The sequence below is a fragment of the Streptomyces sp. NPDC091649 genome, assembly GCF_044756785.1.
In the GTDB taxonomy this organism is placed as follows: Bacteria; Actinomycetota; Actinomycetes; order Streptomycetales; family Streptomycetaceae; genus Streptomyces.
Genome location: NZ_JBIVTR010000009.1, coordinates 57,672 through 115,342, shown reverse-complemented (window position 1 = coordinate 115,342; position 57,671 = coordinate 57,672). Strand labels below are relative to the sequence as shown.

The window sequence follows — 57,671 nt, the reverse complement described above, 5'->3', positions numbered from 1 at the left end:
GGGCAGTGGCACCGCGCCCAACGGATACCCGTACTGCGCCGGCGGAAGTTCGTCCGACCCCGACGGTGACGGCTGGGGCTGGGAGAACAGCCGGTCCTGCGTCGTGGCCGGCAGCAGCGCGGACAGCTGACAGCAGCCGCGCGTGCGTGGGGGCTCGAACCGCCGTCGGCTGGTCAGCAGACTGGTAAACGGCCTCCTCGCGCACGCATCCGGCCGTCGACCGTCGACCGTCGGCCCGGCGGACTCGACCCGCGTGAGGGGCTCTGCGAGCAGGGCGCAGTGGCAGCCCGTTCTCAGGGACCGGGGCTGCCACTCTCTCCACGAACAGCCGACTGATCCCGACCGGTGTGGCCCGCCACGGATATCCGCACTGAACGACGAGGTCCCGGCGGCGGCCGTTGAGCCGCCGCCGGGACCTCTTGCCGTGTTGTAGCCCCGTCCCCTGGCCGCTGCACGGACCGGGTCGAAGCGTCTCCGCTACGGAATGCTCTCCCGAAGATATGGGTCAGGCGATGATCACGTCGCTGCTGGCTTCGATGGTCTGTCCCGTCAACGGCTCCGGTGGGCACTCACCTTCGATATCGACGTTGGAGAGAGTCCGGGCCGACCGGTTCATCACGGGCACCAAGATCAGCCAGCTCCTCTATCCCCATGAAACTGCACGGGTGCGCACCGAAAGCTGGTCCAAGGGCCTGATGGGCCGGGCCGGAAACGCCGCGCACCGCTCTCATGTAGCGGCATGGGATAGCCCAGTCCTTCAGGGACGGATCAGTGCCGCGCCGGGTGCTGGAGCCCGGTACACGGCAGCGCCGCGTGGCGATTCTGGCGGCGCGTTCCTATGTCGCTTACATGTCCGGTCGCGGAAGGGGGCGGGCTCTCCTCGCCGGGCACCGGGGCGCGGAAGCCGGTCGACCTGGATCTCCGGCTGCCCTGCCGGATGGCGAGGCGTAGCCCACTTCAACCACCCCAGCGCTGTTGCCTGCGACGAGCATGCCGACGTCCTCGGCTCGGCTTCAACGGTTCCCTGATCTCGTCGCGGCGCCAAGGACGCGACGGCACGGATGCCGTTGCTGCACCAGCCCCGCGCAGCCATGACTGCCGCCGGCGGCGTCGCGGACGTCTCACCGGCCGCCTACACCCGGCCCGGCGACAGCGTGGTTTCCGCCGCCGTGCCCAGCAACGGCCGAGTTCCTGCGGGGGCGGCGATGAACATGGGCATCTCGACGGACGATCCTGCAAGCCCGTGACGCTCATTTGACGCTCTCGGCGCACCCGCGCTGCGCGGCGAATCGAAAAAGCCGTTCTGACCTGGCCTTTTCCGTGGCCCGCTCAGGCCGACATCTTTCCGATGACGCACCACGTGGAGTGCGTCGCCATTCTTGAGCCTGTTGCGAAGGGCGTCTGACCTGCGGCTTTATGTATCAGGTTCGTTTTTCGACCCGTTTCCCCCTGTGTGACAGATCGATCGGTCTGAGGTGCTGTGACCTGCGCTTTGGAGCGAGGGCAGTATCAAAGGCTGTCGCGGGGATTGCCTTGCGCACGTTCTTGACGCTCAACTGACGCCCGCTTCGATGACCCGTTGAGCCTATGAGCGCACCGAAAGTGCAGTCGCCCAGGCCCGTCCGGAGCGCTCCTGGACGGCCTCTGTCGGTCCTGCCGTGCTGCGTGCACACCCCAAGCAGCAGTTACGTGGTCTCCGGGAAAACGCGCGTGCCACTCCCCGTGCGTCTGTGGGGACGATGACTCCGGGACGTCGCCCCGGTTTCGGGTTCCGTGACGGTGCCGGACAGGTGCGGCAGGTCGCCGAGCTGCTCCTGGTCGACGAGCTTCTCGGTGGCCTGGGGGAGGTGGTGGTGCAGGTGACGAGCTGCGCGCATGCCTCGGGGCCGGTGGTGTCCGGGCGGTCGAGCATGCGGATGAGGTCGATGTGGAGCGGTCTCGAGGTAGCCGTCGAGCGTGATGGTGTTCATCGGGCGCTCTCCGTGGGGCTGTTGCGGGTGTAGTGGGGGCGGGGTGTGCTGGCTTCTCGATCTGTTGGCTCGCGTGCAAGAAAGGGCATCCATCCGCGCTTACCTGGAGGTGCGGCGGACAGGTCAAGATCCCAGCCCGGTACACGTGAACCTGCCCAGCCGCTGTGGCGAGTCACCGGCGGATGGCGGTCGCAAGTCCTGGTTCGAAGGTCGCCCTGGAGGTAGGCCGATCGGCCGAGGCTCACCTCATCCAGCAGGGTGATCATGGAAGCCGTTCGATCGAGTTGAGGAGAGACGATGCGGGTGGAGCAGGTGGACTGGGTCGAGATTCCGGCCGGGTGGCTGCGTCGGGGTACGCCGATTGATGAAGTTGCAGAGGTGGCGTTGCGCTATGCCGATACCGGCGTGCCGGTGGAGTGGTACACAAAAGAGGCCCCGCGGGCGGAGATCCGCGTTCCGGCGTTTCGGATCGCCCGCACCCAGGTCACGGTCGGCCAGTGGACGCTCTTCGCGGCGGCCACCGACAGACCGATTCCGCAGGCGCCGGCGGACCACCCGGTCGTCGGGGTCACCTGGGACGCGGCGACGGCTTACTGCAGGTGGCTCGGGGAACAGCTCGACGGCCAAGAAGTGAGGTTGCCCACGGAGGGCGAGTGGGAGCGCGCCGCTCGTGGTGATGACGACCGAGAGTTCCCCTGGGGTGCCCAGTACCGCACCGGCCTGGCCAATCTGGTGGACCTCGGTATCGGCACCACGATGCCGGTCGGCTCATTCCCCGAGGGCGCCAGCCCTTTCGGTGTGCTGGACATGGCGGGCAACGCCGACGAGTGGACCTCCACCCTCTACGCCCCGTACCCGGGCGCTCCCACCGAGGTTCCGAGCGTCGAAGACTGGGCGTTCGATCCGCACGTCACCCGAGGCGGCGCGTTCGCCACGACCGAGACCTGGCCCGGTGCGCCCGTCGACACGGTGCCTATGAGCGGGACTTGGCGGCGATCGGCGTGGGGCTTCGGCTGGCAGCACCGGCGGAGTAGAGACGGGATGCCGACATGAGGTCTCGCTCGTAAGCCAAGCCGTGTATCGGTGCTTTTCCGAGCCCTCAGCCTGAACCGGCGACCAGTGCCTCGCCGAGCGGGGTACGCCGGTAGAGCACCGACCTTCCGGACCGGGCGCGGACAAGCAGCCCCGCGCCGCGCAGGATGGCGAGATGGTCCCCCTAGCGCGCCGGGTGCCATAGCGAGGCTTCGGGCGAGGTGGCTGGTACTGGCCGGGGCGTCCAGCGCCAACGGCAGCCGGGCCCGGGCCCGGCCGACCAGGACGGTCAGCGCGTCCGGTTGCGGGACGGCCTCCTGCTCGCCCCACAGGGCGGCGGTGCCGCGGGCGCGATAGATCCAGGTCCGGGGCCAGGGGGCTTCCGTGTGGGCGGCGATATTCCTGACGAAGACCGAAGGGATCAGCAGGAGCCCGTCGCCGGCGAGCCGGACTGTTCCCACTCGGGGGAAGTGGCCGATCTCGATGCCGCCGGCTTGCCAGGTGATGCTCGGATGCAGGCTCTCGATGGTCGTGGCCCACCCGTGTTCGCCGATCACCCCCACCCGGTGCACGACGTCGCGCTCACAGATCGCGCGCAGTTGCGGCCAGTCCGGGGCGAGCAGCTCGTGCCACGCCCGGTCCATCGCCTCGGCGATCCTGGAGACGGCGTCCGTCGGGTCCAGCACTGCGCGTACGCGGCAATCACGCGCGGGGGCGGGGCGACGAAGTTCGGCCCGCCTTGCGGGGTGTGCAGGGCGACGACGGCGTTCACTTCGCTCTCGCGGCGAAGCCGTCCAAAAGCCGGCCCCAGACGCCATCTCTTGACCAGATCAGGAACCTGCGGTGGGCCGTCGACGTGGATATCCCGAAGCGCGGCGGCAATGCCCACCAGGCACATCCACTGACCAGGACGTAGATGATCGCCGCGAACAGCGTCTTATCAAGCGTGTCCTGCGTCCCGCCGCCCGGCGGCCGCACCTTCGACGGCGGGATCAGCGGCTCCGCGATCTCCCACAGCCCGTCCGGAACAATCGAACTCCACGCACCCCGCCCCACGATCAGACCAACGACCGACTCACCACATAGGACACGGCCTTAACCCGGCGCCGACACGCCCTGCGTAATCCTGAACCGATCACGCCACAATCAAGCCGGTGGATCCGCGTTGAACTGAGAAGCCGTATCTCAACTGAACGTGGTTTTTTGATTTCTGCTGTTCAGGCATGATTTCGCTCAGGTTGAGGGAGGCATGCGGCGTCTTGTGTCCGCTTCATGGTCGAGGGGTACGTGGTGGCGTCGGTTCTGGGAATGCTGGAGGAGCGGGAGGCGGCTGCCCGCGTGCGGGTGGAGGGCTTGCGGGAGGAAAGCTTGAGTTGGACCGTCGGGTGATCGCGCGGGAGGAACTGACCGAGGCCCTGACAGTCTCTGCGGCGGAGTCCACTGCCATGACGACGACCGAGGCGGAGGAGGTGGCGGCGCTATCGTTCGCGCCGGTGCCGGGCTCGACGGTGCCGCCCTGGCGGGAAGGGCTGCCGGTGACGGTTCTGGCGCCGGACTATCAACGGACTCCGGGCGTGCTGGAACAGCAGCGATCCACGGGTCACGGGCCGCTTCGGGCCAAGGAAATCCGCGGTGGAGCTTGGCCTTGGAGCGACGCCGGCGAAGGTCGAGGGGTTGCGGTCGAAGGCCCGGCGCCTGGCGGAGCGTGGGTGGCTCCTCCTGGAGGCGCCGGGGGCATTCCGTGCCGGCCGGCGGTCCGTGGCCGTGAGTGCAAGGACTGCCCAGGGGTCAGGTGCGAGCACACGGGGCCTCAGGGAATCACGGGGCTGAAGGCGGCGACTACGCCCACTGCCACCAGGCTCAAGGCGACAGCCAGCTTCAGGACCGTTACTGGCACTGCCAGCAGTAGCGAAATGCTCGCAGCCATCCGCTTCGAGTTCCTGGGGTCGTAGGTCACCTCGAGCCTTCCCGTGTTGAGCGCACTCTTGAAGATGCGTTTGTTGCCCTCTCCGTCGATGAATCGGTACTCCGATCTCCCATGCAGATTATGCGTGGAGAGCGCCTCGACCGTCACGCCTCTCCGTCGCAGCACGATCTTGTCGCACAGGTGCTTTACTGACATGAAAGTGCCTACCGAGCCCAGAGTGAGGGGGAAGAGGCCGAAGACCGCACCGATGATGAGCACGGATGAATGCGCGACGCCGAGATATATCAGATATCCGCAGTACGCGACTGCGCCACAGAGGACCACAGATGGTATGCGCCAGCCGGTGAACAGTGGCGGCGCTTCGGGCGCGCGCAACCTCTTGGTTCGGACAAGTCCGCTTCCGCGCGGATCGCGTTCCACTGGAAGGCCGGCGTTGACGGCAGTCGCGAACGCTGTTGCGGAGGTGGCGTTGTTCGCCCGGAGTTCGTGAGTCATGCCGTCGGTGAGGACGATCTCGACCGTACGCGCGCGACGTCCGCCTACTCGTGTCTCCTGAATGACATCAAACGGAATGGTGGTGCGCACCTGGTCGCGGTCGACGATGACGGCTGACTTCTGCAGGATGGCGGTGACCCCGCGGCCGCGGACGATCTGGGAGGAGGACATGACTGAGACGACTCCCGGCGCAAGCCCAAGGTTGCATGTAAGGGGCCATGAGATGTGCTCGCCCACCTGGCGTGCGCGGCTCGGACCCGACCGCGACGCGACCTCGTCGAACCGATCCGCCGCTGGCAACCGGCATGAACGGCGCCCTCACTCGTCCAGGGACTCGGTGCGGTAATGGAGAGGCCGGTCCCGAACTTTTGCCCAGCAGTCCGTTCGAGCGTGCATTTTTCCTATCTCGGGTGTTTTGGGCATCATGTAATTCTTCGTATGCTTCTGTTGCCCCCAGAGAATCTGACTGACTGGTCCAGGAAGCGTCGGGGATGTTCAGCGTCGGCCGTGGGCCCGTGGCCGGGCCAGGCGGCGGCTCATGCGCGTGATCATCGACCACTGGATCAGTGCCTCGCTGGTGGCGGTCAGGGTTGCGTCATCGCGGGCCAGGCGGCGCGCATGCGTCAGCCGTGAGAACGTGCGCTCCACCACCCACCTGCGGGGCAGCACTACGAAGCCTTCCATGATGTCTGTGCGCTTGACGACCTCCAGGGTGAGGCCGAGTTTTGACGGCACCAATGGACAAGGGCGCCGGTGTAACCGCCGTCAGCCCGGGCCAGAGTGATTTCGCGATGCAGCGTGCGCAGCCGTCTCAGCAGGGGCACGGCCGCGTCCCGGTCGCCCGCGTTCGCGGCCGTCACCGCGACGGCCAGCAGCAGGCCGAGTGTGTCGGTCGCGATGTGCCGTTTGCGGCCCGGTACCTTCTTCCCGCCGTCGTACCCGCTCGAGGATGCTGCCACCGAGGCGGACGCCCCCCACCGACTGCGCGTCGATGATCCCGGCCGAAGGCTCCGCATGCCGGCCCTCGCGCTCACGGACCCGTCCACGCAGCCGGTCGTGGAACTCCGCGACCAGCCCGTGCTCCCGCCACCGGCGGAAGAAGGCATAGAACCTGGCCCAGGCAGGGAAGTCCGCGGGCGTCGCACGCCAGGAATTCCCGTTCGCGACCAGGTAGCGGATCGCATCGAGCATCGAGCGGTGGCAGTAGCCCTCGGGTTGCCCGCCCCTGCCTTCCAGCCAGGCCGGCACCGGCATCAGCGGTCGCACAGCCGCCCATTCCGGGTCCGTCATATCCGACGGGTACCGGCGCACCCGATCAGGATGATCAGCCGCGTTCCCGTACACCTGCGCGAGACAATCACACGATCGGGCAGCCGAGTTGAACGATGCGGGCGTGAGCGCGTAGAGCTGCGACAACAGCGCCTCCTGGAACTGCTCGGTTCGGTTCGCACCTCCGAGCTACCAAGGGGCCCTGCCTTCATGCGCCTACCGCCGGAAGAGCACCCCGGCGGGAAACCCGTTCGACTCGCACGTTCCATGACCGGTTGAGATACGGCTTCTGAGCCAGAACAAGGAGAGGACTCCGGGGCCGATCGGCCCCGGAGGCTCTGTTGTGTCAACGGCCTTGACTCTGGCGGCATACGTCGACCTGCTGCCGGGGATCGGAACCCCGCATTTGTCCTTACAGGGCGAAAGGGGTATAGGACAAGGCGGTGTCCACAACCTCTTCGGCCGTCAAGTCATCCGTAAAACCTTCCATGTCGGGATGGTAGATGAGGTCGAGTACACGAGGATGAGGAACGCTCGCTTCGAGAATCTCCACGAGCCCATCGACTTCCTCCTCCGTCCCGTGTTCCGCCATGATTTTGCGAACGAGCTCGACGAGCTGATCGCGGGAAAGGTCATGCGCGCCCATCACACCTCACTGATGATAGTTGGGGTCCAGTACCTCGGCATGATACCGAGGTGTCACAACCACCAGGTTGTCCAGATCGTAGACGCCGCCGCCATGTTGAATCGGTTTTACGTGGTGGAGGACGTACTTGTTATTCCTTCCCACGGCTTGCTGGTTCGCCACAAACGGCGCCCTGCCGGCAGCCATACGTGTCCTGTTTGATTTACTGAAACCTGCGACCAAACCCGAGTCACTGGCAACAGCCTTCCAGAAAGCCTCGCGAAAATCCCCGAAGGTCTTGAAGGATTTCCCCTGCAGCTGTCGGCCGATCTGTCCCGGTATTTTCCCCGTACTGCCATGGGTTCCCTTCAGCCACCCACCGGATACATCGGAGAGACGTCCACCACCTGTTACAGCGCCTGGAGAGTTCCTTAGCTCTGTGGCCGTCCTGGCTCCCGTAATGGCGGGTCGACTACTCAGCCCTTCGGCGCCCAGGGCCGACGTCTCGGGCTCGACCGCTTGTCGCCTCCAGCCGGTGAGGCCGCCGACCCCGACGAGGGCCACTTGCTGGGTGAGTTCCTCTGCGGCTTCGGCGTACAGGTCGGCGAGTGCGTCGCAGCCTTGTTGGCGGAGCATGTACTCGGCGCGGTAGAGGCGGTAGGCGGGGCGGACGGGGAGGTACTTGTCGAGGAAGGCTCCGGCACCGCCGTTCTCGCCGGTGAAGGCGTCCTGCGCGTCACCGAGGAACACGAACGGTGACTTGACGACATCGACGAAGGCGTCACCGAAGATGCCCAGCACGTCGCCGATGCCGTCGACGCTGTCGTTCGGGTCTTCGGGGGTACGGCCGCTCGGGTCGGTCAGGAGGGTGGGTACGTTGTCGGCGTATGCGTACGGGGACACATGGGGGGTCGAGGTGCTGCGGGTCACCGGGTCGGTGCTGTTGAAGCGGCCGGTGGCGGGGTTGTACTGGCGGGCGTGGAGGTCGATGTTTCCGGTGGTGGTTTCGTAGCGGGCGCCGGTGTAGGTGGGGGTGCTTGAGGGCGCGCCGGTGGTGACGGTGCCCAGGACGCGGGTGCCGTAGGGGCCGTAGGCCCAGCGCTGGTGGAGGACGCCGGTGCTGCTGGTGACGTCGAGCGGGGAGCCCTGGGTGTCGTGGTGGTAGTAGAAGACCGCGCCCGTGCCGGTTCTGGTGGCGGCGGGCTGGCCGAGGGGGTCGTAGCGGTAGGACTGTTTGACGGTCCAGGCGCTGTCGTACTCGGTGGCGAGGATCGGCAGGGGCGCGTTGGGGTCCCACTGGGTGCGGTTGATGACCGCGCCGTCCTTGAGCGTGGCGACCTGGTTGCCGCCGGCGTCGTGGTCGTATCGGTAGGTGGCACCTGCCACGGTGGCGGTGGAGATCTGACCGGCCAGGTCGTAGCTGAAGGTGTTGGCGCCGGCCTTCGTCTGGTTGCCTTCCGCGTCGTATGCGTAGGCAGTGGTGGCGGCCCCGGCGGTGGTGGAGGTGAGCTGGTCGGCGTCGTCGTAGGAGTAGCTGGTGGACGTGGTGCCGAGGGTGGAGGTCAGGCGGTTGCCGACCTTGTCGTAGGTGTAGGACGTGGTGCGGGTGGCGGGGCAGCCGGTGACCCAGGGCTGGGGGTAGCAGCCGGAGGTGAGGCGGCCTGCGGTGTCGTAGGTCTGGTCGTAGCCGCCGGTGCCGACTCCGGCCCGGGTGACGTCGACACGGGTGGGCAGACCGGCCGCTGACAGGGTCAGGGCGGTCCTCGTGACCGTCGTGCCCGCCTTGGAGGAGGTGACGGCGGTGACGCGGCCCGCCCGGTCGTAGGTGCGTTCCTCGGTCTCCGTGTTGGGCAGTGCCGTCCTGGTGAGGTTGCCCGCCGGGTCCGAGGTGTAGGTGGTGGTGGCGCCGTCGGCCGTCATCGTGGCGGTGCGGCCGTCGTTGTCGTAGGTGTAGCCGATGGTGTTGCCGTCGGAGTACTTGCGGGTGAGCATCTGCCCGGCGGCGTCGTAGGTGTAGGCGAAGCCGCGGGTCTTGGTGAGGTCACCGACCGCGTTGTACACGAAGTCCTCGGAGATCTTCGCGTTGGCACGAGCGGTCATCTGGCCGGCGTCGTCGTAGCCGAGGGTGACGTCCGGCGTGGCATCCGAGTAGTCGATCTCGGTGACCAGGCCGCGGACGTCGTACGTCCGGGTGGTGGAACCGCGAGGCGTCGTCACGTTGACCGGATTGCTGTCCGCGTCGTACGTGTACGTCGTCACCCGGTCCAGTGGGTCGGTGACCGAAGTCAGGCGGTGCGCCGCGTCGTAACCGTAGGTGGTGACGTGGTTGTTGGCGTCGGTCCGGCCGGTGACATTGCCGACTGAGTCGTAGCCGTAGGTGGTGGCCGCGCCACCAGGGGCTGTGACGGTGGTCAGTTGGTCGAGTTTGTTGTAGCGGTAGGTGGTAGCGCGCTGGTCGGCGTCCGTTCTCCGGGTGACTTTTCCGACGGCGTCGTACTCGGTTCTTGTCACGTTGCCGAGTGGGTCGGTGACGGCGGTCGGATTGCCCGACGGGTCGTAGTGGTAGGTGGTGGTGTACTGGGCGGGGGAGGCGCCGGTGACGTTGCCCCGCGGGTCGACGGCCGTGGCCCGGCGGCCGTCGTCGTCGTAGGTCCAGCTCTCCTTGTTGCCCAAAGGCGAGGTGCTGCTGAGCAGGTTCCCGTCGTCGTCGTAGGCGTAGGTGCTGGTCCTGCCCAGCTGGTTGGTGCTGCTGGTCAGCCGATTGTTCTTGTCGTAGACCGAAAGGGTCGTCTTGCCCGCGGCGTCGGTGACCTTGGTGACGTTGTCATTGGCGTCGTACGTGTAGCCGGTGGTGTGTCCGAGCTGGTCGGTGTTCACCAGCGGCCGGTTGATCGCGTCGTAGGCCGTGGTGGTGAACGCGCCGGTGGGACCGGTGACCTTGGTGTTGTTCCCGGCGGCGTCGTAGGCATAGCTCGTGGTGTGGGCGGCCGGGTCGGCGCCGGTGACGTTGCCGCGCGGGGAGACGCTGGTGAGCAGACGACCGACCTTGTCGTAGGTGTAGGTGGTCTTGTTACCGGCGGCGTCCGTCTCGGAGGCGAGGTGTCCGGTGGCGCTGTAGGTGCGGCTGACGAACTTGCCCGCCGCGTCGGTCGTCCTGGTCAGGTGCCCGGCATCGTCGTAGGCGAATGCCGTGGTGTCCCCCTCGGGGTTCTTCGCGGTGAGGAGTTGTTCCGCGCCGTTGTAGGTGTAGGTCGTGGTGCGGCCCAGTGGGTCGGTGGCCGAGCTGAGCAGTCCGCGCCCGTCGTAGGCGTACGTCGTCGTGTAGGCGGCGGGGTCGGCGCCGGTGGCGTTGCCGCGCGGGTCCGTCTTGGTCAGGATCCGCCCGGCCGCGTCGTAGGTGAGCGTCGCCTTCTCACCCAGGGGTGTGGTCACCGACGTTCGGTTGCCGGCCGTGTCGTAGCCGTAGGTGGTGACCTTGCCCCGTGGAGTCTTCACCGTCCGGATGGCGCCGAGCGTCGTGTACGTGTAGGCGGTGGTGCCGCCGAGCGGGTCGGTGGTCGTCGTCAGCTGGTTGGACGCGTTGTACGTGTGGGAGGTCTTGTTGCCGCGGCCGTCGGTGTGGCTGGTGATGTTGCCCGACGTGTCGTAGGTCCAGATCTCCTTGTAGCCGAGGCTCGCGGGCGAACTACGGGTGAGCATGCGGCCGGCGCTGTCGTACGTCATCGACGTGGTGTTGCCGCGCTGGTCGGTGATACCCACGGGCCGCAGATAGCGGTCGTAGTCGTAGGTGATGCTCTTGCCGTACGGATCGATGGTCGACATGAGGACGTTGCCGGAGTACACGTCCGTCCACAGGCCGCCGTCGGGCGCCGTGGTGTGCGACTCGCGGCTGCCGTCCCAGGTGAACGTGGTCGTCTTGGTGTTCTGGTCGGTCTGGGAAGTGACCCGGCCTGCGGTGTCGTAGGTGTTGCTGACCTTGCCGCCTGCGGGGTCGGTGTAGGACGACAGCCGCTTGTTCGCGTCATACGTGTAGGAAGAGGTCTTTCCGGCGGGGTCGGTCACCGAGGTCAGCAGACCACCGGTGTAGCCGTAGGACACCGACGTCGTGTCCGGCAGGGCCACCTCGGTCAGCAGCCCGTCGGCCCCGACCGTGAATGTCGTCGTGCGTCCGGCGGCGTCCTTGACGGAGGCGAGTCTGCCGGACGCGTACGTCAGGCTCAGCCCCTTCCCGGCCTTGTCCACGACGGAAACGAGCTGACCACCGCCGGTGAAGGTCCGCTTGGTGTGGTCGGGCGTGGTCAGGATGTAGTCACTGGTGCCCTTGACCAGTTTGGTCGCCGACCCGGCCGGGGCTTTGTACGTCCCGTCGCTGTTCTGCGTGAACACGAACGACGCCCCGTCGTCCGCCCGGTAGGTGACCTTTCCCGTCGCGACCGTGAGCTTCGAGTCGAACGGTGTCGCCCAGCCGCGGCCCAGCAGGCCCGCTGTGGTCGAGTCGGAACGGTACGTGCGTTCCAGGGCTAGTGACACACCTGGGCCGGCCAGGGAGGCGTCGGTGAGCTGTTCGAAGAACATGCCGGTCGCCGTGTTGACCGGGTCCGCACGGTGAGCCTGCGCGTAGCAGGTGCAGATGCCCGCCTGCGCTCCGGGGATGTCAGGCGTGTAGAAGGCTTCCACCAGGGGAGAGGTGGTTCCACCCGGACTCGAAGACCCGTCCGTGCCGGTGAGGAAGATCCAGGCGTAGTACTTCTTGCCGTCCTCGAGATGTCCCCCGAGCGTGCTGCCGCTCCACCAGAAGCACTGGTCGGCGGGGTAGCCGTTGCTCGGCCACCATCCGTAGCACCAGGCGCCGTTGTCGAGATAGCGGCCCGAAGGGTCACCGGTGGATCGCTTGATCTCCTGCTGGAGGACGAAGTTCCCGGCCTCGTCGCGGACGTAGAGCCACATCCCGGATACCGAGGAAGCCGCCGTGCCCGTTGGTAGCTGCAGTTGCCCGCCGATCGACAACTTCGCCGGGTAAGCGGTGGCGTACGCGCTGACCCACGGGGGATTCCCTGTCGCCTGTGCGCCGAACGGAGTTGCCGATCTGTTGGCGGCCGGGCCTCGGTCGGCTGGTTCGGTGGGGCGGGGGTGCGGTGTGCCGGACGGCTTCACTGCGCGCGGGTCGACGTAGTCGTGCATGGGCGACAGCTCGTCCCGGTCCCGCTTCACCTGCTGGCGTCTCTCGGCCAGCGTCATGGCCTTGGGCGGCTTCGGGAGGTCCGAAGCGGTTCTCGCCGCGGCCGTCCGTATGGCGGCCGATGGGGGTATGGAGGTCTGTTGGCCTCCGGGGGAGGCCCAGGATGGGATGACCCCTGCGACGGCCATGAGAGTCAGAGCCAGGAGTGTTGTGAGGAGTCTTCGCGCTTGTGTGCGCACAGTGCATCACCCGTGAGTAAGTCGTGAACAGAGTCGGGGTGATGCTTGATCCAAAAGTAGATCGAACTAACGCACGGCGGCGGACGGGGCTGGATCCCGATGTGTCGCACCGAACGGTGCCCGGAGTGTGCGCTGGCTGCGGGGTCAACCAGTCGTCCCCTGATGGGTGATTGGCGTGAACACGTCTTCCTGCTCTGGAGGTGGTAGTTGAACACCCGGAGAGCAGCCGGCCAAACCCGGGTTCCTGTGCGGAGACCGGCATGGTTGTGTCGACCGGCGGGGGGAAAGGTGCGCCTCGTTCTCGGACCTCGCTCGCTGTCGACGTGCGGGAGCGGAGCTTTCAGTGGCGCTGTGGCTTCGCGGACCATGATCGGCCCGGTACCGGCCACTGTCGTTGGTGACGCCCCCGACCGGGCGGTCGGCGCCTACCCCGCGGGTCGGCGCGAGGCAGTCGGGGGCGGGGGCTGACGCGCCGAGCGATCACCATCGACGACGAGGTGCTGAAGGGATCGGACCATCTGGCCGCTACCCACGGGCGCCTGCTCTCCGCGGTCACCCACCATCGTGCCGTGACTCTCGCCCAGGCGTAGGCCGGGCCGGTGATGGGGTCCCCCCCCGGTACAGCGCGAAGTCGTTGGCGTCCGTGCCCGAGGAGCTCCTCCGCATGCGTGCGGAGTGTTTTCGGCCGGCGGCATGGCCCATGATGTTGTTCGGACAGGTGGTGCGGGGCGTGACGGGTGAGCCGGCGTCCGGAGCCGGCGGTGGTGGAGCCGGTGGTGACATGGCTTTGGCAGCCTGTTCGCCGGCTGTCGGCCACGACGCTCGTTCGACGCTCCAGGCAGCCACACGCCCGTTCGCGACTCCGGGACGAAGGTGTTTCGCCTCGGCCGACCACCCCTCGGCCGGCCGGCCGAGGGCATGCTGTGGTGACGGCGGGGCGGCCTCACGAACCGCTGAGGTCGGTGAACGCCCAGTTCACGTCGTACGGGTCGAGTTGGGCGGTGATCCGGCGGCGCAGGCCGGGGTCGGCGACGGGAGGCAGGTGGACCATGGGGCGGCCGTCTGCCAGTTCGCACCGAATCTGTTCGTCGGCGACAGCGACGCCGAGGCCGGCCAGGGCCGTCGAGATCGCGCGCCGCGTGGAGTCGAGGCGCAGAGGGACCTTGGAAGGTTTGCCGACGTCGGTCACAGGCAGCGCCGGCAGAACGATGACGTCCTTGGGGGCCGCGGCCCGCTCGGGTACGTGCTGCGCGGCGAAGGCGATCAACGCGTCGGGTCCGGTGCCGGTCGTGCCGGGCCTGAGGGTGACGTAGGCGACGGGGACCTCGCCGGAGTGAGGGTCGGGGCGTCCGACGGCGCTCGCACCGGTGACGGCGGGGTGGGCGAGGAGGACGTCCTCGATGACGACGGGGTCTATGTTGTGGCCGCTGCGGATGATCAGGTCCTTCGCCCGGCCGAGCAGGTGGATGAATCCGTCGGGATCCACGCGCGCGAGGTCGCCGGTGTCGAGCCAGCCGTCGCGCACACTGCCGAGGGGGTCCAACCGCGGTCCGGTGTCGTCGTGGCCGACGACGTAGCCGGGGAAGACGGTGGGGCCGCTGATGGCGAGAATGCCGGGCTCCCCCTGCGGGAGGTCGTGCCAGGTGCCGTCGTTGTCGATCCGTACGGTCTTCACCCGCTGGTAGGGCATGCGCTGGCCCGCGGCCTCCGGGCGCCGGTGTTCGCGCAGGAAGCTCCGAGCGCTGCCGCAGGTGGCCTCGGTGAGTCCGTATCCCTGGCAGAGGGAGACGCCGGTGTGCCGCTCGAACGCCGCACGTACCGCCGGCGGCAGAGGCGACGCGCCGACGATCGCGAAGCGCAGCGAGGTGATGTCCGCGTCGAGCGGCACCTGGGCGAGGCGGGCGTAGACGGTCGGGACCGCGGACAGGGTGGCGATCCGGAAAGCCTCGACCATCTTCCAGATGACCGAGAACAGTGCCGGTTCGCGGTAGCCGAGGGGGCCGGTCCACACAGTGTGCTGACCGCGCAGCAGCGGTGCCAGCAAGGTGACGACCAGGGCGTTGACGTGGAACAGCGGCAGTCCGGCGAAGAGCACGGAATCGGAGTCGAGCGTGCTGTTGGCAGCGATCATCCACGCGTCGGTCACCTCGTTGGCGTGGGTGTGCGCGGCGAGCTTGGGGGCGCCGGTGGTGCCCCCGGTGTGGAAGTACGCGGCCAGATCGCCGGGCTGGGGAGGCACCACGCCGGGATGGAGTTCTGTCGGCTCGGCGGCGGCCGCGACGTGCAGATAGGCGACGTGGACCCCCTCGATCCGTTCCAGTTCGGGCGCGGGATCGGGTGCGCCGACGGGCCGCAGGGCGAACAGCGCCGAGCAGCGGAGCGATGCCGCCGCGGTGCGGGCCGTCTGCCATGCGTCGGTGTCGAGTTCAGGTCCGGCCGCGACCAGGACCCGTGCTCCGCCCAGCCCCAGAAGCCGTTCGGTGTGCTCGGCGGCGAGCGCTGGGTTGACCGGTGCGGCGCAGCCCGCGAGCTGGGCTGCCAGGAGGGCGGCGGGCAGCAGTCCGGCGTTGGGGGTCAGCAGGCCCACGGCGGTGGTGCGGCGGATGCCGTGCCGGTGGAAGAGGTTGGCGATGCGGTGTACTTGGTCGCGCAGTCGCCCGAAGGACACGGTCTCGCCGTGCCTCCACTGCTCCGCGCTGGGCAGCATGGTGAGAGCCGGCCGGTCGGGCCACAACGCGGCGGCGCGTGCCAGTACGTCGTACGTGGAACCGGGCAGGCCGCGGTCCTCGAGGGCGATGGACTCGATCGTCGTCAGGGCGCCCGGCTGGTCGTACACCGGCCAGAGCAGATCGGATTCGGGGGCGTTCACAGGATCTTCCTTTCGGCGGCGGGCTGGTTGGCGGGTGGGCGCCGGCCGCGTCTCTCGGCGTGGGCGGTGGCGGCGGCACTGCTCTCGGGGCTGCGGCAGGCCGTCCGCACTGCTCTCCGAACTACGGCAGGCCGTCCGCGATCTGCGCGTACGACCAGGGGGGGTCAGGGTGCGGCCCAGGATGGCGTGCTTCTCCTTGGCCGCGACCGGGATGCCCTCCAGCGGGCGGGGGGCCGGGCCGCCCCTGCCGAGGTAGCGGGCCTCGGCGTGCCGGGCCTGTTCCAGGGCCTCGTCGAAGAGCCGCTCGGTGAAGGCGTTGACGCGTGGCTCGACCTTCTCCGCACGTTCGACGACGGCCCGCATGAGTTCGACGGGCGACAGCGCACGGCGGGCGAAAAGCTGGAGGGCGTCGGTGGCGCTGAGGTGGACGAGGTCATCGCCGGCGGGAGCGCGGCTGGGCATGGGCGTGGCGTCCTTCCCGTGCGGAGGCTGAGGCCGTTCGGTAAGCCGGTCGGCCGGTAAGCCGTTGGTAGGCCGACCGGCTGTCGTCCGGCGGTGGTGTCAGCCTCAGGGGGACTGCCCCACCCGGCCTGCGGATTGCATGAATCCGCCAGGGCCGGGGGCGGTGTGCCGGAAAGCGCAGCTGCGGGCTTGGGAAGGGGGGCTCGGACGGGACCCGGAGGGAGGGCGATTCGGACGAAGGCGGTTCAGCCGATCGGGGCCCACGGGTCGACCGGGACGCAGCCGGTGCTGCGGCCGTCGTCACCGAGCAGGCGGCCCATGCGCTTGACCCAGCGCAGGTTCACGGCCCGGTTGCGTACGCGCACAGAGGCGATCCGCGCGGCGGCCTGGACCTCGTATCGACCGAGGTCGTCCAAGGCATGCAGCCACACCACGCTCAGCAGGTTCGCCTCGGCGGACACCGACGCCGCCATACGAGTGCTCCGCAGACGGCTCAAGGCGTCGCCCGCGGCCATGAGCTGAGCGGGCGGTACGGACATCCAGAGCGTCGCCGAGCTGCGCCAGCCCGCGTACAGCTGGGCGGCGTCGCAGCGCAGGACCGCTCTGCCGCCTTGGAGCAGCGAATGCAGCGACCGTCGCACCGTTGACTCCGGACGGCCCAGTTCGGCGGCGATCGAGGTGACGGAGCGGCGGCCGTCCTCGGCGAGGACGCGCAGCAGGACGCGGTCCTCGGGTGTGAGTGTGGCCGCGACGGCGGTGTGGGCGCCACCGTCCTCGGTCTCCGCCAGGTCGCGCCTCTGGTCGCGGGAGAGGGAGTCCATGCGCCACTCGCTGCCGTCCCGGTGCACGTGCTGTACCAGGTGGGTGCGCGTGGCGGTCACCACCTCGATACGGCCGAGGGCGAGTACGTACCCGCTCATCAACGACATGGTCGCCGTGGCCACCGTCAGGAGCAGGTCGCAGGATCCCGCCACCAGTTCCACGCTCATCGCCTGCGGGTGCCGGGCGAGCCGGTCGGCCAGCGCTTCCCGGGCCTGCGGCACGCACGACACCTCGATCAGGGCGAGGGCGCCGTAGGTGACCTGGGAGGGCGACGCATAGCAGGTGACCCACGCCTCACCGGAGTCCCGCAGCCGGGACCAGCGCCGGGAGAGCGTCGCCGCGTCCACGCCGAGCGGCCGGGCCAGCTGCGCCCAGGGGGCTCGGGGCGCCATCTGAAGAGCGTTGACGAGGGCGAGATCGAGTTCATCGAGTGTTCCCCGGGACGGGGTGGTGGAGGCCCTGGGGCCGGCGGGTCCTGCGAATCCATGCATGCGATCACCTTTCCGACGCGGATTCTTGCAATTGCGGGGCCGGGAGGGAAGTGGCCTGTTCTGTATGCCGCAACAGACCGCAGCACTGCCCGTGCTCCCCGATCCCGGCCCGGCCCGGCCCACGGCTCGTCCCACCGCCCGCCACGTCCCGCCCCGCACCGGTCCTCCGCCCCTCCCAGCCCAAGGCCCCCTTCTCAGCCCTCAGTCCTGGAGAGTCCTCCATGCCCCGTTCGCGGTTCCTCTCCGGCGCCATCACGGTTGCCGCCACCTCCCTCCTGGCCTCCGCCTGCACTACCGGGCCGACCGGCGGTCCGTCATCGAGCGGCGCCGAGGGCCGGGCCACGGTCAGGATCGGATTCACCTCCGACGTCACCTCGTTCGACCCGGCGAAGGGCGCGGGCTCGACGGACTACGCCCTCACGTCGTTGCTGTACCAGCCGCTGATCGGCCAGGACGACGGCGGTACGTTCGTCGCCGGTCTCGCCGACACCTGGACGTCCACGCCGACGAAGACCTCGCTGACTCTGAAGAAGGGCCTCACCTGCTCCGACGGGAAGGCGCTCACCGCCTCGCAGGTCGTCGCCTCGCTGAAGCGCTACCGGGCGAACTCGGCCGGCGCCCTGCTCACCTTCGGCGCCGCGAACACAGGGGAGAAGACCACGATCACCGGCGACGACGCGGCAGGCACCGTCACCATCACCACCGCCACCCCATGGGGCGAGGTCCTCGCCGGCCTGTCCGGCACCGCCGCCGGGATCATCTGCGAGGCCGGCCTCGACGCGGGCTCCGCCGCCCTCGCCCGGGGCGCCGTCGAGGGCGCGGCCACCGGGCCGTACGACATGGTGACGGCACGACGCGGCGCCTCGTACGAACTGCGGCTGCGCAAGGGGTTCAAGGCGTATCCGCGATTCGCCTCGACGCCCGCGGGGGAGCCGGCCGAACGCCTGCGCGTCCAGATCTCGAAGAACGAGTCGACCCTCGCCAACCAGTTGCAGACCGGCGCCCTCGACCTGGTCCCCCTCACCGGCACGGACGCCGAGCGGTTCACGGGCAACGCCGCGTTCACGGTCACATCGGCGCCGTTCATCCGCAACTACATCGCCTTCAACCAGCGCCCCGGACGCCCGGGCGCCGACCCGAAGGTCCGCAGGGCGGTCGCGCAGGCGGTCAGCGTCAAGGCGTTCAACAACGTCTTCGGCGGCACCGGACAGCCCCTCACCTCGTACGTGGACGAGAAGGCGGCGTGCGTCTCCACCGACGGCTCACTGCTGACCAGGACGGACACGGCCGCGGCGAAGCAGGCCCTGAAGGGTGTCAGCATCAAGCTGGAGGGGTCCAACGCGGTCGCCGGCGGCGCAGGCAACTCCTACGTCGCCGAGGCCCTGCGCGCCGTCGGCGCCGAGGTGAAGCTCACCAACGCCGACAACGCCGCCTGGGCCACCGACGTCACCGCCAACCAGGGTGACTGGGACGCCACCGTCTTCCCGCTGATCAGCGGCGCCCTCGCGCGCGGCGGCACCTACTTCCTGGGCCCCGGACCAGCCGAAGGCGGCCTCAACTACGGCGCGGTGAAGAACGCGGCCTACGCCGAGAACTACGTCGCCGCCACCTCCACCACGGACCGCAACGCCAAGTGCGCCGCCTGGCAGAAGGCCCAGGAGGCGCTGCTCAAGGCCAACGACGTGATCCCGCTGGCCACGGTCGACGTGCACTACGTCGCCCGCGAGGGCGTCTCCTTCGCGATGCCGGGCGGGTCCCTTTCCGTCTCCACCCTCCGGGTCACCGGCTGATGGCGGCGGCATCGCCCGTCGGGACGGCCGCGGAGGCCGGGCGCTCGGCCCGGCTCGGCCCGTGGGGCGCCTTCCTCGTCCGGCGTCTCGTCGGGCTCATCGCCGTCGCGGTCACGCTCGTCGCCGGTACGTTCCTGATGGTGCAGCTCATCCCCGGGGACCCGGCGCGCGTGGTCGCCGGCGCCGAAGCGACCCCCGCGGACGTGGAGCGGGCCCGCCACGACCTCGGCCTGGACCAGCCGCTGCTCGTACGGTTCGGCACGTACACGAGCGGTCTGCTCCGCGGCGACATGGGAACCTCCTTCCAGACGCGGGAGCCCGTGGCCGAGATCATCGGCGGCCGCCTGCCGTTCACCGCCGAGATCGCGCTGCTCTCCGTCCTCGTGGTGCTGGTGCTCGCCGTGCCGATCGGACTGACCGCCGCGGCACGCGGCAACCGCCGCACCGACGCTTCGTTCACCTTCGTGACCGGGACGGTCGGCGCCACACCCGAGTACATCATCGGCACCCTCCTCGTCCTCGGCTTCGCCATCGAGCTGGGCTGGTTCCCGGCGGCGGGCGCCGAGACCCTCGTGTCGATGGTGCTCCCCGTCGCCGCCCTGGTGCTGCCGGCCACCTGCGTCATGGCCCGCATCGTGCGCAGCGAGGCCACGCACGTCCTCGCCCAGGACTACATGCGGACCGCGCGGGGCCGCCGCCTGCCGCCCCTGCGCCTGTACGCCCGGCACGCCCTGCCCAACCTGCTGACCGCCACGCTCACCCTCGGCGGGCTGATCCTCGCCGGGCTGCTCGGCGGCACGGTCGTCGTCGAGTCCGTCTTCGCGTGGCCCGGCATCGGGCAACGCGTCGTGGAGGCGCTCCTCGTCCGCGACTATCCCGTCATCCAGGGCTGCGTCCTGATCCTGGGGCTGCTCGCCGCCCTGCTGAACCTGCTCGTCGACGTCGTCCTCGCGCTCCTCGACCCCCGCACCCTCGCTGGAAAGGGAGGCCGCTGATGCGCCGCATCCGGTGGAACGCACCCCTGGTCGTATCCCTCGCCGGCCTCGGACTGATCGTCCTCGTCGGCATCGTCGCGCCCCTCCTGCTGGAGGAGGAGGCGACCGCGCTGAGCGGTGCCGCCCGCGCGCACGCGAGCGCCGGACACTGGCTCGGCACCGACGTGCTCGGCCGCGACGTACTGGCGCGGACGCTGGTCGCCACCCGCCTCACCCTGGAGATGACCTTCGCCGCGACCGCGATCGCCGCGGTCGCTGGCATCCTGCTCGGCACCGGCGTCTGGGTGTCGGGACGGTGCGTCCGCGAGCTGGGCCTGCGCCTGATCGACGTGATGATCTCCTACCCGGCGCTCATCCTCGCGCTGGTGATCGCCACGGTCCTCGGCACCGGGCCCGTCGCCTCCGTCCTCGCGATCGGCCTGGGCGGCGCCCCCGCCTTCGCCCGCCTCACGGCGAACATGGCGGCCTCCGTGGCGCAGCGCGACTTCGTGACGCAGGCGCGCCTGATGGGCGTACCGCCGTACCGCGTGCTCGTCCGGCACCTCCTGCCGAACATCTCCGGGCCGCTGCTGGTACTGCTGTCGGTGGCCTTCGCGAACGTGCTCGTCGCCCTGTCCGGCCTCTCCTTCCTGGGGGTCGGCGTGCAGGCGCCGGATTACGACTGGGGCGCGCTGCTCAACTCCGGTCTGCAGTCCCTCTACACCAACCCCGCCGAGGCGATCGGCCCGGCCGTGGCCATCACCGTGACCGGCGTCCTCGTGGGCTTCGTCGGCGACGGCCTCGCCGCAGCGCTCGATCCCCGCGGTGGGAGGGCGAAGGCCGCAGCGGTACGTCCCACCGTCGTGGCCGCGCCCTCGCACCGGGCTCCCGCCGACGCCCTGGTGACGGTGGACGGCCTGGCCGTCGTCCTGCCCGGCGGCACCCGTCTCGTCGACGACGTCTCCTTCCACGTCATGCCCGGCGAGATCGTCGGCCTGGTGGGGGAGTCCGGCTCCGGCAAGTCGTTGACGGCGATGAGCGTGGCCCGGCTTCTGCCGGAGGGACTGTCCGCCCATGCGGCGCGACTGACCTTGGACGACCTAGACCTGGCCGCCCCCCAAGCCGACGCCGAACGTCTGGCTACGGAGATCGGCATCGTCTTCCAGGACCCGTCGTCCTCCTTCAACCCGGCGCTGCGGCTGGGCGGTCAGCTCACCGAGACGCTCCGCGTGCACCAGGGCGTGAGCGGGAAGGAGGCGCACCGGCGGGCCGTCGAGGCCCTGGAACAGGTACGGATCAAGGATCCCGCCCGGGTCATGAAGCAGTATCCGCACGAGCTGTCCGGCGGCATGCGGCAGCGCGCGATGATCGCCGCCGCGCTGCTGCCGGGCCCCCGCCTGATCGTCGCCGACGAACCGACCACCGCCCTCGACGTGACCGTCCAGGCCGAAGTCCTCGACGTCCTGAAGGACATCAACCACCGGCGTGGCACGAGTGTGCTCCTCATCTCCCACGACATCGGTGTCGTCGGCACGGTGTGCCACCGGGTCGTGGTGATGTACGCGGGACGTGTCGTCGAGGAACTGTCCGCGGCCGACCTGCGGGCCGGCCGCGCCCGGCACCCGTACACCCGGGCGCTGCTGGCCGCGAGCCCGCGACTGCGGGACACCGGCACCGGGCGACGCGCACCGCTCGCCACGATCCCGGGCCGCCCGCCGGCGCCCGCCGACCGGCCTTCGGGCTGCGGCTTCACCGACAGGTGCCCGGTGGCGCTCGACACGGTCTGCGCGACCGAACGCCCGCGTCCGATCGACGACGTGGCCTGCCATGCCGTACGACAGGAGGTACAGGCCGGATGACCTCATCCCCGCACAAGCTGGCCGTCGAGGAGCTGACCGTCGCCTTCGGCCACGGCCGACGTGCGCGAACCGTGCTGCGAGGCGTGTCCACCGGGGTCCGGGCCGGCCAGACCCTCGGCCTGGTCGGCGAGTCCGGCTCCGGGAAGTCGACCATCGCCAAGGCGGTCGTCGGCATCCACTCCGCCAGGACGGGCCGCATCCTCCTCGACGGAGAGGACCTCACCGGCCTCGGACGCAAGGAGCTCGCCGCGGCGCGCCGGCGGGTGCAGCTCGTCTCCCAGGACCCGTACGCCTCGCTCAACCCGCGCATGACGGTGGGTGAGGCCATCGCCGAAGCCGTCGACCCGCTGCGCGCCGACGCCAGGAAGCACGCGGCGACGGTCGAACGGTGGCTGGGGACCGTCGCGCTGGACGGCTCCGCGGCCGACAGGTACCCGCACGAGTTCTCCGGCGGCCAGCGCCAGCGCATCGCGGTCGCCCGCGCTCTCGCCGTGGGACCCGAAGTGCTGATCGCCGACGAGATCACCTCGGCGCTCGATGCCTCCGTACAGGCCGAGGTGCTCAACCTCCTCGAGGAACTACAGCGATCCCTGTCCCTGACGATGATCTTCATTTCCCACGATCTGGCCGTCGTCCGCCATGTCAGCGACGAGGTCGCTGTCCTGTGTCAGGGCGAACTCGTGGAGCAGGGCCCGGTGCGCGACGTCTACAACGCCCCGCAGCACCCCTATACGCGCCGTCTCCTGGCGAGCGTGCCGACATTCGAAGAGAAGGAGTAAGCGGCATGAGCGAACCGACCGCCGTCGCCCGCCTCACGCAGGAGATCACCGCCGGCTTGAAGCCCGCTGCCCTGGAGGACTTCTACCAGGATCTCCACCGCCACCCGGAGCTCGCCTTCCAGGAGCACCGCACCGCCGCGAAGCTCGCCGCGCTGCTGCGGGCGGCCGGCTACGACGTCACGGAGGGCGTCGGCCGTACCGGGGTGGTCGGTGTTCTCGCCAACGGCGACGGTCCGACCGTCTGGCTGCGCGGGGACATGGACGCACTGCCGGTCCAGGAGGCCACCGGTCTGGAGTACGCCTCCACCGTCGACGGCGTGATGCATGCCTGCGGTCATGATCTGCACGTCACCTGGCTCGCCGGAGCCGCCGGCGCGCTGGCCGCGGCCCGCGGCGCCTGGTCGGGCACGCTCGTCGTCGTCGGGCAGCCCGCCGAGGAGTCCGGCGGTGGGGCGTCGGCCATGGTCGCCGACGGGGTGCACACCCGCTTCCCCCGCCCCGACGTGGTGCTCGGCCAGCACGTCACGCCCGGTCTCGCCGGGTTCTACCCGCACACCCCGGGCCTCACGATGTCGGCCTCCGACGACCTCGACGTCGTCGTCCACGGCGTCGGCGGTCACGGCTCCCGGCCCGAGTCGACGACCGACCCGGTGGTGACGGCCGCCTACATCGTCACGCGCCTGCAGACCGTGGTGTCCCGCGAGGTCGCGGCGGCCCACTCGGTGGTGCTGACGGTGGGACAGTTCCACGCCGGTACGAAGCACAACATCATCCCCGCCGAGGCCCGGCTCTCCCTGAACCTCCGCACCCAGGACGCGACTGTGCGGGACCGCGTCCTCGGAGCCGTCCGCCGCATCGTGGAGGGCGAGTGCCGGACCGCGGGCTGCCCGAAGCCGCCGGAGGTCAGGGTCCGGCCCGGCTACCCGAACACCGTCAACGACACCGTCCTCGACGGCGAGATCGCCGCCGTGCACCGCGAGTTGTTCGGACCGCACACGGTGTTCGACTTCGGCCCCGCGATGGGCAGCGAGGACTTCTCCCTCCTCGCGCCCGAGGGCGTGCCCTACGACTTCTGGTACGTGACGTCGACGCCGCCCGCGGTGTGGGACGCGGCCCCGGGAGCGGACCTGGCCGAGAAGATCGGCAGCGTACCGGGAAACCACAGCCCCCTGTTCGCCCCCGACCTTTCGGTTCTCGCGCCCGGCGTCCGAACACTGGTGTCGGCGGCGCTGAGCCGACTGGGGTGAGCGACCCGGCCACGCCGAGACCGTCCTCGGCAGGGCCGACGAGGCGGTCCCGGCCGGCGCGTTGGCCCGGACTCGATACGCCGTGACGCTCGTGGCCTTGCCGGACGGTGAGCGTGGCCGGTACGAGAGGGCGAACGGACGGATCGCCTCCTGCACGTTGCCTGACGTGCGCCTCCCTGAGAGACGCCTGCGCCGGCAGTGCCGCCCGGGGACGTGAGTGAGGGTCACGCGGCATCCGTCCGGTCCGAGCCCTGCCGCCACCGGGCTCGGTGGAGCTCGTCGCGGAGGGCCTCGAACTCATCGGCGGTGATGGGCGCGTGTTCCGCCTCAGCGACGGTGGCATGGGGGCGGAAGCGGCGAGTGGCTTCGCACATGAGCACACACGACGCGCCTGGCCCGCGCAGGCGTTTTATGCGGGCGAGCACCGTGTCATGGCCGTCTGCCGACGCTGACGGTGGAGGCGGATTCCTGCACCCCCACCGCCTTGTCGCTGGTGCGGTTGACCGGCCGGGCGTCGCACGCCTCGGGGACCGCGAGGGCCGCCGCCACCGCGGCGGCGGCCCGGGGCCATCAACGATGTCTTCCTGGAGAGGAGGGAGAGGCCGCACCGCCGGCCCTCATGGTCACGCCCTTTCGTTGGTGGCGGGCCCCATCAGGTGAGGGCCCAGCGTTGGTTGCTGCCGTTCGAGCAGGAGTAGAGCTGGATCGGGGTTCCGTTGGCGGTGCCGTTGCCGACGGCGTCGAGGCAGAGGCCGGACTGGACTCCGACGATGGATCCGCCGGAGTCGAGGCGCCATTTCTGGTTGTCACCGCCCCAGCAGCTGTAGATCTGGACTTTGGCCCCGTTGCCGGTCCCGGCGGCGTCCAGGCACTTGTCGCCGTAGGCCCGGAGCTCGCCTCCGGCGGTGAGCTCCCACTGTTGGTTTGTGCCACTGTTGCAGTCCCACAGTTGCAGCTGCGTGCCGTCGGTGGTGCTGGCGCCCGGCACGTCCAGGCACCGGCCCGAACCGACGCCCTTGATCTCTCCGGAACCGGTCGGGGGTGTGGACGAGCCGCCGTTGAGTGCGTTGAGGACGGAGGCATAGGCGGGCTTCTTGCTGCCGTCGTCGTTGAACAGCAGCGGCGAGTGCTCCGACCGCCAGGAGTCGCTGTCGCGCACGCCCCAGACGGTGATGCCGAGGCAGCGGGGGACGGCCAGGCAGTCGTTGGTCACGGCGGCGTAGGTCGCGGCCGGAGCGCCCTGGATGTCGAGTTCGGTGATGGCCACGTCGACGCCGAGGGCGGCGAAGTTCTGAAGCGTGGTGCGGAAGTTGCTGTGGTAGGGGCTGCCGCTGTTGAAGTGCGCCTGGAAGCCGACGCAGTCGATCGGCACGCCGCGCTGCTTGAAGTCCCGGACCATGGCGTACATGGCCTGGGTCTTGGCCCAGGTCCAGTTCTCGACGTTGTAGTCGTTGTAGCAGAGCTTGGCCGCCGGGTCGGCGGCGCGCGCGGTGCGGAAGGCGACCTCGATCCAGTCGTTGCCGGAGCGCTGCAAGTTGGAGTCTCGCCGGGCTCCCGAACTGCCGTCGGCGAACGCCTCGTTCACCACGTCCCACTGGGCTATTCTGCCCTTGTAATGGGCCATCACGCCCTTGATGTGGTCATTCATCGCCTGGCGCAGTGTGCTGCCGCTGAGGCTCTCCATCCAGCCGGGCTGCTGGGAATGCCAGGCCAGGGTGTGGCCGCGCACCTGCTTGCCGTTCTGCACCGCCCAGTTGTAGACGCGATCGGCGGCGGTGAAGTCGAATCGGCCCCGCTGCGGTTCGGTGGCGTCGATCTTCATCTCGTTCTCGGCCGTCACCGAGTTGAACTCACGGCCGGCGATCGTCGTGTACGCCGGGTCGCCCAGCTTGCCCGAGGCGATGGCGGTGCCGAAGTACCGGCCGCTCTGCGCCGCCGCGACGCCGAGCGTGCTCTCGGCGGCCTGTGAGGCCGGCGGGGCCACCAGCGTGGCGGCCGCAGCGAGCACGCCGACGACCAGCGCCAACAGCAGGCTGCGGATCTTCAGGCGGATAACGGGTCTGGGAAGGTCGTACGAGCCCATGACTGTGCCTCCTAGGTAGAAATCACGGAAGGGCTGAAGCGCAGGGGTTGCGTCGTCCACGCCCGGTTGGCGGACGGACGAACTGACGGGCGGGCCGGAGCCCCGGTTGGCACGGGGGCACCGAGCACAGCCTTCTTGGGAGCGGGCACGTTTCGAGCCAGGCACGGGGATACTCCATCGCCGCTCGGGCGGGGGACCTCGGAGCGGCGTCGCGTACCTCTCCAGCTGTGTGAAGAGTCAGGATGCGCTGGTGCGAACCTCACTGGAACGAAACAGGTGGCGCAGGTGCTTCGGCGGACGGCTCTGCTGTGCGGCACGGCTTGCCCAAGGCCGGTGCGATCGGTGCATCGAACTGTGGCCGGTATCCCAGACAGGAATGATTGAGGTATTGACGATGCATCGTCAACACTCTCGGCAGAAAAGATTTCTGTTCATCCTTCGAAAGCTTTCGAACCCGTCGAGTCGAACGGCCGGCCCCAGTGCCGCCGTCGACGGATGTCGTAAGACCGAGTTCGGGGCGAGCGTGCGGATGCCCGTCGAGCGGTGGGGTCCGCCAGGTCTTCGTCGTCCGCCACGTCATGCTTTGTCGTGCGTGGTCATGCGCCGGTTAGTGGTCAGCAGACCTAGGGTCTCGGCTGTCGTAGGCGTCGTCGCAAATGTTTCGATGCAGGCAGTGATCATGCGAGAGGTGTTGACGCCGCTCGCGGCCACCTGATGAGCGACGGCGCTCGACACTTCGACCGGTGTCATACGTGAGTTGCGTCGGTTCGCTCTGTTCGCGAACCAGAACACCTCGGGGTCGCATCGCTCGGACGCAGTGCCGCGACGAGTCCGGTCACGCACGTGTCATGGTTCGGTCGAGGTGTGGCGTCGCCCGCGCACCGCCACGAGGTCGGCGCCCTCATGTGCCCGGCGCTCTCCGGAGGCCGGCTCTGCGGTCGCCACCGCGGAAACACCGCGGTGGGCCCGCCCAGTCGGAGTGGACGCGCCGCGGCAGAGGCACTGGAGCATCAGGGCGTCCCCGCCTGTCCTGGTGCCTGACGTGCGGGCGTGTCACGCGCACGGCAGAGCCGGTTCCCCCGCGATGGGGGAACCGGCGCTGCGTGCGTCGATCGGCTACGGGGTGACGCAGCCGATCGAGCCGACCGGGAAGTCGTTGCCGGTCGATGTCGCGGTGAACCCGAAGGTGACGCTGCCCTCCGGTGCGATGGTGCGGTTGTGGTCGAGGTTCCTGACGGTCAGCGTGCCGTCGGGCGCCGCGGTCAGCGCCCCGTTCCACAGGCTGTTGACCTGGGCGCCCGCGCCGGGCTTCCATTGCACGGCCCAGCCCTCACGCGCCGTCGTGCCGTGGTTCATGACCTCGACGGAGCCCTGGAAGCCGCCGTTCCAGGAGTTGGTCACGCTGTAGACGGCCATGCACCCGGTGTGGGGGTCGGTGGGTGTCGGGGTCGGGGTCGGAGTGGTGGGAGTGGGAGTGGGTGTCGGGGTCGGGGTGCCGCCCGAGCCGCGGATGCCGGTCACCTCGCCGTTGCCGCCGTCGAAGACGATGTCGGAGCAGGAGAAGAAGTTCTCCTGGCTGTCCGAGCGCACCCACTGGATGAACATGACCGCGTCACCCGAGCGGCCGGAGGGCAGGTCCAGGTCCCAGTAGTAGTGGCCCCCGTCAGTACCGGCCCCGCCCGCCTGCGGCGGGTCGGAGACGGTGTCGATGAGTTCCAGGTCGTCCCAGCCCAGCTCGGTGGTGGGCGAGTAGCCGGGCTTGGACAGGTACACCCGGAAGGAGCCCGGGTGCGCGGCCCAGTTGCTGTGCTTGACCTGGATCGTCTTCCCGGACGTCAGGTGCGTCCGGGGCCAGTCGGAGCGCGGGGCGTTGTAGCCGGTGAAGTTGTACGGTGACCGGTCACCGGCACTGCACAGCTTTCCGTCCGGGACGTATCCCTCGCCCCGTCCGCCCGCGTTGGAGTCGAGCACGGCGAACCAGTTGTACAGCGCGGTCGCGCCGCTCTCGTCGAGCGCGGCCTTGCACGCCGGGTTCGTCGGGTCCAGAGCGCCGGTGCCGGTCCGGGCGTCCAGCATGCAGAGATAGGTGCGCGATCCCGGTGTCATCGTGACGCCGTGCGCCTCCGCGTCGCCCTGGCCCATCAGGGTCAGGCCGATTCCGCCGAGCAGTGTCGCCAGCACCGCCGCCAGGGAGGTGAACAGCTTCTTGTGTGGGGCCATGAGGTCTCCTGTGCCTGTGTGGGGATGGTCTTCCGGTGGTGCTTCCTCTCCCGCGGCCGCCGTGGGGCGAGGGGTCTGGGGGCGGCGCCTGGTCCAGGGGGGCGCTGTTCCGGGCGGCGAGCGCGGCGGCGAGGCAGGGGGAACGCCGCGGCCGGTGCGCGGAACTCCCGGTGTGCGGCCGTAGCCGTCCGGTCCGTCCCGCCGGAGGCGGACCGGCCGGGCCGGATTGCGGCTGCCATGGACGGACCGGCCGCCGCACCGCAGGCGCCGACGAGGTGCGGGCCGGCGCGCGCGGAGCTGTGAGCGGTGCGGCGGACGTCACGGGGCCCGCGCCCCGTACCGGGGGAGGTGGCGGGGAGGCGGGGCCGGCTCGCACCGCCGATCAGTTCAGGCGGCCGTGCCGTTGGGGCCGAGCCCGCACGGGCGGGGTGCGACGTCGAGGGGGCTGCGTCGGGCCGGTGGCGGCAGGCGCGATGAGCAGGCTGCGCGCGGTGCTGGGGGAGTGCGGTGACGCTCGCATGCGGGGCCTCTCTGGGAGCGATGACCGGATGAGGCGATCACGGAATCGGAAGCGCCGGCCATTCGGTGCTGGGAGCGCTCCCACCCGCTGGTGCTACGGACTGTAGAGAGTTGCCGTGCCCCTGACAACCCATCGTGAGGTATATGTCGCGCGGTGCGAGGTGGGTCCGGGCTGGGGCCGAGTCGGCCGTCCCGTCCCGGCGGGGTCGCGTGGTGCTCCAGGCCCGGACGGTCATCTCCCGCGAGACCGGCGGAGCGGCGAATCCTGTCCAACCGCTTGACGGCGCCTCTCGTGACCCCGAACTTATTGGGAGCGCTCCCACTTTCGTCCGTGTTCCGCCGTACGCAAGCAGGTGCCCCAGTCACCGCATGCCTTCCCCCCTCCCGTAAGGACCTCAGTGTGCCGCGACATCAGTCACTCGTTCCCCGCCCGTCCCGTACGTTCCGCCGACGGGACCGCTCCAGACGCGTCAGCGTGTTAGCGGGCGTCGCAGCCGCCGCCGGGCTGCTGGCCGGCACCCTCGCCGCCCCCGCCGGTGCGGCCCAACCCGTCGACGAGGCATCCGAGGTCCCCGAGCTCATCGTCAACGGGGACTTCTCCGCGGGCACCGCCCCCTGGTGGTCGACGGCCAACAGCCCCGTCGCCGTCTCGGACGGACGCCTCTGTGCCGAGGTCCCCGCGGGCACGGACAACGCGTGGGACGCCATCGTCGGGCAGAACGGGCTCGCCCTCACCGCCGGCGAGGGCTACACCCTGAGCTACACGGCCACCTCCACCGTGCCGGTCACCATCCGCACCAACGTGCAGATGGCCGCCGAACCGTGGACCACGGAGCTCGCCACCGCGCAGCCGGTCGGGACGACCGCCGAACGCGTCACCGAGAGCTTCACGGCCGGAGCCGACCACGACGCGGCGCAGCTCGCCTTCCAGATCGGGGGCAGCGCCGAGGCCCTCACCTTCTGCGTCGACGACGTATCGCTGCGCGGCGGAACCGCGCCGCCGCCGTACGAACCGGACACCGGCTCCCCGGTCCGGGTCAACCAGGTCGGATACCTCACCCACGGCCCCAAGTCCGGCACCGTCGTCACCGACGGGACCGGCCCGCTGCCCTGGACACTCGACTCGGCCGCCGGCACGCGCGTGGCCGGCGGCACCACCACTCCGGCGGGCCTGGACACCGCCTCGCGGCAGACCGTCCACACCTTCGACTTCAGCGCGGTGGCGACCCCGGGGGAGGGATACACCGTCACGGTCGCGGGGGAGAGGAGCGAGCCGTTCGCCATCGGCGACGACCTCTACTCCTCGCTGCGCACTGACGCGCTCGCGTACTTCTACCACAACCGCAGCGGCATCGAGATCGACGCGGACATCGTCGGCGAACAGTACGCGCGGCCGGCCGGCCACCTCGGCGTGAGCCCCAACCAGGGCGACAACGACGTGCCCTGCCAGCCGGGCGTGTGCGACTACCGTCTCGACGCGGCGGGGGGCTGGTACGACGCCGGCGACCACGGCAAGTACGTGGTCAACGGGGGCATATCGGTCGCCCAGTTGATGTCCACGTTCGAGCGGACCCTGTACGAGGAGACCGCCGACGCCGGACCGCTCGGCGACGGCGAGCTCCGGCTGCCCGAGCACGGGAACGCCACTCCCGACATCCTCGACGAGGCGCGCTGGGAACTGGAGTTCCTCATGCGGATGCAGGTGCCCGCGGGGGAGTCGCTCGCCGGCATGGCCCACCACAAGCTGCACGACAAGGCGTGGACCGGACTGCCGCTCCGGCCGGACCGCGACCCCCAGCCCCGGGAACTGCATCCGCCGACCACCGCGGCCACCCTCAACCTGGCGGCCACCGCCGCCCAGTGCGCCCGGCTCTTCCGGGCCTACGACGCGGACTTCGCCGCGCAGTGCCTCTCGGCCGCGCGGTCCGCGTGGACCGCGGCCAAGGCCCACCCGGACGTCCTCGCCGATCCGCAGGACGCCACGGGCGGCGGCGCCTACAACGACGACGACGTGCGGGACGAGTTCTACTGGGCGGCGGCGGAACTGTTCCTCACCACCGGCGAGGACGGCTACCGCCAGGAAGTCCTCCGCTCCCCGCTGCACGGCGACACCGACGCGGTCTTCCCGCGCGGCGGCATGTCCTGGGGCTCGGTCGCCGGGCTCGGCGCCCTGAACCTCGCGAGTGTGCCGGGCGAGCTGTCCGACGATCAACTCGCCATCGTGCGCGGCATGGTGACCGAAGCCGCCGACGGATACGCGGCCGACTCGGCCGGGGCCGCGTACGGCCTCCCGTACGCCCCCGACGACGGGCACTACGTATGGGGCTCGAACAGCCAGGTCGCCAACAACATGGTCGTCCTGGGCTCCGCGCACGACCTGACCGGCAGGACCGCCTACCGTGACGCCGTACTGCGCGGACTCGACTACCTGCTGGGCCGCAACGCGCTGAACCAGTCCTACGTCACCGGGTACGGCGAGCGGGACTCGCGCAACCAGCACCACCGCTTCTGGGCCAACCAGCTCGACCCGGCCCTGCCGAACCCCGCAGCGGGCTCCCTGGCCGGCGGCCCCAACGCCTCCATCGAGGACCCGGTCGCGCAGGCCAAGCTGAAGGGCTGCGCACCGGCGATGTGCTACATCGACGACATCGAGTCCTGGGCCACGAACGAGATCACGATCAACTGGAACGCCCCGCTCGCCTGGGTCGCGTCCTACGTGGACGATCTGGGCGGCGGTGAGCCCGTGAAGGCGCGGTGCGAGGTGACCTACACCTCGCACCGCTGGAGCAACGGCTTCACCACCCAGGTCGCGCTGAAGAACACCGGCGACCGTCCCGTCCAGCCCTGGCGGCTCGACTGGACGTTCGCCGACCAGCAGCGGGTGACCGACGCCTGGGGCGCCGACATCGGGCAGGCCGGGCCCCGGGTCACCGCCGAGGCCCTGAGCTGGAACGCCACTCTCGCGCCCGGCGGCACCGTGCGGTTCGGCTTCAACGGCCGGCCCACCGGCCTCGTGCACGACCCCCGGGTCTTCAGGCTGAACGGCCATGCCTGCGGGACGACACGACGATGAGCGGGCGGCCCGTCCTGCTCCGAAAAGGGGAATCACTGTGAAACGTCTTCTGGCTCTACTGGCCGCCTGCGCCATGATCCTCGCCCCCACCGTCCTGCTCAGCCCCCCAGCGGCGGCTGCCACCGGATGCAAGGTGGACTACACGGTCACCAGCCAGTGGGAGGGGGGTTTCCAGGCCGGAGTGAAGGTCACCAACCTGGGCGAACCCATCACCGGATGGGCCCTGAAGTTCACGATGCCCGACGCGGGGCAGCGACTCGTCCAGGGCTGGAACGCCACCTGGTCGCAGTCCGGTTCCGCGGTCTCAGCGGTGGGCGTCGACTGGAACCGCACCCTGTCCACCGGTGCGCCGGCCGATCTGGGGATGGTGGGCTCCTTCACGGGCGCCAACCCGAAGCCCACGGCGTTCACACTCAACGGCGTCGCCTGTACGGGTTCCGTGGAGGAGCCCCCGCCCGTCGACCCGCCCCTCCCGGGCACCGGCACCCCCGTGGACGTCAACGGCGAGCTCCACGTCTGCGGCGTGCACCTGTGCAACCAGTACGACCGCCCCGTACAGCTGCGGGGCATGAGCACCCACGGCATCCAGTGGTTCAGCAAGTGCTACAACACCGCGTCCGTGGACGCGCTGGCGAAGGACTGGAAGTCGGACCTGCTGCGCGTGGCCATGTACGTCCAGGAGGGCGGCTACGAGACCGACCCGGCGGGCTTCACCAGCCGGGTGAACGGCCTCGTCGACATGGCCGAGGCGCGTGGCATGTACGCCATGATCGATTTCCACACCCTGACGCCGGGCGACCCGAACCACAACCTCGACCGGGCCAAGACGTTCTTCGCGTCCGTCGCGGCCCGCAACGCCGACAAGAAACACGTGATCTACGAGATCGCCAACGAGCCCAACGGAGTGAGCTGGACGGCCATCAAGAACTACGCCGAGCAGGTCATCCCGGTGATCCGGGCCGCTGATCCGGACGCCGTCATCATCGTCGGCACCCGCGGCTGGTCCTCCCTGGGCGTCTCGGACGGCTCCAACGAGAGCGAGGTCGTCGACAACCCCGTCAGGGCGGACAACATCATGTACGCCTTCCACTTCTACGCCGCGAGTCACAAGGACTCCTACCGCGCCACACTGAGCCGCGCGGCTTCCCGACTGCCGCTCTTCGTCACCGAGTTCGGCACGGTGAGCGCCACCGGCGGGGGAGCGATGGACCGGGCGAGCACGACGGCCTGGCTGGACCTGCTCGACCAGTTGAAGATCGGCTACGCGAACTGGACCTACTCCGACGCCGACGAGAGCAGCGCGGCGTTCCGGCCGGGCACCTGCAACGGCGGTGACTACAGCAGCAGCGGTGTGCTGACCGAATCGGGGGCGCTGCTCAAGAACCGCATCAGCACCCCCGACTCCTTCCCCACCGGCTGACCGACGGACCGAACGCGGGCGGGGCTCCGGACGACCGGAGCCCCGCCCGCCACCTCGGCACTCGACGACCGGGGGCGGCACCTCGGTCTCCGTACCCCCGGCTCGCGGAGACCTGGCGAGACATCACGCCGCCGGAGCCCCTTGACGCGTCCGTCGTCGAAGTGAGCGGGAGGCATGAGGGGCGCCCGGGCTGTCGCAGTCCCGCGCTCGGGCCGCGACAGTCCGGTGCTCGGGTCGCGATCCCCGGACAACGCACGCCACCGCGTCCTCGGCGCCCGACGAAATGCCGCTCAGCTCCCGGGCGGCGGCGCCGTGCTCTTGCGTACGACCAGACTCGTGGCCAGCTCCAGCCGTGTGGCCACCGGTTCCCGCGCCCGCAGTCGCATCAGCATCTGCGCGGCCTCCTCCGCCATCTGGCGCAGCGGCTGGTGGACCGTGGTCAGGGCCGGGCTGGCCCAACGGGCGACGGGCACGTCGTCGTAGCCGACCACCGAGAGGTCGTGGGGGACGCGCAGGCCCCGCACCCGGGCGGCCTCCAGCACGCCGAGTGCCTGGAGGTCGCTGCCCGCGAAGATCGCGGTGGGCCGCTGGGGGTGGGACAGCATCTCGGCGGCGCGGTCGTATCCGCCCTCCACGTGGAAGTCGCCGAACAGGATGAGGCCGGGGTCCACCTCCAGCCCTGCCATGGCCATCGCCGACCGGTAGCCGTCGAGCCGGGCGCGGGAGCAGAGCATGTCCTCGGGTCCGGTGATGACACCGATGCGCCGGTGCCCGCACTCGATGAGGTGGCGGGTGGCGGCCAGTCCGCCGTTCCAGTTGGCCGAGCCGACCGAGGGCACGTCGGGGTCGGGGTCGCCCGCCGGGTCGATGATGACGCAGGGGATCGAGCGCGCCCTGAGCTGCTGTTTCACCGCGTCGGGCAGCGTCGAGAAGACCAGGACGACGCCGAGCGGCCGACGTTGGAGCATGGCCTCCATCCAGTCGGGGCCGGGCGAGTGGCGGGTTCCGCTCTCAGTGAGGACGACCCCGGCGCCGTGGGTCTTCGCGACGTTCTCCACCCCCCGGATCAGCTCCATCGCCCAGATGCTCTCCAGCTCGTGGAACACGATCTCGATGAGCGGCGTCTCACTGGCGGACCGTGTGGTGCGCCGGTACGCATGGGTCTCCAGCAGGCGCTCGACCTTGACCCGCGTGGGGGTCGCCACGTCCTGCCGCCCGTTGAGCACTTTCGAAACTGTCGAAATGGAGACGCCGGCCTGCTCGGCCACCTGAGCCAGGGTGATGCGGCCCATTCTCTCGTCTTCGCGCATGGCCAGGAGCATAAAGCACGGGAGGGCCGACGCCCAGGCGTAACGCTTTGATAACGCCACGACCGAGGGTTGACCCCCTGGGTGAGGGGTTCTAGCGTCCCGACTCAGGAAGTTTCGGTTATCGGATCGAAAAAGTTTCGAAAGGTGTGCCGATGAAGCAACGCGCACGGTTCTCGCGGACCGTTGTCGTCGGTGGTGCCGCACTGGCCCTGGTGCTGTCCCTGTCCGGATGCGGAGGGGACTCGGACGCGGCCGGCGGCGACACCCTCCACGTCCTCGTCTACGGGGACGCGGCGAACAAGGTGGAGAAGGAGATCGTCGCCACCTTCAACAAGACGTCGAAGGTCAAGGCCGTCCTGGATACGATCCCGGGCGCCGACTACCAGGCCAAGCTCCAGACGATCATCAACAGCAAGCAGGCGCCGGACGTCTTCTTCAACTGGGGCGGCGGCAGCATCAAGCCCTTCGTCGACGCCGGCCTGCTACTGCCGCTGGATCCCTTCATAGCCGAAACCCCCGAACTCAAGGCGAAGTTCCTGCCGTCCGTGTTCAACAGCGCGGTGGTCGACGGCACGTCCTACGGGGTCCCCATGCGCGGCACCCAGCCCGTCCTGCTGTTCAGCAACGGCAAGGTCCTCAAGAAGGCGGGCGTCGAACCCCCGAAAACCTGGGACGACCTGCTGGCGGCGGTCAAGGCGCTGAAGGCCGACGGCGTCACCCCGATCGCGCTGGGCGGCGGCGACCGGTGGCCGACGCTGATGTGGTTCGAGTACCTGTACGACCGTATCGCCGGCCCGGAACTCTTCCAGAGGGCCCTCGACGGCGACCGGGACGCCTGGGCGAGCCCGGACAGCAGGAAGGCGCTGGGCAAGATCAGGGAACTGGTGGACGCCGGAGCGTTCGGCACCAACTACGACTCGGTGAAGTTCACCGACCAGGGCTCCCCCACGCTCCTGGCGACCGGCCGGGCCGGCTTCGAGCTGATGGGCTCGTGGGAGTACTCGACGCAGCAGGACGCGCACCCCGAGTTCGCGAAGAACGACCTCGGATACAGCGCCTTCCCCTCCGTCGAAGGCGGCAAGGGCGACCAGGCGAACGTCGTCGGCAACACCAACAACTTCTACTCCGTGCTGAAGAAGACGAAGCACCCGCAGGCCGCCGCCGAATTCCTGAAACTCATGTACTCGGACCAGTTCGTCAAGGCGCAGCTCGCCATCGGCAACCTGCCGACCACGACGAACACCGAAGGCTTCCTGGACACCGCCGCCAGCCCCGGGTTCGCGAAGTTCCAGTACGACATGGTCAAGGCGGCCCCGGCGTTCCAGCTCTCCTGGGACCAGGCGTACCCGCAGTCGGCGGCCACCGCGATGTACCAGTCCCTCCAGCAGTTCTTCAACGGCTCGATGGACGAGGACGCCTTCATCAAGGCCATGCAGGCACTGCCGACCTCGTGAGCCCACCCAGATCCGGACCCGGAACACACGACATGACCCGAACCGCAGCCCCTTCCCCGGACGGCGAGACGGCCAAGAAGAACGGCTCGTCCGGCATCGGAGCGGGCCGCCCGGGATTTCTCTGGGCGGTCCCCGCCGCCGTCTTCTTCGGCCTCTTCGCCCTCGTCCCGCTCATCATGGTCGCCGTACTCTCCTTCGCCAGCTGGGACGGTCTGAGCGACCCGGAATTCGCGGGCCTCGACAACTGGAGGAAGCTCCTCGACGACCCCGTCATGATCAAGAGCCTGTGGCTGAGCGTCCTGCTCACCGTGCTCGGGGTCGCCGTCCAGACACCGCTGAGCATCCTGCTCGGGGTCTGGGCGGCGGGACACCAGCGCAACCGGGCCGTTCTGTCCGCCGTCTACTTCGTCCCGATGCTGCTGTCCGTCGCGGCCGTGTCCGTGCTGTGGCGCGCCGTCCTCGACCCCAACATGGGCGTCCCCGCGCAGGCCACCTGGCTCTTCGGCGACGGCAACCTGTTCGGGAAGCAGGCCACCGCGATCGGCGTCCTGGTCTTCGTCAGCACCTGGCAGTTCACCCCCCTGCACACGCTGATCTACCAGGGCGCGGCGCGCGCGGTGCCGCAGGTCCTCTACCAGGCGGCGCAGATCGACGGCGCGGGCACGGTGCGGCAGTTCTTCCACATCACGCTGCCGCAGCTGCGCAACGCGATCATCACCTCGATGATCCTGATGGTGGTCGGCGGACTCACGACCTTCGACACCGTGCTCATCCTGACCCAGGGCGGACCGGGAAGCGACACCACCATCAGCGCGTACTACATGTACCAGAAGGCGTTCAAGAGCTTCGACTACGGAGGGGCTTCCGCCATCGCCCTCCTCCTGGTCCTCGTCTCCACGGTCATCTCGCTGATCGTGGTGCGGCTCTCGGGCTACGACAAGATGCGCAGCACCATGGAGGGACTGTGAGGAAGAGCCGTCCCAACCACTTCGCCGGTTTCGGCTCCCTGGTCTGGCTCCTCGTGGTGGGGCTGCCGCTGTACGTGATGCTCATCGCCACGTTCCAGACGCGCTCCGACTACGCGGCGAACGGCCCGCTGTCCTTTCCCGAGCACTTCACGCTCGACAACTACATCGACGACCTCAACAGCGGCTTCGCGCAGTACTTCCTCAACACCGTCATCGTCACCGTGTGCGTGGTGGGCATCGTGCTGCTCCTCGTCCCGCCGCTGGCGTACACCATCGTCAGGAGCCGGGGGCGCGCCACCACCACGGTCTTCCGGCTGTTCCTCCTGGGCCTGGCGATCCCCTCGCAGGCGGTCATCGTCCCGATGTTCTTCGTCATCAGCGAGGCCGGTCTCTACGACAACCTCATCGGCGTCATCCTGCCGACGGCGGCCTTCGCCATGCCGGTGTGCGCCCTGATCCTGACGGGGGTGATGCGGGACATCACCCCCGATCTGTACGAGGCGATGACGATGGACGGCGCCTCGCCCCGACGGGTCTTCTTCCAGCTGGTGCTGCCGTTGTCCAGGAGCGGGCTCTCGACGATCGTGGTCTTCTCCGCGCTCCAGGCGTGGAACGGCTTCCTGTTCCCCCTCGTACTGACGCAGTCGGCGGAGACCAAGGTGATCACCCTGGGGCTCTACGACTTCCAGACGGAGCACGGGGTCAACACCCCCGGCCTGCTCGCCGCGGTCGTCCTGTCCATGCTCCCCATCCTGATCGTCTATCTGTTCGCTCGCCGCGCCCTGGTACAGGGGCTGATGGGAGTAGGAGGAAAGTGACCGCCAACATCGCCAACATCGGCAACACCGGCGTGCAGACACCCGCCGAGGACACCGGCTGCCGGGCACCGGTGTCCGACGCCACGGACCACCGCACCGGGCCCTGGCGCGACCCCACCCTCACCCCCGAGGCCAGGGCCGACGCCCTGATCGCCGCCATGACCCTCCAGGAGAAGGTCTCCCAGCTCTTCGGCGTCTGGGTGGGCGCCTCCGACGAAGGCGCCGAAGTCGCGCCGTTCCAGCACGACATGGAGGAGGCCGTCGCCCTCGACGACCTTCTTCCGCACGGACTCGGCCAGCTGACCCGCCCGTTCGGAACGGCCCCCGTCGACCCTGCCGTGGGCGCCCTCTCGCTGGCGCGCACCCAGGAGCGCGTCGCCGGAGCGAACCGCTTCGGCATACCGGCGCTCGCCCACGAGGAATGCCTCGCGGGCTTCGCCGCCTGGGGCGCGACCGCCTACCCGGTGCCACTGTCCTGGGGCGCCACCTTCCACCCGGAGCTGGTCCGCGAGATGGCCGCCGCGATCGGCCGCGACCTGCGCTCCGTGGGCGTGCACCAGGGGCTCGCCCCCGTCCTCGACGTCGTACGCGACGCACGCTGGGGCCGTGTCGAGGAGACGATCGGCGAGGACCCGTACCTGGTGGGAACGGTCGCCACCGCCTATGTGCGGGGACTGGAGTCGGCCGGGATCGTCGCCACGCTCAAGCACTTCGCCGGGTACTCCGCCTCCCGGGCGGGCCGCAATCTCGCCCCCGTCGGCATGGGCACGCGGGAGCGGGCCGACATCATCCTGCCCCCGTTCGAGATGGCCGTACGCGAAAGCGGCGTACGGTCCGTCATGCACGCCTACACGGACACCGACGGAATCCCCTCCGCGGCCGACGGACCGCTGCTGACCGGCCTGCTCCGCGACACCTGGGGCTTCGAGGGGACCGTGGTCGCCGACTACTTCGGCATCGCGTTCCTGAAGACGCTGCACGGCGTGGCGGGGACCTTCGGGGAAGCGGCCGGCGCCGCACTCGGCGCGGGCGTGGACGTGGAACTCCCGACCGTCAAGACGTTCGGCGGCCCGCTGGCCGACGCGATCGCCGAGGGCCTCGTACCGGAGGCGCTGGTGGACCGTGCGGCACGCCGAGTGCTGGCCCAGAAAGCCCGGTTGGGGCTTCTGGACGCGGACTGGCGGCCGGTGCCGGCGGCGCTCACCGGAGCCGCGGGTACGGACGGCTCCGAGGGCGGGGACTCGGAGGCGCTGCGCGGGACGGTCCGTCTCGACACCGACGAGAACCGCGCGCTCGCCCGCCGCGTCGCCGAACAGGCCGTCGTCCTCCTGCGCAACGACGGCACCCTGCCCCTGGCGGCGGACACGGCCGGCGGAGCCCCCGCCCGTATCGCCCTCATCGGGCCCAACGCCGACACCCCGACGGCCGTCCTCGGCTGCTACGCCTTTCCCGTCCACGTCGGAGGCCAGTACCCCGGGACCCCGCTCGGCATCGAACTCCCCACCCTGCGCGAGGCATGTGCGGCGGAGTTCCCCGACAGCGAGATCCTCTCCGCGCGAGGTGCGGACATCGACGGCCCGGACACCGGCGGCTTCGGCGAGGCCGTCGAACTGGCCAGGAGCGCCGACCTCGTGATCGTCGCACTCGGCGACCGGGCCGGCCTCTTCGGGCGGGGGACGAGCGGGGAGGGCTGCGACGCGGAGAACCTGGCGCTCCCCGGTGTCCAGCAACAACTGCTCGACGCCCTCCTCGACGCGGGCGCCCCCGTCGTCGTCACCCTGCTCGCCGGACGCCCCTACGCCCTCGGGCGGGCGGCGGACGAGGCAGCCGCGGTCGTGCAGTCGTTCTTCCCCGGCGAGGAGGGAACGAGGGCCATCGCCTCGGTGCTCAGCGGCCGCACCGAACCGTCCGGCCGACTGCCCGTCAGCGTGCCGCGCCACCCGGGCTCCCAGCCCTCCACCTACCTGGCGGCACGGCTGGGCCACTCCAGCGACGTGTCCAGTGTCGACCCCACCCCGGCGTACGGATTCGGCCACGGTCTGACGTACACCGCCTTCGAGTGGAGCGACCTCGTCGTGGAGCAGGGGCGGGCGTCCACGGACGGGGAGTTCACGCTCTCCTGCACCGTCCGCAACACGGGTGCGCGGGAGGGGACCGAAGTGGTTCAGGTGTATCTGCACGACCCGGTCGCCTCCGTGGTCCAGCCGGTGCGGCGCCTCATCGGGTACGCACGCCTCGGCCTGGATCCCGGACGCGCGGCCAGGGTGCGGATGACGGTCCCGGCGGACCTCGCGTCCTTCACGGGACGCGACGGCCACCGGATCGTCGAGCCGGGCGATCTCGACCTGCTGCTGAGCGCGTCGAGCACCGACGTTCGCCTCACGGCGCGGGTCACGCTGACAGGGCCGGTGCGAACGGTCGACCACACCCGTCGGCTGCACATGAGCGTCGCGACGGAGAGCCTCACGGACGCGCCGTAGCCCGGCGCACCGACGGGGGAGTGCCTTCGCGGGTGGCGGGATCGCCTGCGAAGGCACTTCCCCGTACCGGGATTCCATGGCGGGACGTTCCTGTCGAGTACGGACTCGGACCGGGAAGCCGGGCCTACGACCTGTGCCGGGGATACAGCGGGAACGGCACCTCGCAGCCGATCCTTCCCCGGCGCCAGTCTGGTGACGGCAGGACAGCAGGGGGACTCGCCGCGCTCCGAGACGGTGCCGGAGAAAGTGCACGTGCCCCGTCTCCCACCGCGCCGGCCGCGCGTCCACCTTGACCGGGTGCGGGCCGGCCAGGCGTACGCCTCCCGCAAGCACCGCGCCCACCTGCGCCGCCGGGGGTCCGTCGCCGTGATCCATACACGTCGCTACAGCTCGTAGTCCCGGGCCAGCTCCTCCCAACGAATGCCGCGGAGCGCAGGGTCCGCGTTCTCGCCCGTCGGCACCTCCGGCGCCGACTGCAACCAGGCGACGACGAGGGAGGAACCATCCATGGCCGGGTCGAGGGCCGTGGACTCGAAGACACCGACGCAGGCCACGGAAGGCAGCACCTCGACGGGGCCGAAGGTGCCGACCGTCTCGTCCGGGTACTCACGCGTGGGCGGAACAAGGTGGACCGGTGTGGACGGAAACTCCCGCTCGGCCTGTCGCTGGAGCCAGCTGACCCTGCGGTCGTTGACGCGCTTGCACGGGTAGCCCTCCAGCATCCCTCCGTAGGTCGAAGACATCCGTAGCTCGGTGAGCCGGATCGAACGGCCGGACGAGAGGACTATGTGACCCAGTGACATGCCAGCACCCTATGCGCCTGGACCCCGGTGCGCGGCGCAGGGGCGCGGGGCTCGGACGCCTCGACACGGTGCGACGCGGCGGAGGACCGGAGGGCCGGGCCGACCCTGGGAGCAGTGGGACCAGGCTCGCATCCGCGCAGGAGCCTAACCTGCCTTGTATGACGACCTCGAAACTGGGCGACTACCTGCAGGGCCGGCGCGCGCGAGTGACGCCGTCCGACGTCGGTCTGCCCCAGGACGGGCGGCGGCGCGTCCCCGGTCTGCGCCGGGAGGAAGTCGCGATGCTGGCCCGCATCAGCGTCGACTACTACCTGCGACTGGAGCAGGGCCGTGAGCGGCGCCCGTCGACGCAGGTCCTGGACGCCCTGAGCGACGCACTGCTGCTGGACAACGACGGCCGGCTGCACCTGTACCGGGTCGCGGGCATGACCCCGGCCCCGCGTCAGGAGGGCGGCGCCGAGCGAGCCGACCCCCAGCTGCTGGCCCTGGCCGAACTGTGGGACCGTACGCCGGCCCTGCTCCTGGGGCGGGCTTACGACGTCCTGGCCGTGAACACGCTGGGGCGGGCCGTCTTCCCTCACCTCGAACCCGGCGCGAACCTGCTGCTCGCGATGTTCCTCGACCCGTCGGCCCGCTCCTTCCACGCGGACTGGGACAAGGCAGCGGCCAACGCGGTCGCGGGGTTCCGCTTCCTGGAGGGCGCCCGGCCGAACGACCCGAGGATCCAGGACGTACTGAGGACGGCCTCGGAGGGCAGCCGCGAGTTCGCCGACCTCTGGCACAGACGAGACGCACGGGGCAAGAGCGACGCCGCGAAGGTCCTGCTGCATCCCGACGTGGGCGAACTCACGCTGCGCATGCAGACCTTCGACGTGCGGTCGGCTCCCGGCCAGCAGCTGATCGTCTACCACGCGCAGGAGGGCACCCGGACTGCGGAAGCGCTCCGCCTGCTCGGCTCCCTGGCGGCGACCCCCCGGCCCGGACACCAGGACCACTCGCCGGGACGGGCCACCTGAGGGCCCGCTCCGCGGCGGTGGTCGGCGTCCTGCGGGCCCCCGGTCCTCGTCCCGGTGCCGGGCCCACCGCCGCACCGGACAGCGGGCGACCCGCAGTTCCGGCGAGGCCGCACAGTGCGTCGCCGGACCTCGCCCACCGCGACTCCACGGGCCCGCCCGGCAGAAGCCGCGGTCTCCGGGAGCCGGACCGAGTACGTCGATGACACCGGGGCGCGTCCGGGGCCTTCCGGATGACCTTCCGGACGTAGCCGTGGCGCCCTCCGGCCATGGCGCCGTCACACCACGGCGCCTTCCCGGTCCTCGGCGCCTCGGCCTCCCGCCGCTGCTGCCCCTCCGCGCGCCTCTTCCACAGACGCGCGGAGTGATCAGCCGGCCTGCTGCTTCCCGGTGGACTCGGGTGCTGCCTTGCCCGGGACCTGCCCGGCCTCGTCGACGATGGCGTGCTCGATCTCGGCGGTGCTGGAGAGGAGGGTCCCGGCCTTCGCGTACGGGGCGTCCTTCGTCCGGTACGCGCGGGAGCCGAGGAAGGAGTAGTCCTCCTTGTCGAAGACCCACTCGGTGCGGTTGCCGTGCTCGGTGTCCTCGCGGGCGATGCCGAGGCCCGTGCGGCCTATGGCGTCCTTGGCGTCCGGCGCCTCCTCGACGCCCGGGATGTTCGCCGCCGCCCGGTAGAGGGCCGCGGCCGTCTTCGGCGGCAGCACCCCGCCGAGCAGGACCCCGATCTGCTCGAAGACGATCTGGTCGGTTTCCCGTTCGGCGTCCTTCCGGACGTGCGTACGGAGGTAGGCGAGGAGTTCGTCCGGGTCGGTGGGCAGCGAGGCGAGCCAGTGGTAGGTGGGGCGGGACAGTCCGGCGGGGGTGCCGTTGTCGTCCCCGAGCGGGGCGTTACTGACCTCGTCCTTGCCATCGACCCGGGTCAGCCCGATCCTTTTGAGGGGGCGCGGGTCCTGCGGCGCCCAGCCCTCCTTCTCGGTCAGCGGGCTCAGTACGGCCTTGCCGCTGCCGATTTCGGCCTCCCGGACCTTGGAACGGGTGTAGAGGAACTGGTCGTCCCGTACGACGGGCGCCTCACTCGTGAGGGCGACCGTCGAGAGGCGGTGGAGAAGGCCGTCCGTGCCCCGGGTGGCCGTCGCCGTCGTCGTCCGGGCTTTGTCGTCCTTGTTGTCCGTGCCGAGGGCGAGACCGCCCGCGAGGATTCCGGCCAGTGCCATCGCCGACACGGGGACGAGAAGGGCGGGGCGCAGGAGTCGGCGGGTGGGTCGGGCGGTGGGCTGAGCCTGACTGTCACGACGGGCGTCGGCGTCGATGTGGTTCATCAAGAGTTCCTTCTGGTGACGGAATCGCTCGGGCGACAGGTCCTCGGTCACCGGAGGGGGAAGCATCCGGGCCAGGTGCCGGGCTTCGTCGTCGTCCCTGTTGTCAGGAGAGGCGGCGTCTTCGCGGTTCATGGGGTTTCCTCCCGCACGGGCTGGGCCGCGATCGCGGCTGTATTCCTTACCTCTCCGTGGACTCTCGCGGGTTCCGGGTTTCTTCGCGGACGTTGCGCACGTTCCGCGCGTTGCGTCTGCTCCGCGCGTTCCGTCTGCTCCGCGATCCGGGCGAGTCTGCTGCGAGCGCGGGAGAGGCGGGAGCGCACCGTGCCCACCGGGATGCCGAGCGCCTCGGCGGTCTGCTCGTAGTCCAGTCCGGACCACACGCACAGGGAGAGCACTTCCCTCTCCCGGCGACGCAGTTGTCCGAGGGCCGCCGAGACGGCGCGCAGACGACTCCGGTCGTCCAGCCGGGACGCTGCCTCCGCCGAGAAGTCCGCCACGGCGGCGGGCGGTGGCTGACGGGCCAGGAAGACCAACCGCCGCCGCAGCCCCCGCCGGGTGTTCTCACACTTGTGCGTGGCGATGCCGAGGAGCCAGGGCAGCGCGGAGCCCCGCCCCTCCTCCAACCGCTCTCTGCCCTGCCAGGCGGCCAGGAAGGTGTCCGCCATGACGTCCTCGGCAGTCGACCAGTCACCTGTCAGCCGCAGCGCGTGACGGTAGACGGCCTGGGCGCAGCTCTCGTACAACTCGGCGAAAGCCTCGCGGTCCCCCGCGTGCAGGCGTCGGCGCAGCTCGTTCTCCGCGGTCTCGGGGGCTTTGGCGCCCATGGAGCCGTCGGTGCCCCGGGGATTCTCCGGAGCCTTCGATTCTGGTGGTTCCCTCACACCCGTTATCTCTCCGCGGCCCTGTGCCCGTTCCTGTGACCCGCGCCACAGCCTCTTGCGGCAGTGGGCAGCGGGCAGTGTGCAGGCGGCGGGGCTGACGGTGTCGTCCGCCCGGAAGAGCGTACGGGCCGCGCGCGACGGGGCGGGGCCGGTGTCCCGGCGCCCGTGCCGCGGTGCGCTCCGGGGCGTTCCCACCCGGTAGCGACCTCCGGACGATCCGCTCACGCGGCGGGACGGTGGTCGGCGTGCAGGAACCCCGTGGACGGGGGGTGCACCGCACCCAGGACGCCCCCACCCGGGAGGACGGCGACCTGGCCGCCTCCCGCCGCAGGGGCGAGGGTGGAGCCATGACCAGCGACGACATATCTCACGGTCCACAGACGTACGTCGGGATGTGGGTGACCGCGGACGGCTTCATCCGCCAGGAACTACTGCCGAACGGCCGTTACGACGAGGCCCGGGGCAACCGTCCCCGCGCCTACACCGGTCGTTACACCGTCACCGGCAGCCACCTCGACTACGTCGACGACACGGGCTTCACCGCCACCGGCGACGTCCGTGACGGCGTTCTCTTCCACGAGCACCTCGTGCTCTACCGCGAGGACGACCCGCGCGCCGGGCGGGGAGCCCGAGCATGATCCGGGCGCGATCGCGGGTGGCCTGAGCCGTCACCGCCGGTCCGGCAGGACGCTGGGCGGGTCTCCCGCACGGGACCGCGAAGCCCCTGTCGCCCGGCACGAACTCCCGATTCCACCGCCGCTCGTGCGCCCCGCCCCGCCATGTCGGCGGCCACCACTCCGAAGGAGCTTTTCTCCATGACCACACCCACCGAACCGAAGGTCGTGCTCGTCACCGGCGCCAGCAGCGGCATCGGCGAGGCGACCGCCAGACTGCTCGCCGAACGAGGCCACCACGTCGTGCTCGGCGCCCGCCGCACCGAACGGCTCAAGGAACTCGCCGACGACATCCGGGCGTTCGGCGGCAGCGTCCAGTACCACCCGCTGGATGTGACCGACGCCGAACAGGTGCGGGCCTTCGTCGACGCCGCCCGCGGCAGGCACGGCCGCGTCGATGTCATGGTCAACAACGCCGGTGTGATGCCGCTGTCCAAGCTGGAGGCACTCCGGCTCAACGAGTGGAACCGCATGATCGACGTGAACATCCGCGGCGTGCTGCACGGCATCGCCGCCGCGCTGCCGGTCATGCAGGCCCAGCAGCACGGCCAGTTCGTCAACGTCGCCTCCATCGGCGCTCACCAGGTCTCCCCGACAGCGGCCGTCTACTGCGCGACCAAGCACGCCGTATGGGCCATCTCCGAGGGGCTGCGGCAGGAAGTCGGCGGCGACATCCGTGTCACCACCGTCTGCCCCGGCGTCACCGAATCCGAACTGGCGGAGTCCATCTCCGACCCGGTGGGCCGCGAGGAGATGCGTACGTTCCGCAGCGTCGCCATCCCGGCCTCGTCCATCGGCACGGCCATCGCGTTCGCCATCGACCAGCCCGCCGAGGTCGATGTCAGCGAGATCATCGTCCGCCCCACCGCCGGCCAAGCCTGAGCCGACCGGGGAACCCGGCGTCAAGTCGGCGACGCGGCCGAGGCGGGCCGGGAGCGGGGAAGAGGGTCAGTCAGAGAAAGTGGTGCATGAACCGGGGGCTCTCGACCGTGGCACCGAACGGCATCACCGCGTCGGACCAGGGCTCGCCGGCGATGAGGGAGATCCTGAACTCCGGTCCGTACAACCGCCCGTGGCCCCTTCTCCTGATGGCGAGCGAGAACGTGTCAGCGGTGTCATGGTTCCAATGGTCCGCGTCACGGACCTGCTCACTCAGGTGCCCGAAGGACAGCGTCTCCCGATCGGCCGACAGACCGGGGATCCGTTCGACCGAGCCGTGCAGCAGGTAGAGGCACATGAGGTCCACCGGATGCGTATCGTGCGCCATCCGCGTGAAGAGTCCATCGGAAAAGCTGCCCCGCACGGGTTCCTCCAGCCCTCGCGCCCTCCGCCGTTCTGGGGGCGTGAGGCAAAGCTAGACGAGAGGCTCCCGCACTCCGGGACGGGAGCCCGGGCCCGTACGGGACCGCGGGGTCCCAGGACAGGCGCTGTCCGGCGGATCACGGCGTGCCTTCGGGAGGCAGCGGCGAAACACCAGCGGCACCGCGGAGTCTGAACCTTGCCGTCCGGGCTGATGGCTGTAAGGCTTCGGCCCCCGGCTCCCTGTCCCGCTGTGGAGGCTTCCCGATGATGACCTGGCGTCGGCTCGCTGAGCACGACTTCCCGTTGCTGAGGTCCTGGTTGGAGCAGCCGCACGTGGCCCGTTGGTGGAACCATGAGACCTCGCTCGATGCGGTGTCACGGGACTTCGGCCCCGCCGCCAGGGGCGAGGAGCCCTCGGAGGACCTTCTCGTCCACCTCGGCGGCAACCCGATCGGCCTGGTGCAGCGTTGCCGTCTGTCCGACTACCCCGAATATCTGGCTGAGCTCGCCACCCTGGTCGAGGTGCCTCCCGGGGCCATGACCATCGACTACCTGATCGGTGAGCCCCGGCAGGTCGGCCGGGGGCTCGGCCCACAGATGATCCGATCGGTCATCCAGGCGACCTGGAACGACCACCCCCACGCGCCGTGTGTCCTGGTACCGGTGCCGACGGCCAACCGAGCGTCCTGGCGGGTGCTGGAGAAGGCCGGACTGCGCCGGGTCGCCGAGGGAGACCTGGAGCCGGACAACCCTGTCGACGACCGTGCCCACTACCTCTACCGAATGGATCGGCCGAGCGCGGCCGGATCAGCTGCGGAGCCGGAGCCGGAGCTGTAGCGGTCCCCTCACCGGCCCCGGCGAGTACGAAACGCCCGTCACGGGACAGGGCGAGGGATCGCAGGCGGCCCTTTCCGGGACGCCGGGTCACCAGAGGGAGGGCGGGCGCCGCCAATCGTTCTGGGGCTTCGGCGGGTACTCGATCGGATCGGGCTCCCAGTACCAGTCCTCTCCCTGGTGGACCGCCCGGCCAGGCCGGGGGTTTGGGCCGTCCCGGCCTGCGTCGCAATGAAAGAAGACCACCAACGCGACGAAGAAGAGGACCATGCCGAGGGCCGTCCACGCCTTCGGATCGCCCTCGGCGAGCAGGGGCCCGCCCGTGGTCCAGAGGAAGCGTGCGAGCCGCCAGGCGGCCATCACCACCACGTACCCGAGCCCCAGGCCGAAGGGCAGGAAGACCAGCCCGAGTCCCAGACAGCCCTTGTCCACGGTCCTGCGACTCATCACTGCCCCCGCTACTTCCGCCCCGTTTCCCCGAGGCCGGGCTACCCCCTCCCGGCGCCCCCGACACCGGCCTCTCCGGGGGCCGTGCCTGTTCGCGACGGAAGTCTGGCGGTGCTGACCGGGACGGCGGTGCCCGGCTCTCCGAGGTCCGCGCCGCGGATCTGTCCTCCCGGGGCCGGACCGCATCGTCGACCGAGGGAGTGGGAAGTGCGGAGTGTGAAGCGCTTCGACTGAATAGTGCTCGTCGCTAACTGCCGGAGGTGGCCCCTCTTGATTCGGTCGACCTGCGACTTCAAGGAGCCTTGACCAGCCTGGCCATTGCTGTGAAGGTGGCGATTCTGCATCATGAAGAAACTCATCGAAGCGATTCGACTTGAGGAGGTTCTGTGCGACATGTCGGTACCTGTGGCACGGGGTTTCACCCAGGCAGTCGCCGGCGTCGCCGTGCCCTCTGCGATGACGCCGGGGGCCAGGCCGGCGGCCACGAGCGCGGCCGTACCGGGTGTGGCACCAGCGACGACCCCCGTACGGACCTCGGACGGTGCCGCGGTGCCGCCCGGAATCAGCGAGCGGCGCCGGGGCGGGCGCCGGACCGTCCCGGCCCGCCGTGGACGCCGCCTCCTTCGAGCGGGCCGGGGCCGTACCCGATCAGGCCCGCCCCGCCCCGCCCCTCCACCTGATCCACGTACCACCTCCCCCAAGGAACGCGAGAACCCGATGAAATTCACCGACGGCTTCTGGCTCATGCGCGACGGCGTCCACGCCTCGCTCGCCACCGAAGTGCGTGACCTCCACGTCAGCGACGACCACATCACGGCCTACGCGGCCGTCCAGCGCGTGCGGCATCGCGGTGCCACCCTCAATACGCCCCTGATCACCGTCGAGTGCTTCTCCCCGTCGGAAGGGGTCATCGGCGTACGGGTCACGCACCACGAGGGGAAGGTCCATCCCGGCCCCGACTTCGAGCTGGAGGGTGCGGAGACCGGCGCCGGCGCCGGCCGGACACGACGTGAGGGCGACCTCGTCGAACTGACCAGCGGACCGCTCACCCTGCGCCTGGACACCGCGCAGCCGTGGACCCTGGATTTCGTGGACGGCGAGGGCCGCCCGCTCACCACGGCCGGCCGCAGGGGCACCGGCTTCGTCACCACCCCCGACGGCGCCCACCACATGGCCGTCCAGCTCGCCCTCGGTGTGGGCGAACAGATCTACGGCCTCGGCGAGCGCTTCACCCCTTTCGTCAAGAACGGCCAGAACGTCGACATCTGGCAGGCCGACGGCGGCACCAGCAGCGAACAGGCGTACAAGAACGTCCCCTTCTACCTCTCCTCGCGCGGCTACGGCGTCCTCGTCAACCACCCCGGGCGGGTCTCCTTCGAGGTCGGCTCCGAGTCGGTCGGGCACACCCAGTTCAGTGTCGAGGACCAGACACTCGAGTACTACGTGGTCGCCGGTCCCACCCCGAAGGAGGTCCTCACCCGCTACACCGCGCTCACCGGCCGCCCCGCGCTGCCGCCGGCGTGGTCGTTCGGCCTGTGGCTGACGACGTCCTTCTGCACCGCCTACGACGAGGACACCGTCGCCTCCTTCGTCGACGGGATGGCCGAACGCGATATCCCGCTCTCCGTCTTCCACTTCGACTGCTTCTGGATGCGCGAGTACCAGTGGTCGGACTTCCAGTGGGACCCCGGGACCTTCCCCGACCCGCAGGGCATGCTCGCCCGGCTGAAGGCGCGGGGCCTCAGGATCAGCGTCTGGATCAACCCGTACATCGCCCAGAAGTCGACCCTGTTCGCCGAGGGGGCGGCGCGCGGATACCTGGTGCGGCGACCGAACGGCGACGTGTGGCAGTGGGACCTGTGGCAGCCCGGCATGGCCCTGGTCGACTTCACCAACCCCGAGGCCCGCGCCTGGTTCCAGGACAAGCTGCGCCCGCTGCTCGCCCAGGGCGTCGACTGCTTCAAGACCGACTTCGGCGAGCGGATCCCCACCGACGTCGTCTGGCACGACGGCTCCGACCCCGAGCGCATGCACAACTACTACGCCCAGCTCTACAACCGGACCGTCTTCGACCTCCTGGAGGAGGAGCGAGGCGCCGGTGAGGCCGTGCTGTTCGCCCGCTCCGCGACCGTCGGAGGCCAGAAGTTCCCCGTCCACTGGGGCGGCGACTGCTTCGCCTCCTTCGAAGCCATGGCTGAGTCCCTGCGCGGCGGTCTCTCCCTCTCCCTCAGCGGCTTCGGCTTCTGGAGTCACGACATCGGCGGCTTCGAGGGAACCCCCGACCCGGACGTCTTCAAGCGCTGGCTCGCCTTCGGCCTGCTCTCCTCGCACAGCCGGCTGCACGGCAACGTCTCCTACCGGGTGCCGTGGGAGTTCGGCGAGGAGGCCGTCGCGATCACGCGACAGTTCACCCGGCTCAAGCACCGGCTGATGCCCTACCTGTACGGGGCGGCCGTCGACGCCCATCTCACCGGCGTCCCCATGATGCGTCCCATGCTCTTGGAGTTCCCCGAGGACCCTGCCTGCCGGACCGTGGACCGGCAGTACATGCTCGGCCCCGACCTGCTCGTCGCCCCGGTCTTCACCGCGGACGGCGAGGTGGAGTACTACCTGCCGCAGGGGACGTGGACGCATCTGCTGACCGGGGAGACGGCGACCGGCCCGGTGTGGCGGCGGGAGCGGTACGGCTTCGACGGCCTGCCCCTGTTCGTACGTCCCGGGGCGGTGCTGCCCCTCGGCGCGGACGAGCAGCGGCCGGACGCCGACTGGCTGGACGGGCTGACTCTGCGCATTCACCCGGCTGACGGCCGGCCGGCGCATCCCCGCACGATCTCCGTGCCCGACCTCGCCGGCCGGACGGCGGCCGTCTACCACGTGGCGCGGGAGGAGGGGCGGCTCCGGGTGTGGGCCGAGGGGACCGACCGCCCCTACCGCGTGGAGGTCGTCGGCGGCGCGTCCGCCGAGGGCGCAGGTGAGATCGTCGTGGACGTTTGACCAAACTCCCGTGTTCCGGCGGGGCCGCACCGCCCCGGCGGTCGGGCACCACGCCCCGGCGGCATCGGCCCCGCCCGCCGGGGCCGGGGGCCGCCGGTGCCGCCGGGGCTGCCCCTGTGCCGGGGCGGCGCCCGCCGGTGCTCGCGCCTGAGGCACCGCACCGCCGGGCGCTTGCCGGCCCGGGACCGCTCCCGCGGGTGGCGGCGCACGACGAAGCCCGGCGCCGAGGGGAACCCGGCGCCGGGCTGTTTCGCGCGCGGCTTCTCAGCCGCTGAAGGAGAGCCGTGCCAGCCGGACCGGCCCGCGCAGCCTGACGTGGAGGTCGTGCACCCCGGCGAGGGAGACCCCCGCGCCGGCCGTCGCGTAGGCGTAGGGGCCGTCGGCGGTCGGTGCGTACGACGCCAGCGGCGTTCCGTCGGCCAGCAGCAGTTCGACCGTGCCGGGCCCGTCCGCCGACATCTCGGCCGACGCGGTCAGGACACCGGTGCCGAAGTCGCAGCGGCGGAAGAGGAGTTCGCCCGCGGCGTCGCCGGCGGTCGTCACCGCGTCCGAGGACTCCTTGGTGTGGTCCACGATGACGGTACCGCGCTGCTCGTCGTAGTCCGCGGCGTTCAGGCCGTTCTCCCGCACGGCGCGCGGAGCGAGTTCCTCGCCCTCGATCAGGAGGTCGGCCGTCAGCCGGATGTCCGCGCTGGAAGCCCCGACGAGGAAGGCGTACCTGCCCGTGTCGACCGTCCACCGGCCCCGGGCGACGTCCCAGAAGCCGAGGTCGGCCACGGGCACCTCGCATCGCAGGCGCAGCTCTTCCCCCGGGGCCAGTCGCACCCTGCGGTGAGCGGCGAGCTGCCGCAGCGGCCGGGGCACGGACGACCCGGCGGCCCGGACGTACACCTGCGCGACCTCGTCCGCCGTGAGCGTGCCGCCGTTGGCGACGGTGAAGGACAGGTGGACCGTGTCCCGCGTCCGGGCGACCGAGAGGCCCTCGTAGGCGAAGGAGGCGTACGACAGACCGTGGCCGAACGGATAGAGCGGGGCGCCTTCGTAGTAAAGATAGGTCTGGCGGCTGCCGATGACGTCGTAGTCCAGCAGGTCCGGCAGATCGGCGTCGGAGGCGTACCAGGTCTGCGGCAGCCGCCCCGCCGGAGAGACGTCACCGGCCAGCACACGGGCGAGAGCGGTGCCCGCCGCCTGACCGCCGTGTGCCGTCCACAGCAGCGCGGGCAGGGACGCGGCCGCTTCCGGCACGGCGTACGGGTACGACGAGACGAGGACGAGAGCCGTGCGGGGGTTCGCGGTCCGGGCCGCACGCCACAGCCTCCTCTGGTGGTCGGGCAGGCTCAGCGTGGCGCGGTCCTCGGTCTCACGGCCGTTGATGTGGGGGTCGTTGCCGGCGATGACGACGACGACGTCGGCGTCCGCGGCGGCCGCCGCGACCTCGTCGGCTCCCCGGCCGACGACCACGATCTCGAAGACATCGCCGTCGGCGGCAACCTTCAGGCCGTCGGCGGCGACCGTGAGGTACTGGCCCGTACCGGTGTGCGCGAGGAGGTGACCCGCTCCGTGTTCCTCCAGCCGGAACAGCTCCTGGACCACCCACCCTCCGGGCTGCTCGGCGGAAGCCCGTACCAACCCGTCCTCGGCGACGGACAGATAGGCGCCGTCGGGGGCGCGGAAGGTGAACAGCCCTTCGCCCCACTCCACCATGGCGAATTCCGTCGGGTCGGCGCCATGGGTGAGCGGCGGTACATCGGTACGCCCCTTGAGCAGCGCCGGGTCGAGCGTGCCCTCCTCGCCCCGTACCGCGGCGGGGCCGGACGAGGAGGGCACGCACACCCAGCCGGCCCCCGTCCGCAGGCGCACCCGGTCGGCGCCCTCCGCGTAGGTGACGGCGTCCGCGCCGAAGCGTGCGCGCAGACCGTCCAGGGGGGTGGACCGGCGGATGAGCGTTCCGCTGTACCAGTCGAGCTTGCATTCGTCGGCGAGCAGGCCGACCACCGCGATCCGGGCGCCCTCGGCCAGCGGCAGCAGGCCGTCGTTCTTGAGCAGGACGATGGCCTGCTCCGCGGCCTCCCGGGCGAGTGCCTGGTGTTCCGGGGTGTCGAACGCCCCGTCGGCGTAGGGGTCGGTCTCCGCGTCGAACTCCCCGAGGGAGAAGCGCATCCACAGGAGCCGGCCCACCGCGTCGTCGATGACCGCCTCGTCCACGAGGCCGCGCTCCAGTGCGCCGCGGACCCGGCCGACGATGACGGAGGGGTCCTGGCCGTGGTCGGTGAAGCTGTCCACCCCGGCCCGCAGCGCGGCGGCCGTGGCCTCCTCATGGGTGTCGTAGTAGTGCTCGGAGTCGACGAGGTTGGAGGGCGCGCCCGCATCGGAGCACACCACGAGCGGCTGGTCCGTCCAGGTGCGCAGGTGTTCCCGCAGAAGCGGGGAGAGGTGGTTCGGCCTTCCGTTGACGAGGTTGTAGGACGGCATGACACCGGCCACCGCGCCCGCCTCGACGGCGGGGCGGAAGGCGCGGAGGTCGTACTCGTGCAGGACGCGGGGGCGGACCGAGGAGGAGCAGGTGTCCCGGCCGGTCTCGTTGTTGTGCGCGAGCCAGTGCTTGAGCACGGGGGCCGTGCGCCGGTAGACCGGATGATCGCCGCTCAGTCCGCGGGTGTAGGCGACGGCGATGGCCGAGGTGAGCCGGGGGTCCTCCGAGTACCCCTCCTCGTTACGGCCCCACAGCGGGTGCCGCAGCAGGTTGACGGTGGGGGCCCAGACATTGAGGCCGACCCGCGGGTCCGCGGCCCGCATGGCACGGGTCTCCTCGCCTACGGCTTCCCCCACGCGGCGCACCAGGTCCTCGTTCCAGGTGGCCCCCAGCCCGACGGCCTGGGGGAAGACCGTGGCCGGCCCCATCCACGCGACCCCGTGCAGCGCCTCCTGTCCGGTCCGGAACGCGCCGATCCCCAGGCGTTCGACGGCGGGGGCGAACTGATGCAGCATCGCGATCCGCTCGTCGAGCGTGAGCCTCGCGAGCAGGTCGTCGACGCGCGCGTCGAGAGGGAGGGTGGCGTCTTTGAAGGGCGGGATGTCGGTCACAGGGTTCCCCAAAGGTGAGCGCTCAACGCGTTGACACTGACTCGAAGCGCTTCGATGCTGAGGGCGGCAAGGTGAGGGTGTCAAGACGCGCCGCGTGCGTACCGGGCGCCCCTTGTTGTCCGCCCGGTGTGCTCGTGTGCATCAGCATCGAAGAGAAACCAAAGAATTCCACGGGAACTCTTGAATGGCTTGCCATCCTCACTTAACCTCGCTGCAACATCGAAGCGCTTCGACTGGTCAGTCCGGTGCCGCCGCTGCTTCGGCATTTCAGCTCAGCCTCACCCGCCGACTCTCATGCGCGCGACCGCTCTGGAACGCCCGCAGGCCGCCGCATGAAGAAAGGGGCAAAGCCATGCCCGACACCAAGGCTCCAAGCCGGAGAACATTCCTCGGTTCCACCGCGGTCGCGGCGATCGCCGTGGCCGGCGGCGCGCCGTTGCTGAGCGCGTGCAGCGGTTCGTCCGAGGAGCGGACCGAGGGCGCCACCACCGGAAAGAAGCTCCAGGGCATCCTGCCGACGTTCGTCGGCTCCGAGGTCGTGAAGCCGGACCTGCCGAGCGAGAACGGTTCGGCCCTGGGCTTCACCACCGTCCTGGCGGCTTCGCGGCTCGCCGTCTCCGTGCCCGAGAAGCTGGGCAAGGGCAGCACGGTCACGGTCATGGCACCGCTCTGGGGGACGTCGCCCAAGGCCGGAAACCGCTACTGGTCCGCGATGGACGAGGCCATCGGCGTCAAGGTGGACTGGCAGAACCAGGACGGCAACACCTACGGCCAGAAACTCGGAGCCGTGCTCGCCTCCAGCTCCATACCGGACGTCGTGGTGGTCCCGGCGTGGGAGCTCGGCGGGAAGATTCCCAGCGCCGTGAACAACAAGTTCGCCGATCTGGGCCCGTATCTGTCCGGGGACAAGGTCAAGGACTACCCGAACCTGGCGGCCATCCCGACCAACGCCTGGCAGCGGGCCGTCTTCGGCGGCAAACTCCGCGGCCTTCCCATGCCGGCCAGCGACATCCCCAACATCGCGCCCTTCTACCGGTCCGACCTCTTCGAGGCGAAGGGATACCAGGCGCCCACCACCACTCAGGAGTTCTTCGACCTCGCCAAGGAGATCACCTCGGCCCGGAACAAGGTCTGGGGCTGCGGCGACATGACCTGGGCGGCGTACAAGTTCTTCGGCGTGCTCGACGAGAAGCCCACATGCTGGAAACTCGTCGACGACAAGCTGGTCCACCGCATCGAGACCACCGAATACCTCGAAGCCCTCGACTGGTCCCGCTCGCTGTATTCCGCCGGTCTCGTGCACCCGGACGCCAAGGCGGAGAGCGGCGACCTCGGCAACCTCTTCACCGCAGGCCAGGTCTGGATGTACAACGCGGACATCTCCGACTGGTACGGCAAGACGGTCGTCCAGCGGGAGGACAAGCCCGACTTCGCGATGGCCGCCATGGACTACTTCCACCACGACGGCGGCGACCCCCGGCTCTTCGCGGGTTCGCCCTCCAACATCTGGGCCTTCGTCAACAAGAACGCCGACGAGAAGACGGTGCTCGACGTCCTCGCCCTCGCCAACTTCACAGCGGCCCCCTACGGCACCAAGGAGCAGAGGCTCAAGGCGTACGGCGTCGAAGGAGTCCACCACACGGTCCAGGGCGACGCGATCACGAAGACCGAGGCCGGCAACAACGAGGTCTTCGCCACCTACGAGTACGTGGCGAGCCCCCAGCAGTTCTTCGCCTACCCCAACCACCCCGACGTCGCGGAGGGGATGGTCCGCTGGCAGCAGCGCATGGGCGCGTTCGTCACCAGGCCGCTGTTCTACGGCATGCAGGTGCAGGAGCCGAACCGCTGGGCCGAGCTCAGCAGCCAGTTCGAGGATCTGGAGAAGGACATCGTGCGAGGCCGCAAGAAGGTCAGCGACATGCAGCAGGCCGTGTCGGACTGGCGGTCCCGCGGTGGCGACCAACTCCGCGACTGGTACCGCAAGCTGCTCGACGAGACCGGCGGCCAGGCTTCCTGAGGACGCTGGAGGAGGGGGAGCGGGGAGAGAGACGTGTCGCAGAGCAGGGTGGCGGGCCCCGACCGCGCCACCGACGACAGCACGACGTCCTCGGCGTCACCGGGCCCGGACGCCGGCGCCGGGGTGAAGAAGCGGGCCGACGCCCGCCGTCGGCCGCCCGGGGGCGTGCACTGGAAGATCAGGCTGCGCCGTGACCGCACGCTGATCCTGATGACCTTGCCCGCGGTCCTGCTGGTCCTGGTCTTCAACTACGTACCGCTGCTCGGCAGCGTGGTGGCTTTCCAGCACTACGATCCCTACCTCGCGGACAACGCCTGGCAGGCGGTCCTGGAGAGCCCCTGGGTGGGCTTCGAACACTTCAGCCGCATGGTGGAGGACCGGCTCTTCTGGCAGGCGCTGCGGAACACCCTGGCGATCTTCCTGGTGCAGCTCACCCTGTTCTTCCCCGTGCCGGTCCTGCTCGCCCTGCTCATCAACAGCTTCGTCCGGCCCCGGGTCCGCGCCATCGCGCAGGCGGTGCTGTACCTGCCGCACTTCTTCTCCTGGGTCCTCGTCGTCACCATCTTCCAGCAGATGTTCGGCGGCGCCGGCATGCTGGCGCAGACCCTGCGCGATCACGGCCACGAGGGCATCGACCTGATGACCGACCCGGGGCTGTTCAAGTTTCTCGTGACCTTCGAGATGGTGTGGAAGGACGCCGGCTGGGGCGTCATCGTCTTCCTCGCCGCACTCGCGTCCGTCAGCCCCGATCTGTACGAGGCGGCGGCGATGGACGGTGCCTCGCGGTGGAGGCGGATGTGGCACGTGACGCTGCCCGCCCTGCGGCCCGTCGTCGCCCTGCTCCTGGTCCTTCAGGTCGGGAACGCCCTGACCGTCGGGTTCGAGCAGATCCTCCTTCAGCGCACCGCGGTGGGCTCGACCGCTGCCGAGGTTCTCGACACCTACGTCTGGAACGTCGGCATCCAGTTCGGCGACTTCAGCTATGCCGCGGCCGTGGGAATCATCAAGGGAATCTTCGGCCTCTGCCTGGTACTGGCAGCCAACAAGGTCGCGCACATGATGGGCGAGCAGGGGGTGTACAAGCGATGAGCGCCGTTTGGGGCTCCACACGTCGTCGCGAGGGCTCTCGCGGCCGGCTGCGACCGGTGTGGGAGGAGGAACCGCGACGTACGGGGCTGGCGGCGAAGGGCACGGTCCTGGTGCTGGCCTGCGCGGCCATCCTCTTCCCCCTGTGGATCGTGATCGTCACCAGCGTGTCCTCGATGAAGACCATCACCGAGGCCGGCGGACTCGTCGTCGTCCCCCGCGGGATCACGTTCGTCGCCTACCAGGAACTGCTCGGCGGGGGCCAGGTCACTCGTGCGGCGCTGGTGAGTCTCGGGATCACGACCTTCGGGACCCTGTTCAGCATGACCGTGTCCGTACTCTGCGCCTACGGGCTCTCCCGCAGCGAGTCCCTGCTCCACCGGCCGCTGCTGATGATCCTGCTCGCCACCATGTTCTTCGGCGCCGGGCTCATTCCCACCTACCTGCTGGTGCAGGGACTCGGACTGACCGACACCTATCTGTCGCTGATCCTTCCGAGCGCGGTGAACGTCTTCAACATCCTCGTCCTGCGGTCGTTCTTCATGAGCGTCGCTCCCGAGCTCATCGACAGCGCGCGGATCGACGGCGCGGGTGACTTCCGCATTCTGTGGAAGATCATCCTGCCGTTGTCCCGCGCTGTGGTCGCCGTCATCGCGCTGTTCTACGCGGTCGGCTACTGGAGCGCCTGGTTCAGCGCGTCGATCTACCTCAGCGACCCGGAGATGATGCCGCTGCAGAACGTGATGATGCAGCTGGTTCTCAAGCAGGAACGCCCCACCGGGCTCGCGCAGGCCATCAACACCGGCCAGCTCTCCCCGCTGTCGATCCAGATGGCCGTCATGG

General features: G+C 70.0%; 38 protein-coding genes and 3 pseudogenes (2 of these 41 cut by a window edge). 23 read left to right on the top strand and 18 right to left on the bottom strand.

Annotation, left to right across the window (positions count from 1 at the left end):
- From ACIQMU_RS17585 to ACIQMU_RS17570, 4 genes and pseudogenes are all read left to right on the top strand, one after another.
- Positions 1-130: the 3' portion of a cellulase family glycosylhydrolase gene (locus tag ACIQMU_RS17585; protein ID WP_402689163.1), read on the top strand. 1,181 nt of this gene lie to the left of the window's left edge; only the last 130 of its 1,311 coding nucleotides appear in the window; its start codon lies beyond the left edge, outside the window; the stop codon is at positions 128-130.
- Between the two features lie 931 nt (positions 131-1,061).
- Complete coding sequence (locus ACIQMU_RS17580; protein ID WP_402689162.1) at positions 1,062-1,247, top strand: hypothetical protein; 186 nt, start codon at positions 1,062-1,064, stop codon at positions 1,245-1,247.
- Between the two features lie 492 nt (positions 1,248-1,739).
- Entirely contained in the window at positions 1,740-2,003 is a 264-nt protein-coding gene (locus tag ACIQMU_RS17575) for a hypothetical protein (RefSeq protein ID WP_352243044.1), read from the top strand.
- Positions 2,004-2,267: 264 nt separating this feature from the next.
- Positions 2,268-3,004 (top strand): annotated as a pseudogene (locus tag ACIQMU_RS17570) (formylglycine-generating enzyme family protein).
- A gap of 796 nt (positions 3,005-3,800) precedes the next feature.
- On the opposite strand, the pseudogene ACIQMU_RS17565 reads toward ACIQMU_RS17570, so the two are convergent.
- The 9 genes and pseudogenes from ACIQMU_RS17565 to ACIQMU_RS17525 form a co-directional block, all read right to left on the bottom strand.
- Positions 3,801-4,058 (bottom strand): annotated as a pseudogene (locus ACIQMU_RS17565) (transposase); the annotation flags it as partial.
- Between the two features lie 754 nt (positions 4,059-4,812).
- Positions 4,813-5,595, bottom strand: a complete 783-nt coding sequence (locus ACIQMU_RS17560) for a hypothetical protein (RefSeq protein WP_402689161.1) — start codon at positions 5,593-5,595, stop codon at positions 4,813-4,815.
- 324 nt (positions 5,596-5,919) lie between these two features.
- Positions 5,920-6,159, bottom strand: a complete 240-nt coding sequence (locus ACIQMU_RS17555) for a transposase (protein ID WP_402689160.1) — start codon at positions 6,157-6,159, stop codon at positions 5,920-5,922.
- On the bottom strand, positions 6,093-6,440 hold the full coding sequence (locus ACIQMU_RS17550; RefSeq protein WP_402689217.1) for a transposase: 348 nt from the start codon (positions 6,438-6,440) through the stop codon (positions 6,093-6,095). The genes ACIQMU_RS17555 and ACIQMU_RS17550 overlap by 67 nt, the downstream gene beginning before the upstream one ends.
- A 100-nt stretch (positions 6,441-6,540) precedes the next feature.
- A pseudogene (locus ACIQMU_RS17545) lies at positions 6,541-6,678 on the bottom strand (transposase); the annotation flags it as partial.
- Positions 6,679-7,105: 427 nt separating this feature from the next.
- Entirely contained in the window at positions 7,106-7,339 is a 234-nt protein-coding gene (locus ACIQMU_RS17540) for a hypothetical protein (protein ID WP_402689159.1), read from the bottom strand.
- Between the two features lie 6 nt (positions 7,340-7,345).
- Complete coding sequence (locus ACIQMU_RS17535; RefSeq protein ID WP_402689158.1) at positions 7,346-12,556, bottom strand: DUF6531 domain-containing protein; 5,211 nt, start codon at positions 12,554-12,556, stop codon at positions 7,346-7,348.
- A gap of 1,123 nt (positions 12,557-13,679) precedes the next feature.
- Entirely contained in the window at positions 13,680-16,067 is a 2,388-nt protein-coding gene (locus ACIQMU_RS17530) for an acyl-CoA synthetase (RefSeq protein WP_402689157.1), read from the bottom strand.
- 245 nt (positions 16,068-16,312) lie between these two features.
- On the bottom strand, positions 16,313-17,380 hold the full coding sequence (locus ACIQMU_RS17525; protein WP_352243035.1) for an AsnC family transcriptional regulator: 1,068 nt from the start codon (positions 17,378-17,380) through the stop codon (positions 16,313-16,315).
- A 221-nt stretch (positions 17,381-17,601) separates the two neighbouring features.
- Between ACIQMU_RS17525 and ACIQMU_RS17520 the strand changes: the two genes are divergently transcribed.
- Genes ACIQMU_RS17520 through ACIQMU_RS17500 form a run of 5 tightly spaced genes read left to right on the top strand, consistent with a single transcriptional unit; the run spans position 17,602 to position 24,029 of the window.
- On the top strand, positions 17,602-19,170 hold the full coding sequence (locus tag ACIQMU_RS17520) for an ABC transporter substrate-binding protein (protein ID WP_352243034.1): 1,569 nt from the start codon (positions 17,602-17,604) through the stop codon (positions 19,168-19,170).
- Entirely contained in the window at positions 19,170-20,165 is a 996-nt protein-coding gene (locus ACIQMU_RS17515) for an ABC transporter permease (protein WP_402689156.1), read from the top strand. The genes ACIQMU_RS17520 and ACIQMU_RS17515 overlap by 1 nt, the downstream gene beginning before the upstream one ends.
- Positions 20,165-22,003 carry a dipeptide/oligopeptide/nickel ABC transporter permease/ATP-binding protein gene (locus tag ACIQMU_RS17510; RefSeq protein ID WP_402689155.1) on the top strand — a complete coding sequence of 613 codons (1,839 nt, stop codon included), beginning with the start codon at positions 20,165-20,167 and terminating at the stop codon, positions 22,001-22,003. Before ACIQMU_RS17515 ends, ACIQMU_RS17510 begins: the two co-directional genes overlap by 1 nt.
- Positions 22,000-22,782, top strand: a complete 783-nt coding sequence (locus ACIQMU_RS17505) for an ABC transporter ATP-binding protein (RefSeq protein ID WP_352243030.1) — start codon at positions 22,000-22,002, stop codon at positions 22,780-22,782. Before ACIQMU_RS17510 ends, ACIQMU_RS17505 begins: the two co-directional genes overlap by 4 nt.
- A 5-nt stretch (positions 22,783-22,787) precedes the next feature.
- Positions 22,788-24,029: an amidohydrolase gene (locus tag ACIQMU_RS17500; protein WP_352243029.1), complete on the top strand. Its 1,242-nt coding sequence runs from the start codon at positions 22,788-22,790 to the stop codon at positions 24,027-24,029.
- Between the two features lie 652 nt (positions 24,030-24,681).
- Here ACIQMU_RS17500 and ACIQMU_RS17495 read toward each other — a convergent pair.
- Positions 24,682-26,112 carry an endo-1,4-beta-xylanase gene (locus tag ACIQMU_RS17495; protein WP_402689154.1) on the bottom strand — a complete coding sequence of 477 codons (1,431 nt, stop codon included), beginning with the start codon at positions 26,110-26,112 and terminating at the stop codon, positions 24,682-24,684.
- Between the two features lie 1,116 nt (positions 26,113-27,228).
- The gene (locus ACIQMU_RS17490; RefSeq protein WP_352243027.1) at positions 27,229-28,332 is read right to left on the bottom strand and encodes a lytic polysaccharide monooxygenase; all 1,104 of its coding nucleotides are present in this window, start codon (positions 28,330-28,332) and stop codon (positions 27,229-27,231) included.
- A 994-nt stretch (positions 28,333-29,326) separates the two neighbouring features.
- On the opposite strand from ACIQMU_RS17490, the gene ACIQMU_RS17485 reads away from it, so the two are divergent.
- Positions 29,327-31,924 (top strand): glycoside hydrolase family 9 protein, encoded by a 2,598-nt coding sequence (locus tag ACIQMU_RS17485; protein WP_402689153.1) that lies wholly within the window; start codon positions 29,327-29,329, stop codon positions 31,922-31,924.
- Positions 31,925-31,961: 37 nt separating this feature from the next.
- Positions 31,962-33,344, top strand: a complete 1,383-nt coding sequence (locus tag ACIQMU_RS17480; protein WP_402689152.1) for a cellulase family glycosylhydrolase — start codon at positions 31,962-31,964, stop codon at positions 33,342-33,344.
- 290 nt (positions 33,345-33,634) lie between these two features.
- Here the strand turns inward: ACIQMU_RS17480 and ACIQMU_RS17475 are convergent, their stop codons facing one another.
- Complete coding sequence (locus ACIQMU_RS17475; RefSeq protein ID WP_402689216.1) at positions 33,635-34,666, bottom strand: LacI family DNA-binding transcriptional regulator; 1,032 nt, start codon at positions 34,664-34,666, stop codon at positions 33,635-33,637.
- A gap of 140 nt (positions 34,667-34,806) precedes the next feature.
- Here ACIQMU_RS17475 and ACIQMU_RS17470 point away from each other — a divergent pair, with 140 nt between their 5' ends.
- The 4 genes from ACIQMU_RS17470 to ACIQMU_RS17455 all read left to right on the top strand — a co-directional run bounded on the left by ACIQMU_RS17470 (position 34,807) and on the right by ACIQMU_RS17455 (position 40,374).
- Entirely contained in the window at positions 34,807-36,108 is a 1,302-nt protein-coding gene (locus ACIQMU_RS17470) for an ABC transporter substrate-binding protein (protein ID WP_402689151.1), read from the top strand.
- Between the two features lie 32 nt (positions 36,109-36,140).
- A complete protein-coding gene (locus ACIQMU_RS17465) occupies positions 36,141-37,076 on the top strand; it encodes a sugar ABC transporter permease (protein WP_352243023.1) in 936 nt (311 codons plus the stop codon).
- Positions 37,073-37,894: a carbohydrate ABC transporter permease gene (locus ACIQMU_RS17460; protein WP_352243022.1), complete on the top strand. Its 822-nt coding sequence runs from the start codon at positions 37,073-37,075 to the stop codon at positions 37,892-37,894. Before ACIQMU_RS17465 ends, ACIQMU_RS17460 begins: the two co-directional genes overlap by 4 nt.
- A 158-nt stretch (positions 37,895-38,052) precedes the next feature.
- Positions 38,053-40,374: a glycoside hydrolase family 3 N-terminal domain-containing protein gene (locus tag ACIQMU_RS17455; protein WP_402689215.1), complete on the top strand. Its 2,322-nt coding sequence runs from the start codon at positions 38,053-38,055 to the stop codon at positions 40,372-40,374.
- A 383-nt stretch (positions 40,375-40,757) separates the two neighbouring features.
- On the opposite strand, the gene ACIQMU_RS17450 is transcribed toward ACIQMU_RS17455, so the two are convergent.
- Positions 40,758-41,177 (bottom strand): hypothetical protein, encoded by a 420-nt coding sequence (locus ACIQMU_RS17450; protein WP_352243020.1) that lies wholly within the window; start codon positions 41,175-41,177, stop codon positions 40,758-40,760.
- 158 nt (positions 41,178-41,335) lie between these two features.
- Here ACIQMU_RS17450 and ACIQMU_RS17445 point away from each other — a divergent pair, with 158 nt between their 5' ends.
- Complete coding sequence (locus tag ACIQMU_RS17445; RefSeq protein ID WP_352243019.1) at positions 41,336-42,193, top strand: helix-turn-helix domain-containing protein; 858 nt, start codon at positions 41,336-41,338, stop codon at positions 42,191-42,193.
- Between the two features lie 365 nt (positions 42,194-42,558).
- On the opposite strand, the gene ACIQMU_RS17440 is transcribed toward ACIQMU_RS17445, so the two are convergent.
- Positions 42,559-43,641, bottom strand: coding sequence for a CU044_5270 family protein (locus ACIQMU_RS17440; protein WP_402689150.1), 1,083 nt, complete (start codon positions 43,639-43,641; stop codon positions 42,559-42,561).
- A complete protein-coding gene (locus tag ACIQMU_RS17435; protein ID WP_402689149.1) occupies positions 43,638-44,333 on the bottom strand; it encodes an RNA polymerase sigma factor in 696 nt (231 codons plus the stop codon). The genes ACIQMU_RS17440 and ACIQMU_RS17435 overlap by 4 nt, the downstream gene beginning before the upstream one ends.
- A 404-nt stretch (positions 44,334-44,737) precedes the next feature.
- Between ACIQMU_RS17435 and ACIQMU_RS17430 the strand changes: the two genes are divergently transcribed.
- Entirely contained in the window at positions 44,738-45,028 is a 291-nt protein-coding gene (locus ACIQMU_RS17430) for an Atu4866 domain-containing protein (RefSeq protein WP_352243049.1), read from the top strand.
- Positions 45,029-45,205: 177 nt separating this feature from the next.
- On the top strand, positions 45,206-45,946 hold the full coding sequence (locus tag ACIQMU_RS17425) for an SDR family oxidoreductase (RefSeq protein ID WP_352243016.1): 741 nt from the start codon (positions 45,206-45,208) through the stop codon (positions 45,944-45,946).
- A gap of 70 nt (positions 45,947-46,016) precedes the next feature.
- On the opposite strand, the gene ACIQMU_RS17420 is transcribed toward ACIQMU_RS17425, so the two are convergent.
- Positions 46,017-46,367 (bottom strand): hypothetical protein, encoded by a 351-nt coding sequence (locus ACIQMU_RS17420; RefSeq protein ID WP_352243015.1) that lies wholly within the window; start codon positions 46,365-46,367, stop codon positions 46,017-46,019.
- A gap of 263 nt (positions 46,368-46,630) precedes the next feature.
- On the opposite strand from ACIQMU_RS17420, the gene ACIQMU_RS17415 reads away from it, so the two are divergent.
- Positions 46,631-47,203 carry a GNAT family N-acetyltransferase gene (locus ACIQMU_RS17415; protein ID WP_402689148.1) on the top strand — a complete coding sequence of 191 codons (573 nt, stop codon included), beginning with the start codon at positions 46,631-46,633 and terminating at the stop codon, positions 47,201-47,203.
- A gap of 87 nt (positions 47,204-47,290) precedes the next feature.
- Here ACIQMU_RS17415 and ACIQMU_RS17410 read toward each other — a convergent pair whose 3' ends face one another.
- On the bottom strand, positions 47,291-47,647 hold the full coding sequence (locus tag ACIQMU_RS17410; protein ID WP_402689147.1) for a hypothetical protein: 357 nt from the start codon (positions 47,645-47,647) through the stop codon (positions 47,291-47,293).
- Between the two features lie 717 nt (positions 47,648-48,364).
- Here ACIQMU_RS17410 and yicI point away from each other — a divergent pair.
- Positions 48,365-50,641: an alpha-xylosidase gene (gene yicI / locus ACIQMU_RS17405; protein WP_352243012.1), complete on the top strand. Its 2,277-nt coding sequence runs from the start codon at positions 48,365-48,367 to the stop codon at positions 50,639-50,641.
- Positions 50,642-50,905: 264 nt separating this feature from the next.
- Here yicI and ACIQMU_RS17400 read toward each other — a convergent pair whose 3' ends face one another.
- Positions 50,906-53,725 carry a glycoside hydrolase family 3 C-terminal domain-containing protein gene (locus tag ACIQMU_RS17400; protein WP_352243011.1) on the bottom strand — a complete coding sequence of 940 codons (2,820 nt, stop codon included), beginning with the start codon at positions 53,723-53,725 and terminating at the stop codon, positions 50,906-50,908.
- Positions 53,726-54,077: 352 nt separating this feature from the next.
- Between ACIQMU_RS17400 and ACIQMU_RS17395 the strand changes: the two genes are divergently transcribed.
- The 3 genes in view from ACIQMU_RS17395 to ACIQMU_RS17385 are tightly spaced (at most 33 nt apart) and all read left to right on the top strand, a layout consistent with a single transcriptional unit that may run on beyond the window.
- A complete protein-coding gene (locus ACIQMU_RS17395; protein ID WP_402689146.1) occupies positions 54,078-55,742 on the top strand; it encodes an extracellular solute-binding protein in 1,665 nt (554 codons plus the stop codon).
- Positions 55,743-55,775: 33 nt separating this feature from the next.
- On the top strand, positions 55,776-56,831 hold the full coding sequence (locus ACIQMU_RS17390; RefSeq protein ID WP_402689145.1) for an ABC transporter permease: 1,056 nt from the start codon (positions 55,776-55,778) through the stop codon (positions 56,829-56,831).
- Positions 56,828-57,671 carry the 5' portion of a carbohydrate ABC transporter permease gene (locus ACIQMU_RS17385; protein ID WP_352243009.1) on the top strand. 89 nt of this gene lie beyond the right edge of the window, so 844 of the gene's 933 nt are visible here — the first part of the coding sequence; the start codon lies at positions 56,828-56,830; the stop codon falls past the right edge of the window. The genes ACIQMU_RS17390 and ACIQMU_RS17385 overlap by 4 nt, the downstream gene beginning before the upstream one ends.

Excerpts from the sequence above, each read along its gene's own strand:
- ACIQMU_RS17445 (WP_352243019.1), top strand. The coding sequence starts at position 41,336 with ATGACGACCTCGAAACTGGGCGACTACCTGCAGGGCCGGCGCGCGCGA.
- ACIQMU_RS17475 (WP_402689216.1), bottom strand. The coding sequence starts at position 34,666 with ATGCTCCTGGCCATGCGCGAAGACGAGAGAATGGGCCGCATCACCCTG.
- ACIQMU_RS17410 (WP_402689147.1), bottom strand. The coding sequence starts at position 47,647 with ATGAGTCGCAGGACCGTGGACAAGGGCTGTCTGGGACTCGGGCTGGTC.
- ACIQMU_RS17395 (WP_402689146.1), top strand. The coding sequence starts at position 54,078 with ATGCCCGACACCAAGGCTCCAAGCCGGAGAACATTCCTCGGTTCCACC.
- ACIQMU_RS17435 (WP_402689149.1), bottom strand. The coding sequence starts at position 44,333 with ATGGGCGCCAAAGCCCCCGAGACCGCGGAGAACGAGCTGCGCCGACGC.
- ACIQMU_RS17430 (WP_352243049.1), top strand. The coding sequence starts at position 44,738 with ATGACCAGCGACGACATATCTCACGGTCCACAGACGTACGTCGGGATG.
- ACIQMU_RS17505 (WP_352243030.1), top strand. The coding sequence starts at position 22,000 with ATGACCTCATCCCCGCACAAGCTGGCCGTCGAGGAGCTGACCGTCGCC.
- ACIQMU_RS17440 (WP_402689150.1), bottom strand. The coding sequence starts at position 43,641 with ATGAACCGCGAAGACGCCGCCTCTCCTGACAACAGGGACGACGACGAA.
- ACIQMU_RS17550 (WP_402689217.1), bottom strand. The coding sequence starts at position 6,440 with ATGCGGAGCCTTCGGCCGGGATCATCGACGCGCAGTCGGTGGGGGGCG.
- ACIQMU_RS17525 (WP_352243035.1), bottom strand. The coding sequence starts at position 17,380 with ATGCATGGATTCGCAGGACCCGCCGGCCCCAGGGCCTCCACCACCCCG.
- yicI (WP_352243012.1), top strand. The coding sequence starts at position 48,365 with ATGAAATTCACCGACGGCTTCTGGCTCATGCGCGACGGCGTCCACGCC.
- ACIQMU_RS17530 (WP_402689157.1), bottom strand. The coding sequence starts at position 16,067 with ATGCCCAGCCGCGCTCCCGCCGGCGATGACCTCGTCCACCTCAGCGCC.
- ACIQMU_RS17535 (WP_402689158.1), bottom strand. The coding sequence starts at position 12,556 with ATGACGCTGGCCGAGAGACGCCAGCAGGTGAAGCGGGACCGGGACGAG.
- ACIQMU_RS17510 (WP_402689155.1), top strand. The coding sequence starts at position 20,165 with ATGCGCCGCATCCGGTGGAACGCACCCCTGGTCGTATCCCTCGCCGGC.
- ACIQMU_RS17415 (WP_402689148.1), top strand. The coding sequence starts at position 46,631 with ATGATGACCTGGCGTCGGCTCGCTGAGCACGACTTCCCGTTGCTGAGG.
- ACIQMU_RS17540 (WP_402689159.1), bottom strand. The coding sequence starts at position 7,339 with ATGGGCGCGCATGACCTTTCCCGCGATCAGCTCGTCGAGCTCGTTCGC.
- ACIQMU_RS17470 (WP_402689151.1), top strand. The coding sequence starts at position 34,807 with ATGAAGCAACGCGCACGGTTCTCGCGGACCGTTGTCGTCGGTGGTGCC.
- ACIQMU_RS17500 (WP_352243029.1), top strand. The coding sequence starts at position 22,788 with ATGAGCGAACCGACCGCCGTCGCCCGCCTCACGCAGGAGATCACCGCC.
- ACIQMU_RS17425 (WP_352243016.1), top strand. The coding sequence starts at position 45,206 with ATGACCACACCCACCGAACCGAAGGTCGTGCTCGTCACCGGCGCCAGC.
- ACIQMU_RS17450 (WP_352243020.1), bottom strand. The coding sequence starts at position 41,177 with ATGTCACTGGGTCACATAGTCCTCTCGTCCGGCCGTTCGATCCGGCTC.
- ACIQMU_RS17465 (WP_352243023.1), top strand. The coding sequence starts at position 36,141 with ATGACCCGAACCGCAGCCCCTTCCCCGGACGGCGAGACGGCCAAGAAG.
- ACIQMU_RS17560 (WP_402689161.1), bottom strand. The coding sequence starts at position 5,595 with ATGTCCTCCTCCCAGATCGTCCGCGGCCGCGGGGTCACCGCCATCCTG.
- ACIQMU_RS17515 (WP_402689156.1), top strand. The coding sequence starts at position 19,170 with ATGGCGGCGGCATCGCCCGTCGGGACGGCCGCGGAGGCCGGGCGCTCG.
- ACIQMU_RS17455 (WP_402689215.1), top strand. The coding sequence starts at position 38,053 with ATGACCCTCCAGGAGAAGGTCTCCCAGCTCTTCGGCGTCTGGGTGGGC.
- ACIQMU_RS17495 (WP_402689154.1), bottom strand. The coding sequence starts at position 26,112 with ATGGGCTCGTACGACCTTCCCAGACCCGTTATCCGCCTGAAGATCCGC.
- ACIQMU_RS17490 (WP_352243027.1), bottom strand. The coding sequence starts at position 28,332 with ATGGCCCCACACAAGAAGCTGTTCACCTCCCTGGCGGCGGTGCTGGCG.
- ACIQMU_RS17520 (WP_352243034.1), top strand. The coding sequence starts at position 17,602 with ATGCCCCGTTCGCGGTTCCTCTCCGGCGCCATCACGGTTGCCGCCACC.
- ACIQMU_RS17575 (WP_352243044.1), top strand. The coding sequence starts at position 1,740 with ATGACTCCGGGACGTCGCCCCGGTTTCGGGTTCCGTGACGGTGCCGGA.
- ACIQMU_RS17580 (WP_402689162.1), top strand. The coding sequence starts at position 1,062 with ATGCCGTTGCTGCACCAGCCCCGCGCAGCCATGACTGCCGCCGGCGGC.